The sequence below is a fragment of the Pseudomonas sp. PDM31 genome (genome assembly GCF_019218965.1).
Lineage (GTDB): Bacteria > Pseudomonadota > Gammaproteobacteria > Pseudomonadales > Pseudomonadaceae > Aquipseudomonas.
This window is the reverse complement of record NZ_JAHUWS010000008.1, coordinates 288,357-339,914: the sequence shown is the minus strand read 5'-3', so window position 1 is coordinate 339,914 and position 51,558 is coordinate 288,357. Positions and strand designations below refer to the sequence as shown.

Annotated in this window: 45 protein-coding genes and 5 tRNA genes (1 of these 50 cut by a window edge); 36 read left to right on the top strand and 14 right to left on the bottom strand. The window is 60.3% G+C overall.

The window, feature by feature from the left end:
• Positions 1-418: 418 nt before the first annotated feature.
• Complete coding sequence (locus tag KW839_RS17965; protein ID WP_060543410.1) at positions 419-1,066, bottom strand: YceH family protein; 648 nt, start codon at positions 1,064-1,066, stop codon at positions 419-421.
• 138 nt (positions 1,067-1,204) lie between these two features.
• On the opposite strand from KW839_RS17965, the gene KW839_RS17960 reads away from it, so the two are divergent.
• Positions 1,205-1,714: a DUF1993 family protein gene (locus KW839_RS17960; RefSeq protein WP_060543411.1), complete on the top strand. Its 510-nt coding sequence runs from the start codon at positions 1,205-1,207 to the stop codon at positions 1,712-1,714.
• Between the two features lie 114 nt (positions 1,715-1,828).
• On the opposite strand, the gene sstT is transcribed toward KW839_RS17960, so the two are convergent.
• Complete coding sequence (gene sstT, locus KW839_RS17955; protein ID WP_218425066.1) at positions 1,829-3,061, bottom strand: serine/threonine transporter SstT; 1,233 nt, start codon at positions 3,059-3,061, stop codon at positions 1,829-1,831.
• Positions 3,062-3,370: 309 nt separating this feature from the next.
• Here sstT and KW839_RS17950 point away from each other — a divergent pair, with 309 nt between their 5' ends.
• Entirely contained in the window at positions 3,371-4,528 is a 1,158-nt protein-coding gene (locus KW839_RS17950) for an MFS transporter (protein WP_218425065.1), read from the top strand.
• Between the two features lie 3 nt (positions 4,529-4,531).
• On the opposite strand, the gene nhaR is transcribed toward KW839_RS17950, so the two are convergent.
• Positions 4,532-5,431: a transcriptional activator NhaR gene (gene nhaR, locus KW839_RS17945; RefSeq protein ID WP_060543414.1), complete on the bottom strand. Its 900-nt coding sequence runs from the start codon at positions 5,429-5,431 to the stop codon at positions 4,532-4,534.
• 167 nt (positions 5,432-5,598) lie between these two features.
• Here nhaR and KW839_RS17940 point away from each other — a divergent pair, with 167 nt between their 5' ends.
• Both KW839_RS17940 and KW839_RS17935 read left to right on the top strand, forming a co-directional pair.
• Complete coding sequence (locus KW839_RS17940) at positions 5,599-5,841, top strand: hypothetical protein (protein WP_218425064.1); 243 nt, start codon at positions 5,599-5,601, stop codon at positions 5,839-5,841.
• A 25-nt stretch (positions 5,842-5,866) separates the two neighbouring features.
• Complete coding sequence (locus tag KW839_RS17935; protein ID WP_060543416.1) at positions 5,867-6,613, top strand: TerC family protein; 747 nt, start codon at positions 5,867-5,869, stop codon at positions 6,611-6,613.
• A gap of 73 nt (positions 6,614-6,686) precedes the next feature.
• On the opposite strand, the gene KW839_RS17930 is transcribed toward KW839_RS17935, so the two are convergent.
• Positions 6,687-6,860 (bottom strand): hypothetical protein, encoded by a 174-nt coding sequence (locus KW839_RS17930; RefSeq protein WP_177336996.1) that lies wholly within the window; start codon positions 6,858-6,860, stop codon positions 6,687-6,689.
• A gap of 234 nt (positions 6,861-7,094) precedes the next feature.
• Here KW839_RS17930 and KW839_RS17925 point away from each other — a divergent pair, with 234 nt between their 5' ends.
• The 3 genes from KW839_RS17925 to KW839_RS17915 all read left to right on the top strand — a co-directional run bounded on the left by KW839_RS17925 (position 7,095) and on the right by KW839_RS17915 (position 8,310).
• Entirely contained in the window at positions 7,095-7,766 is a 672-nt protein-coding gene (locus tag KW839_RS17925) for a peptidase C39 family protein (protein WP_236707822.1), read from the top strand.
• 93 nt (positions 7,767-7,859) lie between these two features.
• The gene (locus KW839_RS17920) at positions 7,860-8,066 is read left to right on the top strand and encodes a DUF6021 family protein (protein ID WP_060543417.1); all 207 of its coding nucleotides are present in this window, start codon (positions 7,860-7,862) and stop codon (positions 8,064-8,066) included.
• A 28-nt stretch (positions 8,067-8,094) separates the two neighbouring features.
• Positions 8,095-8,310, top strand: coding sequence for a hypothetical protein (locus KW839_RS17915; protein WP_060543418.1), 216 nt, complete (start codon positions 8,095-8,097; stop codon positions 8,308-8,310).
• A gap of 55 nt (positions 8,311-8,365) precedes the next feature.
• Here KW839_RS17915 and pbpG read toward each other — a convergent pair whose 3' ends face one another.
• Together pbpG and folD are read right to left on the bottom strand one after the other, a co-directional pair.
• Positions 8,366-9,304, bottom strand: coding sequence for a D-alanyl-D-alanine endopeptidase (gene pbpG, locus KW839_RS17910; RefSeq protein ID WP_218425063.1), 939 nt, complete (start codon positions 9,302-9,304; stop codon positions 8,366-8,368).
• A 235-nt stretch (positions 9,305-9,539) separates the two neighbouring features.
• A complete protein-coding gene (folD, locus tag KW839_RS17905) occupies positions 9,540-10,394 on the bottom strand; it encodes a bifunctional methylenetetrahydrofolate dehydrogenase/methenyltetrahydrofolate cyclohydrolase FolD (protein ID WP_060543420.1) in 855 nt (284 codons plus the stop codon).
• Positions 10,395-10,668: 274 nt separating this feature from the next.
• On the opposite strand from folD, the gene KW839_RS17900 reads away from it, so the two are divergent.
• From KW839_RS17900 to KW839_RS17845, 12 genes are all read left to right on the top strand, one after another.
• A tRNA-Arg gene (locus tag KW839_RS17900) sits at positions 10,669-10,745 on the top strand.
• Between the two features lie 32 nt (positions 10,746-10,777).
• A tRNA-His gene (locus KW839_RS17895) sits at positions 10,778-10,853 on the top strand.
• Positions 10,854-10,910: 57 nt separating this feature from the next.
• Positions 10,911-10,995, top strand: a tRNA-Leu gene (locus KW839_RS17890).
• Positions 10,996-11,073: 78 nt separating this feature from the next.
• Positions 11,074-11,149: transfer RNA gene (locus KW839_RS17885), tRNA-His, on the top strand.
• A 401-nt stretch (positions 11,150-11,550) separates the two neighbouring features.
• Entirely contained in the window at positions 11,551-12,861 is a 1,311-nt protein-coding gene (tig, locus tag KW839_RS17880; protein WP_060543421.1) for a trigger factor, read from the top strand.
• A gap of 92 nt (positions 12,862-12,953) precedes the next feature.
• Positions 12,954-13,589: an ATP-dependent Clp endopeptidase proteolytic subunit ClpP gene (gene clpP / locus KW839_RS17875; RefSeq protein WP_060543422.1), complete on the top strand. Its 636-nt coding sequence runs from the start codon at positions 12,954-12,956 to the stop codon at positions 13,587-13,589.
• Positions 13,590-13,702: 113 nt separating this feature from the next.
• The gene (gene clpX / locus KW839_RS17870) at positions 13,703-14,986 is read left to right on the top strand and encodes an ATP-dependent Clp protease ATP-binding subunit ClpX (RefSeq protein ID WP_060543423.1); all 1,284 of its coding nucleotides are present in this window, start codon (positions 13,703-13,705) and stop codon (positions 14,984-14,986) included.
• A gap of 239 nt (positions 14,987-15,225) precedes the next feature.
• Positions 15,226-17,622: an endopeptidase La gene (gene lon, locus KW839_RS17865; RefSeq protein WP_218425062.1), complete on the top strand. Its 2,397-nt coding sequence runs from the start codon at positions 15,226-15,228 to the stop codon at positions 17,620-17,622.
• Positions 17,623-17,772: 150 nt separating this feature from the next.
• Positions 17,773-18,045, top strand: a complete 273-nt coding sequence (locus KW839_RS17860; RefSeq protein ID WP_002552737.1) for an HU family DNA-binding protein — start codon at positions 17,773-17,775, stop codon at positions 18,043-18,045.
• Positions 18,046-18,099: 54 nt separating this feature from the next.
• Positions 18,100-18,175, top strand: a tRNA-OTHER gene (locus KW839_RS17855).
• Between the two features lie 102 nt (positions 18,176-18,277).
• Positions 18,278-20,149, top strand: coding sequence for a SurA N-terminal domain-containing protein (locus KW839_RS17850; RefSeq protein WP_060543426.1), 1,872 nt, complete (start codon positions 18,278-18,280; stop codon positions 20,147-20,149).
• A gap of 251 nt (positions 20,150-20,400) precedes the next feature.
• Positions 20,401-21,291, top strand: coding sequence for a DUF2242 domain-containing protein (locus KW839_RS17845; protein ID WP_218425061.1), 891 nt, complete (start codon positions 20,401-20,403; stop codon positions 21,289-21,291).
• Positions 21,292-21,649: 358 nt separating this feature from the next.
• On the opposite strand, the gene KW839_RS17840 is transcribed toward KW839_RS17845, so the two are convergent.
• From KW839_RS17840 to KW839_RS17820, 5 genes are all read right to left on the bottom strand, one after another.
• Positions 21,650-22,693: an AraC family transcriptional regulator gene (locus tag KW839_RS17840; protein WP_060543428.1), complete on the bottom strand. Its 1,044-nt coding sequence runs from the start codon at positions 22,691-22,693 to the stop codon at positions 21,650-21,652.
• 3 nt (positions 22,694-22,696) lie between these two features.
• Positions 22,697-23,827: a carbon-nitrogen hydrolase family protein gene (locus KW839_RS17835; RefSeq protein ID WP_060543429.1), complete on the bottom strand. Its 1,131-nt coding sequence runs from the start codon at positions 23,825-23,827 to the stop codon at positions 22,697-22,699.
• A 154-nt stretch (positions 23,828-23,981) separates the two neighbouring features.
• Positions 23,982-24,632 carry a TetR/AcrR family transcriptional regulator gene (locus KW839_RS17830; protein WP_082457609.1) on the bottom strand — a complete coding sequence of 217 codons (651 nt, stop codon included), beginning with the start codon at positions 24,630-24,632 and terminating at the stop codon, positions 23,982-23,984.
• A 78-nt stretch (positions 24,633-24,710) separates the two neighbouring features.
• Positions 24,711-26,039 carry an MFS transporter gene (locus tag KW839_RS17825; protein WP_177336997.1) on the bottom strand — a complete coding sequence of 443 codons (1,329 nt, stop codon included), beginning with the start codon at positions 26,037-26,039 and terminating at the stop codon, positions 24,711-24,713.
• A complete protein-coding gene (locus tag KW839_RS17820) occupies positions 26,036-27,019 on the bottom strand; it encodes a flavin reductase family protein (protein WP_060543430.1) in 984 nt (327 codons plus the stop codon). Before KW839_RS17820 ends, KW839_RS17825 begins: the two co-directional genes overlap by 4 nt.
• Positions 27,020-27,182: 163 nt before the next feature.
• Here KW839_RS17820 and KW839_RS17815 point away from each other — a divergent pair, with 163 nt between their 5' ends.
• The 5 genes from KW839_RS17815 (at position 27,183) to KW839_RS17795 (ending at position 34,986) form a co-directional block, all read left to right on the top strand.
• Entirely contained in the window at positions 27,183-28,652 is a 1,470-nt protein-coding gene (locus tag KW839_RS17815; RefSeq protein ID WP_218425060.1) for a coniferyl aldehyde dehydrogenase, read from the top strand.
• Between the two features lie 365 nt (positions 28,653-29,017).
• Positions 29,018-30,586 carry an amidase gene (locus KW839_RS17810; protein ID WP_060543432.1) on the top strand — a complete coding sequence of 523 codons (1,569 nt, stop codon included), beginning with the start codon at positions 29,018-29,020 and terminating at the stop codon, positions 30,584-30,586.
• A 202-nt stretch (positions 30,587-30,788) separates the two neighbouring features.
• Positions 30,789-32,498 carry an FAD-binding protein gene (locus KW839_RS17805; RefSeq protein ID WP_060543433.1) on the top strand — a complete coding sequence of 570 codons (1,710 nt, stop codon included), beginning with the start codon at positions 30,789-30,791 and terminating at the stop codon, positions 32,496-32,498.
• 8 nt (positions 32,499-32,506) lie between these two features.
• Positions 32,507-34,207 carry an FAD-binding protein gene (locus KW839_RS17800; RefSeq protein ID WP_218425059.1) on the top strand — a complete coding sequence of 567 codons (1,701 nt, stop codon included), beginning with the start codon at positions 32,507-32,509 and terminating at the stop codon, positions 34,205-34,207.
• Positions 34,207-34,986: an SDR family oxidoreductase gene (locus tag KW839_RS17795; RefSeq protein ID WP_371318084.1), complete on the top strand. Its 780-nt coding sequence runs from the start codon at positions 34,207-34,209 to the stop codon at positions 34,984-34,986. The genes KW839_RS17800 and KW839_RS17795 overlap by 1 nt, the downstream gene beginning before the upstream one ends.
• A gap of 115 nt (positions 34,987-35,101) precedes the next feature.
• Here the strand turns inward: KW839_RS17795 and KW839_RS17790 are convergent, their stop codons facing one another.
• Positions 35,102-35,887 carry an enoyl-CoA hydratase gene (locus KW839_RS17790; protein ID WP_060543436.1) on the bottom strand — a complete coding sequence of 262 codons (786 nt, stop codon included), beginning with the start codon at positions 35,885-35,887 and terminating at the stop codon, positions 35,102-35,104.
• A 142-nt stretch (positions 35,888-36,029) separates the two neighbouring features.
• On the opposite strand from KW839_RS17790, the gene KW839_RS17785 reads away from it, so the two are divergent.
• The 10 genes from KW839_RS17785 to KW839_RS17740 all read left to right on the top strand — a co-directional run bounded on the left by KW839_RS17785 (position 36,030) and on the right by KW839_RS17740 (position 47,536).
• A complete protein-coding gene (locus tag KW839_RS17785) occupies positions 36,030-36,815 on the top strand; it encodes an SDR family oxidoreductase (protein ID WP_218425057.1) in 786 nt (261 codons plus the stop codon).
• A gap of 56 nt (positions 36,816-36,871) precedes the next feature.
• Entirely contained in the window at positions 36,872-37,840 is a 969-nt protein-coding gene (locus tag KW839_RS17780; protein ID WP_060543438.1) for a bifunctional MaoC family dehydratase N-terminal/OB-fold nucleic acid binding domain-containing protein, read from the top strand.
• A gap of 8 nt (positions 37,841-37,848) precedes the next feature.
• Positions 37,849-38,982, top strand: coding sequence for an acyl-CoA dehydrogenase family protein (locus KW839_RS17775; RefSeq protein WP_218425056.1), 1,134 nt, complete (start codon positions 37,849-37,851; stop codon positions 38,980-38,982).
• Positions 38,954-39,373 carry a MaoC family dehydratase gene (locus KW839_RS17770; protein ID WP_060543440.1) on the top strand — a complete coding sequence of 140 codons (420 nt, stop codon included), beginning with the start codon at positions 38,954-38,956 and terminating at the stop codon, positions 39,371-39,373. Before KW839_RS17775 ends, KW839_RS17770 begins: the two co-directional genes overlap by 29 nt.
• Positions 39,374-39,390: 17 nt before the next feature.
• Positions 39,391-40,569: a lipid-transfer protein gene (locus KW839_RS17765; RefSeq protein ID WP_218425055.1), complete on the top strand. Its 1,179-nt coding sequence runs from the start codon at positions 39,391-39,393 to the stop codon at positions 40,567-40,569.
• A 10-nt stretch (positions 40,570-40,579) separates the two neighbouring features.
• Positions 40,580-41,749 (top strand): acyl-CoA dehydrogenase family protein, encoded by a 1,170-nt coding sequence (locus KW839_RS17760; protein ID WP_218425054.1) that lies wholly within the window; start codon positions 40,580-40,582, stop codon positions 41,747-41,749.
• Between the two features lie 65 nt (positions 41,750-41,814).
• Positions 41,815-43,020 carry an acyl-CoA dehydrogenase family protein gene (locus KW839_RS17755; protein WP_218425053.1) on the top strand — a complete coding sequence of 402 codons (1,206 nt, stop codon included), beginning with the start codon at positions 41,815-41,817 and terminating at the stop codon, positions 43,018-43,020.
• Positions 43,017-44,159 (top strand): acyl-CoA dehydrogenase family protein, encoded by a 1,143-nt coding sequence (locus KW839_RS17750; protein ID WP_060543444.1) that lies wholly within the window; start codon positions 43,017-43,019, stop codon positions 44,157-44,159. Before KW839_RS17755 ends, KW839_RS17750 begins: the two co-directional genes overlap by 4 nt.
• 220 nt (positions 44,160-44,379) lie before the next feature.
• Positions 44,380-46,062, top strand: a complete 1,683-nt coding sequence (locus KW839_RS17745) for a class I adenylate-forming enzyme family protein (RefSeq protein ID WP_218425052.1) — start codon at positions 44,380-44,382, stop codon at positions 46,060-46,062.
• A gap of 91 nt (positions 46,063-46,153) precedes the next feature.
• On the top strand, positions 46,154-47,536 hold the full coding sequence (locus KW839_RS17740) for a DUF1329 domain-containing protein (RefSeq protein ID WP_177336998.1): 1,383 nt from the start codon (positions 46,154-46,156) through the stop codon (positions 47,534-47,536).
• Positions 47,537-47,667: 131 nt separating this feature from the next.
• On the opposite strand, the gene KW839_RS17735 is transcribed toward KW839_RS17740, so the two are convergent.
• Positions 47,668-48,102: a nuclear transport factor 2 family protein gene (locus KW839_RS17735; protein ID WP_060543447.1), complete on the bottom strand. Its 435-nt coding sequence runs from the start codon at positions 48,100-48,102 to the stop codon at positions 47,668-47,670.
• A gap of 72 nt (positions 48,103-48,174) precedes the next feature.
• Positions 48,175-49,503, bottom strand: coding sequence for an MFS transporter (locus KW839_RS17730; protein ID WP_060543448.1), 1,329 nt, complete (start codon positions 49,501-49,503; stop codon positions 48,175-48,177).
• Positions 49,504-49,757: 254 nt separating this feature from the next.
• On the opposite strand from KW839_RS17730, the gene KW839_RS17725 reads away from it, so the two are divergent.
• Positions 49,758-50,840, top strand: coding sequence for an alkene reductase (locus KW839_RS17725; protein WP_218425051.1), 1,083 nt, complete (start codon positions 49,758-49,760; stop codon positions 50,838-50,840).
• Positions 50,840-51,558, top strand: the beginning of a protein-coding gene (locus KW839_RS17720) for a long-chain-acyl-CoA synthetase (RefSeq protein ID WP_218425050.1). It continues 1,135 nt past the right edge of the window; only the first 719 of its 1,854 coding nucleotides appear in the window; its start codon is at positions 50,840-50,842; its stop codon lies beyond the right edge, outside the window. The genes KW839_RS17725 and KW839_RS17720 overlap by 1 nt, the downstream gene beginning before the upstream one ends.

The window sequence follows — 51,558 nt, the reverse complement described above, 5'->3', positions numbered from 1 at the left end:
CGCTGACGCGGGAAGCCTGACACCCCCCGGCGCTCTCAGGTTTTTCGCGAGCATGCTCGCTCCTACAAGGGATCTGTGGCGGCTACAGGCCTCGCATTCGCAGAAGATCAAACTGTAGGAGCGAGCATGCTCGCGATGGTCGTGAACGCTGACGCGGGAAGCCTGACACCCCCCGGCGCTCTCAGGTTTTTCGCGAGCATGCTCGCTCCTACAAGGGATCTGTGGCGGCTACAGGCCTCGCATTCGCAGAAGATCAAACTGTAGGAGCGAGCACGCTCGCGATGGTCGTCAACGCTGACGCGGGAAGCCTGACACCCCCCGGCGTTCTCAGGTTTTTCGCGAGCATGCTCGCTCTTACAAGCTGGCTTGCCAGCGATGGCGCCGGTACAGCCAGCACCAATGCCTCGGCCAGGTCGCTTTATTCAAGCCGCGACAGACGCTCCTCGAGCGCCGCAATCCGCGCCTCAAGCTCTTCGATCCGTTCAACCGAAACACCGCTGCCACCGCCACGTTCTACCGGGTTCTGCCGCGCTGCAAGAATCGCCTCGATATCCGCCGGATCGCCCAGTGCGTGCATGTAGCGGTCTTCACGCTGACCGGCCTGACGCGGGATCAACAGTGCCAGACCACGAGCGATCAAGCGCTCCAGCTGATGCACAACCTGTTCAGTGTCTTCGAACTCATGCATGCGACCACTGCGTGTGAGCAGTTCGTTGACCGTCTGCGGACCGCGCAGGAACAACAGCCCCGTCAGAATCACCTGTGCCGGCACCAGTTCCAGTGCCTTGTCGACCTTGTGTTCCCAGCGATCGGCGCGGCTACCCATCACCAGCCGGGTGAAACCACGGCCTTCGAGGGCGCGCAGGCTCTGGCCGACCTGGCCCTGGGTCAGGTTCATCACTGGTTCGCGACTGGTTTTCTGGTTGCAGGCGATCACCAGGGCATTGAGGGTCAGCGGATAGGTTTCCGGACTGGTGGCCTGCTTCTCGATCAACGAGCCGAGAATGCGGATTTCCGTGCTGTTGAGCCGCGGCTCGTCGAAGGTCTGTTCTTGTTCTGTGCTCATCGCGCTTTCCCTATGCCGTTGAAGCATGCCGTCGAAGCCGCCTAGCCTAATCCTTGCTGGATAAAAGACAAGCCGCAGGAGGGGCGGGCATGGCTATAATCGGTCCACGTTTCCCACCTGCCACTTCACGAGACTGCCATGACCATTTCCCTGTACGACGCTTCCGTCCCTGTTTTCAAGCAAATGCTGAACGCCCTCAGTGACGTGCTGAAAAAAGCCGAAGCCCACGCCACCGCCAAGAACATCGACCCGAACGCTTTCCTGCAGGCTCGCCTATACCCGGACATGTTCCCGCTGGTGCGTCAGGTGCAGATCGCCGTTGATTTCGCCAAGGGTGTTTCCGCGCGCCTGGCCGAAGTCGAGCTACCGAAGTACGACGACACTGAAACCACCTTCGCCGAACTGCAAGCGCTGATCGCCAAGGTCCTGGCCTTCATCGGCGAGTTCACGCCGGAGCAGATCAACGGCAAGGAAGGCATCGAAATCGTGACCCGTCCGGGTACCCCGAAAGAGAAGCGCTTCTCTGGCCAGTCCTACCTGCTGACCTACGGCCTGCCGCAGTTCTTCTTCCACGTCACCACCACTTACGCACTGCTGCGTCATAACGGTGTGGAAGTGGGCAAGCGCGATTACATGGGCGCGATCTAAACCGTCCAGACGCAAAAAAGCCCCCGCAGCCTGAGGTTGCGGGGGCTTTTTCATAATGGTCTTCTAAACGGCGGACCCTGTGGGAGCCTGCTCGCTCCCACAAAGGATTTTGGATCAGGCCAGGCGTTCGGCTTTCTCTTCTTCACCCAGGCAAGCCGCCGCGGTGAACAGCACATCGGTGGACGAGTTCAACGCCGTCTCCGCCGAGTCCTGCAACACACCAATAATGAAACCAACCGCCACCACCTGCATGGCGATCTCGCTCGGAATGCCGAACAGGCTGCACGCCAGCGGAATCAGCAACAACGAACCACCCGCCACGCCCGACGCGCCGCAGGCGCAGATCGCCGCAACGACGCTAAGCAGAATGGCCGTCGGAATATCCACGGCAATGCCCAGAGTGTGCACGGCCGCGAGGGTCAGCACGGTGATGGTGATTGCAGCGCCAGCCATGTTGATGGTCGCGCCCAGCGGGATCGATACCGAGTAGGTGTCTTCGTGCAGGCCCAGTCGCTTGCTCAACTCCAGGTTGACCGGAATGTTCGCGGCCGAACTGCGGGTGAAGAACGCGGTGATGCCACTCTCGCGCAGGCAGGTCAGCACCAGCGGATAAGGGTTGCGACGCAGCTTCCAGAACACGATGGCCGGGTTCATCACCAGCGCCACGAACAGCATGCAGCCCAGCAGTACTGCCAGCAGGTGCGCGTAACCGATCAACGCGCCGAAGCCCGAGGTGGCCAGGGTCGAGGCCACCAGGCCGAAGATGCCCAGTGGGGCGAAGCGAATCACCAGGCGAACGATCAGGGTCACGCCGTTGGACAGATCACCCAGCACCTCACGGGTGGTGTCGCCGGCGTGGCGAATGGCAATGCCCATGCCGATTGCCCAGGCGAGGATGCCGATGAAGTTGGCGTTCATCAGTGCACTGACCGGGTTATCCACAACGCTCAACAGCAGGCTTTGCAGGACTTCGCCGATACCGCCCGGCGCTGTCACCGCGACGTCGTGGGTGGAAAGCGCCAGGCTCGACGGGAACATCATGCTGGCAACCACTGCTACCACGGCCGCAGCGAAGGTACCCAGCAGATACAGGAACAGGATCGGGCGGATATGGGTTTCCTGGCCGTGCTTGTGGTTGGCGATCGAGGCCATGACCAGCACAAATACGAGGATCGGTGCGACTGCTTTCAGGGCGCAGACGAAGACCTTGCCGATGAATGCACTGGATTTGGCTATCTCAGGCGCAAACAGGGCCAGGGCAATACCGGCGATCAGGCCGATAACGATTTGCGTGACCAGGCTGGTGCGTTTCAGGCGTTGCAATAGCGAGGAGGATGAAGCGCTCATAAAAACGGCATCTCTGATGTTTTTTTTAAAATGCAGGGTTTTCGCAGGTTTGCAGCACAAAAAGGGCAGGCCGCGGGCGGGAAACCGAGAGGTGGAATACAGGGTGTACGTTTTTCAGGGCGCGGATTTTATCACAGCGTAGGACCGATCCTTCAGGCCTGTGACGAAGTGCCGCTCAGGCATCAGCGCTTTTTGCAGGTTCGTGCAACCGCCTTTGCGGTCACTCTGTTAAGCTTCGCCATCCTCATTTTCATGTCTGCCAGTGGGCCTTCGGGCTATCACTGCTGTTGTTGTTTTCTGGAGTTTTGCATGCGGTTGTTGCCCATCCTTCTGTTGTCTGCCGCCGGTTTCACGGTGCTGACCACGGAATTCATCATTGTCGGCCTGTTGCCGGCCATCGCCCGGGACCTGGATGTCAGCATCCCGCAGGCCGGTCTGCTGGTGACCCTGTTTGCCTTCACCGTTGCCGCGTTCGGCCCGTTCCTCACCGCGTATTTCGCCCGTTTCGAGCGGCGCAAGCTGTTCATTTCGGTGCTGATCCTGTTCGGCCTGGCCAATACCCTGGCCGCGCTGGCGCCGAATATCTGGGTAATGGCGTTCGCCCGGTTGGTTCCTGCGCTGGGGCTGCCAGTGTTCTGGGCGCTGGCCAGTGAAACGGCGGTGGACATTGTCGGGCCGGACTACGCCGGGCGCGCCATCGCCAAAATCGGCTTCGGCATCGTCTGTGCCACGGTGTTCGGCATTCCGGTGGGCACACTGATCTCCGATGCGTTCGGCTGGCGAAGCGCTTTCGGCCTGTTGGCACTCATCGCGTTTGCCAAGGCGTTACTGCTGTTTATCTACCTGCCGAAAACCAGCCTGCATCAGCATCAGGTCAGCTTCATTTCGCAGTTCAAGATCCTGCGCAGTCCTTTGATGCAGGGTCATGTATTGCTGTCGGTGGTGGTGTTCAGCGGCATGTTCACCGCTTACACCTACCTGGCTGACATCCTCGAGCGTCTGGCCGGCTTTAACGGTACCCTGGTCGGCTGGTGCCTGATGGGCTTCGGTGCGGTGGGGTTGATCGGCAACTCCCTGGGCGGGCGCGCGGTGGATCGCCATCCGCTAATAGCTTCGATGATGTTCTGTGCATTCATGATTGCCGGCCTGGTGACACTGGTGCCGAACATTCATTCGCCCCTCGGACTGGCCGCAGCCATGGGTATCTGGGGCGTGACCCAGGCCGCGTTGTTCCTGGTCAGCCATGTGCGCCTGATGAAAGCTGCGCCCGAGGCACCGGCGTTTGCCGCTTCGCTGAACATTGCCGGGGCCAACCTCGGCATTGGCCTGGGCGCGATGATCGGCGGTCGGGTGATCGACAGCGTCGGCCTGCAAGGACTGGGCTTCGCGGCTGCCGGATTCATCCTGGCCTCGATTCTGCTGGCAATGGCGCTGATGACCTTCAAACCCCGTGAGGTCTGCGCCTAAGCGTCATATTGCGGTAAACAGTTCGCGTCGGGCACCTTCGGTAATGGCGACAATACCCGGGTGCTTGACCTTGCGCTCCACCGAAATGGCGTAGAACGACTCGCTCACCGCGTCGGTCTGGCCGATCACCTCGACGCCACACTGGCGTTTCACTTCATCGGCAATCACGCTCGGCCCGATGAAGATTCCGCTGCCGGACTGCCCGAAGGCCTGCATCAACGCGCTGTCGTCGAACTCGCCGACGATCTGCGGCTGGATCTGCTGGTCGGCGAACCAGCGCTGCAAGCGGTTGCGCACCACGGTTTCCGGGCCGGGAATCAGTAAGGGCGCGCCGTGCAGATTGCGCGGGAAATCCTCGCCGTAGCGTGCTGCCAGTTGCGCGGTGGCAAAGAAGCTGATCCCGCATTCGCCGAGTTTCTGGCTGTAGCCTTTGATATCCAGGTGGGACGGCATCGGGCTGTCGGAAATCACCAGGTCCAGGCGCTGGATTGCCAGGTCGGCGAGCAGACGCTCCAGTTTGTCTTCGCGGCAGGTGATGCGCAGCGGCTCGCTCAGCTCCATGGTCGGCGCGATCAGGCGATAGACGATGGACTTGGGCACCACGTCGGCCACGCCGACACGGAACAGAATCTGCTGTTCATTGGGTTGAGCCCGCAACATCAGCTCCAGCTCGCCACCCAGTTGAAACATTTGCTCGGCGTAGGGCAGGGTCTGGCGCCCGGCTTCCGTCAGTTCAAGCTGCCGGCCGACCCGGCGAAACAGCTCGATGCCATAGGTCTGCTCCAGCAGCGAAATCTGCCCGCTGATGGTTTGCGGGGTCAGGTTCAGTTGCTCGCAGGCGCGGACAATGCTGCCGGTTTTGGCCACGACCCAGAAATAGTGCAACTGCCGGTAATTCAACATACATATCCCCGCGTTTTAAAAGCCCAGCATGTCATTTGAAAGGTGTTCGTAAAAACCGAAGTATACTCGGTAAAAATACGAATTTTCCTGAAGTATCACTCCCCCTAGAATGCTTCGCTATCAACGGGCCATCGGTTGGGCCTGTTCGTTCTATCGAGGAAAGCATCATGAAGCTTAAAACCACGGCGCTGTTGTTTACGTCTTTACTGCTACTGGCCGGTTGCGACCAGGCCGAGAAAAGCGCTCAACAGTTGATGGGCAAGGCTGCCGAAAGCGCCAAACAGGCGATCGACGACACCCACAAGGCTGCCGAGCAAGCGCTCAGCGATGCCACTGGTGGCTTGATCACCAAGAAAGAGCCAGCGGAAAAAGATGCGGAAAAAGCTGAATCCACATCCCAGGAAATCTAAACGTTAAACGAGTCAGGACTGACCCATGGAATACCTTTTAGAACTTGCTGCAAGCCCTACTGCCTGGGTCGCCCTGGCCACCCTGGTGGTGATGGAGATCGTCCTCGGGATCGATAACCTGATCTTTATCTCGATCCTGACCAACAAACTGCCCCTGCAGAATCGGCAGAAGGCACGACGCATCGGTATCGGCATGGCGCTGATCCTGCGTTTGGGCCTGCTTAGCACCATCGCTTTCATTGTTCAGTTGACTGCGCCGGTGATCGAAATTCTCGGCCACGCGTTTTCCTGGAAGGACATGATCCTGATCGCCGGTGGTCTGTTCCTGTTGTGGAAGGCGACCACTGAAATCCATCACAGCATGGACCCGGCACCGGAAGATCCGAAATCGGCCACTTCGACCGTGACCCTGGGTTTTGCCGCAGCGATCGGGCAGATCCTGCTGCTGGACATGGTGTTCTCCATCGACAGCATCATCACCGCTGTCGGCATGACCGAGCACTTGCCTATCATGATCATCGCGGTGGTGGTGTCGGTACTGGTGATGTTGCTGGCGGCTGATCCCCTGGCCAAGTTCATCAACGAAAACCCGACGGTGGTGATGCTGGCCCTGGGCTTTTTGATCATGATCGGCATGACCCTGATTGCCGAAGGCTTCGGCGCCCATGTACCGAAAGGTTATGTGTATGCGGCGATGACATTCTCGGCGGCGATCGAAGTGTTGAACATGATGCGCAGAAACAGGCAGAAGCGGCTTACCGCCCAGGCTTGATCCTCACCGAACAGAAACGGCCGCCTGAACTCCATGGAGTGCAGGCGGCCGTTTTGGTTTACAGGGGGGGTGCTCAGTGGGCGTTGGCATGTCGGGCGGACGACTCTTCGGTTTTCACCAGAGGCGCCGGTTGAGCAGGGGGATGATGGTGGTGCCGACGGGCAATGCGCAGCACGCCCCACAACATGGCGGCGGCCACGGCCAACCAGCCGCAAACCAACATTGCAATGATCATCACCAGGCTCATCAGTGCCTCCTCTTTGCCCCGCGGCAGCGTACTCTTCGCTTATCGCTCTCTTCAGATGACAGTCTAGTCCTTGCTGTATTTCAGGCTATTGACCGAAGGTCGACTGTGATCAACCAGTTCGCTCTATCGAATTCACTTAACTGGTGCTTGAGGCTATACCGCCGGGGCGTGGCACCCTATGATCGCGGTCAAGCCGGGCCTGTGTTTGCCTGGAACCTGAACAAGGGAGTGATGATGGCAAGGGTGTTTTCACGAGTTGTTTCGACGGCACTGATTGCCGGCTGCATCGCGAGCCTCGCCGGGTGCGCCGGCAGTGTTGCGCCCGAGATCAAGCGTCTGCCGGAGCGTGTCGAGCTCAGTGGTCGGTTCTACCGTGGCGAGGCCTATCAAAGCGGGCCGCAGGTGCTGGCCAGCCTGTTGTCCCAGCAAGGGATCGTGATCACGCCAGGTCTGCTCGACAAACCCCTGCATTTGCCGGGAGGTGAAGCGCAGTTGCAACAGAACATGCAAAACCTTGCCCGCGAGTACGGCATGGTTGTCTATCCCCTCGACAGCACACTGCCGGCCCTGCTGACCCAGGTGGCGGCAGGGTATCCGGTGATGGTTCGTTTCACCGAGGGCTCGGCGCTGTGGGCTGAACCGCGTTATGCCATTCTCTCCGGTTACAACCGCCAGAAACAGACTGTCCTGCTGCGCGCCGGGATGAATCGCCACGAGCTGATGAGCTTCAGCGCCTTCGAGTCGTCGTTCAAAGATGCAGGAGGCTGGGCGGTGTTGATCCAGAACCCGACACAGATTCCGGCTCAGGTCGATCAGCAGCGCTGGCTGAAGGCTGCGCAGGATCTGGCTCAGGCCGGGCAGGAACAGGCGGCCGCCAAAGCGAAAAAGGCGCTCGCTGCCCGTTGACTCCGTTCGTCACCCACCGGGCACCGCTGGTAGTTTTCAGTCTCTTATCTGTACGGGCCCGAAATTTTTCGGGCCGTGATTCAGGAGGCGCCCATGGCTCATTCCAATACGCCCGACGGCCCGCACTCATCCGAGCATTCCTCCGGTGATGACCTGGGGTTTGATCCCGACTCTCCGGACGTCAGCGACCCTCAGGTCGATCCCACGGGGCCGGCCAAGGCGCCCCGGGACGTGAAGCCGGACGACAATTCCAAGGCGCCCGCCAAGCCTTACGATCCGCTGGGTGATCTCAAACCTTAGGTTCAAACCAGGTTCAATGGAGGTGTGCATGACTACCGATTCGAGTTTCGACGACAAACGTCCGGAAACCGTCCCCACCACGCCGGAACAGGACGTGGACCCGGTGATGGATCCGGACAGTCCGATGCGCGATCCGCTGGCGCGTCCTGTTGTAGCACCAACCGAACGGCCCAACGGTCGGCACGATCCGAGCGCCGGCGATGGCATCCCGGATGATGATCAGATGCCGTTGCCCAATGACTGAGTGAAATGAAAAAGCCCCGAATGTTCGGGGCTTTTTGTTTACTGGAATAGCGGTTTTACTTCGACGCTTCAATAACGCCGGTTTGGCGTTGCTTGAGATTCTTGTCCGACTTGTACTGCAAAGCCACCGAAGGCACATCCGCGCTGCGACCACTTTCGACCCAGTTTCGAATGCGTGTGGCGTCGGCAAAGTGCGTGTACTTGCCATAGGCATCGAGAATGACCAGGGCAACCGGACGGTTAGCCATGTGCGTGACCAGTACCAGGCAATGACCGGCCGGATTGGTAAAGCCGGTCTTGGTCAGTTCGATGTTCCAGTCCGGCTTGCGGACCAAATGGTCGGTATTGCGAAAACCCAGGCTGTAGTTGGGTTTGCGAAACGACACGGTTTTTTCCTTGGTGGTACTGAGCTCGGTCAGCATCGGGTGCTTATGAGCGGCGACCAGCAGTTTGCTCAGGTCGCGGGCGGTGGACACGTTGCGTGGCGACAGGCCGGTCGGCTCGACGAAATGGGTGCTGGTCATGCCCAGTGCCCTGGCTTTGGCGTTCATCGCGGCAATGAACGCCGCGTAACCACCCGGGTAGTGGTGAGCCAGGCTCGCGGCGGCACGGTTTTCCGAAGACATCAGCGCAATCAGCAGCATTTCCCGGCGCGGCATCTCACTGTTGAGCTTGACCCGCGAATACACGCCTTTCATTTCCGGGGTGTCGCGGATGTTGATGCTGATGTATTCGTCCATGTTCTGGCGAGCTTCAACCACCACCAGGCCAGTCATCAGCTTGCTGACGGACGCGATCGGTACCACAACGTCCGGATTGTTGGCGTAAATGACTTTGTTGGTCTGCATATCCATCAGCAGCGTACTGCCGGAGGCGAGCTTGAGTCGTGTCGTATCTCGAGGCGCCGCTGTGGTTTCGCCAGCGTTGGCGGTCGGCGCGATTAAAGTCCCTGCGACTGCAAAAAATAGGCTCAGGATAGAAAGACGAATTTTCACGCTGGCAGACTCATAAAGTGTTGATAAGCCGTTTGTAACGGGCTATTTCGTAAAAAGCGCGACATTCTGGAGTATGGCTGAATAACTGTCGATGGTTGTTCAAGCAGCAGGCGAAAGTCCTGTAAAACATGAAAAAAAGTCATTTTCCGGCGGATGGTCGCGCTTTTGTTGCAGACAAAAAGAACCCCGCCATTGGCGGGGTTCCTTGAACCGCTGGTTATCGACGCGCCGGGACTCAGCTGTGCAGGGTTTCCGCTGCGTACAGCGTGTTTTCCAGCAGGCAGGCGCGGGTCATCGGGCCGACACCGCCTGGTACCGGAGTGATCCAGCCAGCGCGGGGCAGGGCGGTTTCGTAAATCACGTCACCAACCAGCTTGCCGTCTTCCTGGCGGTTGATGCCAACGTCGATCACGATCGCGCCTTCCTTGATCCATTCACCCTTGACCAGGCCCGGTTTACCGGCGGCGACCACCACCAGATCGGCACGGCCGACGTGACCGGCCAGATCCTTGGTGAAGCGGTGAGTGACGGTCACGGTGCATCCGGCCAGCAACAGTTCCATGGCCATCGGGCGGCCAACAATGTTGGAAGCCCCGACCACCACGGCATTCATGCCGTACAGATCGGCACCGGTGCTTTCCAGCAGGGTCATGATGCCTTTAGGGGTGCATGGACGCAGAAGGGGAATGCGCTGGGCCAGGCGACCGACGTTATAAGGATGGAAACCGTCGACGTCCTTGTCTGGACGAATGCGCTCCAGCAGTTTCGATGCGTCCAGGTGTTCAGGCAGCGGAAGCTGAAGCAGGACGCCGTCGATTGCCGGGTCGTCGTTCAGGCGATCAATCAGATCGGTGAGCGCTTGCTGAGTGGTTTCGGAAGGCAGGTCATAGGCTTGGGAAAGAAAGCCGACCTCTTCACAGTCTTTACGCTTGTGCGAGACATAAACCTGAGAGGCGGGATCGCTGCCGACCAGGATCACCGCAAGGCCAGGCGTGCGCAGGCCCTGCTGGCGACGCTCGTTGACCCGTTGGGCGATCTGCTGGCGCAGGCTGGCGGCGATCGATTTGCCGTCGATTAGTTGTGCAGTCATTGCGCGTGATTAACCATCGAGAGGGGAAAAAAAGAGAACGCATTCTCGCATGTCATGCGGTGAGGGCAAAGGCGCTTGGTCTGCAAATTCCCCTAAGCCCTTTAATTAAATGAATTTTTTTTAAAAAAGGTTTGACGGCCTTTGGGGGGCTCTATACTATTCGTCGCACTTGTCGGGCACAGCCTAGCACTGGTTGAGAAGGTTGAGCGGAATCAAGGTTCTGCAAAACTGAAAAGCACTTAGTTTGTAGTCCTTCAAGGGTACAGCTAACAAGGCGCCCGTAGCTCAGCTGGATAGAGCATCCGCCTTCTAAGCGGATGGTCGCAGGTTCGAGTCCTGCCGGGTGCGCCATTAGGCAGCATTGGCACAAGTAGCGCGATATGGTGGGCGTAGCTCAGTTGGTAGAGCACGGGATTGTGACTCCCGTTGTCGTGGGTTCGATCCCCATCGTCCACCCCATATTTCGAAAGGCGCCAGATTAACAGTCTGGCGCCTTTGCTTTAAAAGCTTCACTCCGCGGATGTGGTGGAATTGGTAGACACACTGGATTTAGGTTCCAGCGCCGCGAGGCGTAAGAGTTCGAGTCTCTTCATCCGCACCAAATAAAGCTTCATTCATGTCGAGCGACAGGATTGGGGTTCAACAGAGAAGTTGTTTGGCTTCTTTGTCACGCAATATGGTGGGCGTAGCTCAGTTGGTAGAGCACGGGATTGTGACTCCCGTTGTCGTGGGTTCGATCCCCATCGTCCACCCCATATTTCGAAAAGGCGCCAGATTTAACAGTCTGGCGCCTTTTTTTGTTTTGGTGGTCCGAGTTTCGGCGACCGCGGGTTCCGGGTCGCAGGGTGGGGCGTTTCGTCGTATTTGTGTTTCTCGATGATGCCGCGCTGCCCGCCGGTCTTGCACGCAGGGCTGGCTGTCAGGGAAATGATTGGCAACGCTTCTATATAAGGAAGGGTTGGCGCAGAGCCTTGGCGTCTTTGGCTGTATTCGTCACGGGAGCGGGGTGCATTCGTGCATTCGCACCTATAAATTGCCTGCTGCGTTTTTACCCGTTTTCAGTAGGGTGACTTCTTGAGTTTGACCCACTAGAATGCATGCCCTTGATTCTGGGGTCGGAAACGGCCGGCTAACGTCTGTGCAACGAGGAATATCCATGCAAGTTTCTGTTGAAAATACTACTGCTCTTGAGCGCCGCATGAGCGTCACCGTGCCGGCTGAGCGCATCGAGAGCCAGGTCAACAAGCGTCTGCAGCAGACCGCCCAAAAGGCCAAGATTGCTGGCTTCCGTCCAGGCAAAGTGCCAATGAGCGAAATCAAGCGCCGCTTTGGTGCTGATGCTCGCCAGGAAGCTGTAGGCGACGTGATCCAGTCTTCCTTCTATGAAGCTGTGGTTGAGCAGAAGCTGAACCCGGCTGGTTCGCCTTCGATCGAGCCTAAATCCCTGGAAGCTGGCAAGGATCTGGAATACGTCGCAGTTTTCGAAGTGTTCCCTGAGTTCACCGTTGCCGGTTTTGACGGTATCACCGTAGAGCGCCTGAGCGCTGACGTGACCGATGCCGATCTGGACAAGATGCTGGAAATCCTGCGCAAGCAGAACACTCGTTTCGAAGTGGCCGATCGCGCTGCCCAGAACGAAGACCAGCTGAACATCGATTTCGTCGGCAAGGTCGACGGTGAAGTGTTCGCTGGTGGTTCCGCCAAGGGTACTCAGCTGGTTCTGGGTTCCGGCCGTATGATCCCTGGCTTCGAAGATGGTCTGGTTGGCGCTAAAGCCGGCGAAGAGCGCGTTCTGAACCTGACCTTCCCAGAGGACTACCAGAACCTCGACCTGGCTGGCAAAACCGCTGAGTTCACCGTTACCGTGAACACTGTTTCCGAGCCAAAACTGCCAGAACTGACCGAAGAATTCTTCGCTCAATTCGGCATCAAGGAAACCGGTCTGGAAGGCTTCCGCACCGAAGTTCGCAAGAACATGGAGCGCGAACTGCGTCAGGCGATCAAATCCAAGGTCAAGAATCAGGTAATGGACGGTCTGCTGGCCACCAACCCGATCGAAGTACCAAAGGCTCTGCTGTCCAACGAAGTTGACCGTCTGCGTGTGCAGGCTGTTCAGCAGTTCGGTGGCAACATCAAGCCTGACCAACTGCCGGCCGAGCTGTTCGAAGAACAAGCCAAGCGCCGCGTGGTGCTGGGTCTGATCGTGGCTGAAGTGGTCAAGCAATTCGACCTCAAGCCAGACGAAGCCCGCGTTCGCGAGATGATTCAGGAAATGGCTTCGGCCTACCAGGAGCCTGAGCAAGTTGTATCCTGGTACTACAAAAACGACCAGCAACTGAACGAAGTCCGTTCGGTTGTGCTGGAAGAGCAAGTTGTGGATACTGTTCTGCAGAAAGCTAGCGTGACCGACAAATCGGTCTCTTACGAAGAAGCGGTCAAGCCGGTAGAAGCTCCACAAGCCGACTGATTGATTTTGCGTTAGAAGCACACACCATAAGCCAGCTCTCGAGCTGGCTTATGCGTATTCAAGACATAACTATTTGGGAGTGACTGCAGAGCATGTTCCGTAATTCCTATATTCAGCAGAACTCTGATATCCAGGCCGCAGGCGGCCTGGTCCCGATGGTTGTCGAGCAGTCCGCTCGTGGCGAGCGCGCCTACGACATCTATTCGCGCCTCCTCAAGGAGCGAGTGATCTTTCTGGTGGGCCCTGTAGAGGACTACATGGCCAACCTGATCTGTGCGCAACTGCTGTTCCTTGAAGCGGAAAACCCGGACAAGGACATCCATCTCTACATCAACTCCCCGGGTGGTTCGGTGACAGCGGGCATGTCGATCTACGACACCATGCAGTTCATCAAGCCAAACGTGTCGACCACCTGTATCGGTCAGGCGTGCAGCATGGGCGCGTTCCTGCTGACGGCCGGAGCACAAGGCAAGCGTTACTGCCTGCCGAACTCGCGCGTGATGATTCACCAGCCACTGGGCGGTTTCCAGGGCCAGGCGTCGGATATCGAAATCCATGCCAAGGAAATCCTCTTCATTCGCGAGCGTCTCAACACGCTGATGGCCAAGCACAGCGGCCGCACTCTGGAAGAAATCGAGCGCGATACCAATCGCGACAACTTCATGAGTGCAGAGGCTGCGAAGGAATACGGGTTGATCGACGAAGTGATCAACCAGCGCCCAGCTTAAAAATAAGCAGCTCAAAATAGGCTTGGTCGGCGCGTCTGATCAGCGGCGGGCTTGAAAAAGCCCGCAATAGCCTTCATCTTGTGTTGCAAGCCTATCGGATTTGGATCGAACGAATGACTGACACCCGCAACGGCGAGGACAACGGCAAGCTGCTCTATTGCTCCTTCTGTGGCAAAAGCCAGCATGAAGTACGCAAATTGATTGCCGGCCCCTCGGTCTTTATCTGCGACGAGTGCGTCGACCTGTGCAATGACATCATCCGTGAGGAGGTGCAGGAAGCCCAGGCCGAAAGCAACGCGCATAAATTGCCTTCGCCCAAAGAAATCAGCGGCATCCTCGATCAGTATGTGATTGGTCAGGAGCGTGCGAAAAAGGTTCTGGCCGTAGCGGTGTACAACCACTACAAGCGCCTGAACCAGCGTGACAAAAAGAATGACGACGTCGAACTCGGCAAGAGCAACATCCTGCTGATCGGCCCGACAGGCTCGGGTAAGACCCTGCTTGCCGAAACACTGGCCCGCTTGCTGAACGTTCCGTTCACCATCGCCGACGCAACCACCCTCACCGAGGCGGGTTATGTGGGTGAGGATGTCGAGAACATCATTCAGAAGCTGCTGCAGAAGTGCGACTACGACGTGGAAAAGGCCCAGATGGGCATTGTCTACATCGATGAAATCGACAAGATTTCGCGCAAGTCTGACAACCCGTCCATCACCCGGGACGTTTCCGGTGAAGGCGTGCAGCAGGCCCTGCTCAAGTTGATCGAAGGCACGGTTGCTTCCGTTCCGCCTCAAGGCGGTCGCAAGCATCCACAGCAGGAATTCCTGCAGGTCGACACCCGTAACATCCTGTTCATCTGCGGTGGTGCGTTCTCCGGTCTGGAAAAGGTCATTCAAAACCGTTCCACCAAAGGCGGCATCGGTTTCAACGCAGAAGTGCGCAGCAAGGAAGAAGGCAAGAAGGTGGGCGAGTCCCTGCGTGAAGTCGAACCTGACGATCTGGTCAAGTTCGGTCTGATCCCGGAATTCGTCGGTCGTCTGCCGGTGCTTGCCACGCTGGACGAGCTTGATGAGGCTGCGTTGATGCAGATTCTCACCGAGCCGAAAAATGCCCTGACCAAGCAATATGCCAAGCTGTTCGAGATGGAAGGCGTTGATCTGGAATTCCGTTCCGACGCTCTGAAATCGGTCGCCAAGCGTGCCCTGGAGCGTAAAACCGGTGCCCGTGGCCTGCGCTCGATTCTCGAAGGTGTATTGCTCGACACTATGTATGAAATCCCCTCGCAGTCCGAGGTGAGTAAAGTAGTGATCGATGAAAGCGTAATTGAAGGCAAGTCCAAGCCACTGTATATCTACGAAAACAGTGAGCCTGCTGCCAAGGCCGCGCCAGACGCTTAAGCGTCACGCAGTCGGTACAAAGCAGCCGTTACATAGAAGGGGCCTTCGGGCCCCTTTGCTTTTGTGGGAGCTGGCCTGCCAGCGATGGCGGCCTGGCAGCCGACCATTTTCTCAAACTTCATCAGGCTGCGATCTTTTACTGCTTTTATCCGCTTGTTTTTTTCTAAACAAGCCCCCATCTTGGTTTCAGGCTTAATTCCATCTGTTTACGGCCTTACGGCCGCCGTAGAGGCGAAATCATGAAGACAACCATCGAATTGCCTCTCCTGCCATTGCGTGATGTCGTGGTTTATCCGCACATGGTTATCCCGCTGTTCGTGGGGCGCGAGAAATCCATCGAAGCCCTCGAAGCTGCGATGACGGGCGACAAGCAGATTCTTCTGCTGGCCCAAAAGAACCCCGCGGACGACGATCCCGGTGAAGATGCGCTATATCGCGTGGGTACCATTGCCACTGTCCTGCAGCTGCTCAAACTGCCAGACGGTACGGTCAAGGTTCTGGTCGAAGGCGAACAGCGCGGCGCCGTGGAGCGCTTCAGCGAAGTGGACGGCCATTGCCGCGCCGAAGTCTCGCTGATCGACGAAGTCGACGCACCGGAGCGCGAATCCGAAGTCTTCGTGCGCAGCCTGCTGTCGCAGTTCGAGCAATATGTGCAGTTGGGCAAGAAAGTCCCCGCTGAAGTCCTGTCGTCGCTCAACAGCATCGACGAGCCAGGTCGCCTGGTGGACACCATGGCCGCGCATATGGCTCTGAAGATCGAGCAGAAGCAGGAAATCCTCGAAATCATTGATCTGTCGGCCCGGGTCGAGCACGTGCTGGCGTTGCTGGATGGCGAGATCGATCTGCTGCAGGTCGAAAAGCGCATTCGCGGTCGCGTCAAGAAACAAATGGAGCGCAGTCAGCGCGAGTACTACCTGAACGAGCAGATGAAGGCCATTCAGAAAGAGCTCGGCGACAGCGACGAAGGCCACAACGAAGTCGAAGAGCTGAAAAAGCGTATCGATGCCGCCGGCCTGCCAAAAGACGCGTTGGCCAAGGCTACCGCTGAACTGAACAAGCTCAAGCAAATGTCGCCGATGTCGGCGGAAGCCACCGTGGTGCGTTCGTACATCGACTGGCTGGTTCAGGTGCCATGGAAAGCCCAGAGCAAGGTGCGCCTGGACCTGGCGCGTGCAGAAGACATTCTGGACGCCGACCACTACGGTCTTGAAGAAGTCAAAGAACGGATCCTCGAATACCTCGCCGTGCAAAAGCGCGTGAAGAAGATTCGTGGTCCGGTGCTGTGCCTGGTTGGCCCTCCAGGGGTTGGTAAAACGTCCCTGGCGGAGTCGATTGCTCATGCCACCAACCGCAAATTCGTGCGCATGGCCCTTGGCGGTGTGCGTGACGAAGCGGAAATTCGTGGTCATCGCCGTACATACATCGGTTCGATGCCAGGAAGATTGATTCAAAAGATGACAAAAGTGGGTGTGCGCAACCCGCTGTTCCTGCTCGATGAAATCGACAAGATGGGTAGCGACATGCGCGGCGATCCTGCATCGGCGTTGCTGGAAGTACTTGATCCGGAGCAAAACCACAGCTTCAACGACCACTATCTGGAAGTCGATTACGACCTCTCCGATGTGATGTTCCTGTGCACCTCCAACTCCATGAACATTCCGCCAGCGTTGCTGGACCGGATGGAAGTGATTCGTCTGCCGGGCTACACCGAAGACGAGAAGATCAACATCGCCGTCAAATACCTTTCGCCCAAGCAGATTACGGCAAACGGCCTGAAGAAAGGCGAGCTGGAATTCGACGCCGAAGCCATCCGCGACATCATTCGCTACTACACCCGCGAAGCCGGTGTGCGTGGTCTGGAGCGCCAGATTGCCAAGGTGTCCCGCAAGGCCGTCAAGGAGCATGCACTGGAAAAACGCTTCTCGGTGAAGGTCACGGCAGACATGCTCGAGCACTTCCTCGGCGTGCGTAAATTCCGCTATGGCCTGGCTGAACAGCAGGATCAGATCGGTCAGGTAACCGGGCTGGCGTGGACTCAGGTCGGTGGCGAATTGCTGACCATCGAAGCCGCTGTCGTACCAGGCAAAGGCCAGTTGATCAAGACCGGTTCCCTGGGGGACGTGATGGTCGAATCGATCACCGCAGCCCTGACCGTTGTGCGCAGTCGGGCGAAGAGCCTGGGGATCCCCCTGGACTTCCACGAGAAGCGCGACACCCACATCCACATGCCGGAAGGGGCGACGCCCAAAGACGGTCCTAGCGCCGGTGTGGGCATGTGCACGGCACTGGTATCGGCCTTGACCGGGATTCCGGTACGCGCTGATGTCGCCATGACCGGTGAAATCACCTTGCGTGGCCAGGTGCTGGCGATTGGCGGTTTAAAAGAAAAACTGCTCGCGGCACATCGTGGCGGAATCAAGACGGTGATCATTCCTGAAGAGAACGTGCGCGATCTGAAGGAGATTCCGGACAATATCAAGCAGGATCTACAGATTAAACCGGTTAAATGGATTGACGAGGTCCTGCAAATTGCGCTGCAATACGCGCCGGAGCCCTTGCCGGATGTGGCTCCGGAGATAGTCGCGAAGGATGAGAAACGCGACTCGGATTCCAAGGAAAGAATCAGCACGCATTAGTACGTATTTGCCTGGGGGGCTTCCTTGACAGTTTTTTAGAGCCCTTGTTATAAAGCGGCTCTTAAGTGTCTGTAGGCCATTCAGCACTGGTTTTTGCTTTTACCAAAAAAACTTAGAATCATACTCAAATAGATAGTAAGGGGACTTAGAGTGAACAAGTCGGAACTGATTGATGCTATCGCTGCATCCGCTGATATCCCGAAAGCTGCTGCCGGCCGTGCGCTGGACGCTGTAATCGAATCCGTCACTGGCGCTCTCAAGGCTGGCGACTCCGTGGTTCTGGTTGGTTTCGGCACTTTCTCCGTAACCGATCGTCCAGCTCGCATTGGTCGTAACCCACAGACCGGTAAGACGCTGGAAATCGCAGCAGCCAAAAAACCAGGTTTCAAAGCCGGTAAAGCACTGAAAGAAGCTGTCAACTAAGTTTCGTTTCAGTTTTTTGCCCATCCGGGTCGGGGTCATGCCTGACCTGGCAGCGGAGCGGCAGTCTGGACGGCAGTTGCCGATTCAAGACGCCGAGGGTCGCGAGTTCGAGCCTCGATCCGCTCCGCCAGTTACGAGAAGGCGCATCCTCGGATGCGCCTTTCTTCTATCCGGATACTACCCACGCTCCACGGTTGCCTAATTTTGAAGTTCAACCGTTTCTGGGGGACGCATGCTGCAGAATATCAGGGACAATTCACAAGGCTGGATTGCCAAGACCATTATCGGGGTCATCGTTGCACTGATGGCGCTGACCGGTTTCGACGCCATTTTTCAGGCCACGACGAGCAAGAATGAAGCGGCGAAGGTCAATGGCGAAGAAATCAGCCAGAACGAGCTGAGCCAGGCGGTCGATATGCAACGCCGTCAACTCATGCAACAGCTGGGCAAGGATTTCGATGCATCCTTGCTTGACGAAAAAATGCTGCGCGAATCGGCTCTCAAAGGCCTGATCGATCGCAAGCTGCTGCTGCAAGGCGCAGAAAATTCGAAGTTCGCTTTTTCCGAAGCGGCGCTGGACCAGGTCATCCTGCAAACACCTGAATTTCAGGTGGATGGCAAATTCAGCCCCGAGCGTTTCGATCAGGTGATTCGTCAACTTGGCTACAGCCGTATGCAATTCCGCCAGATGCTGGCTCAGGAAATGCTGATCGGTCAATTGCGTGCCGGTGTGGCGGGTAGCGGTTTCGTCACCGATGCACAGGTGCTGGCATTCGCCCGTCTGGAGAAACAGACCCGCGATTTCGCTTCCCTGAACATCAAGGCTGACCCGGCGGCTGTGAAGCTGACCGACGAAGAGGTCAAGGCCTACTACGACGAACACGCCAAGGAATTCATGACGCCGGATCAGGTGATCATCGATTACCTCGAGTTGAAGAAGTCTTCCTTCTTCGATCAGGTCAGCGTCAAGGACGAAGACCTGCAGGCGGCGTATCAGAAAGAAATCGCCAACCTGTCGGAGCAACGCCGGGCTGCGCACATTCTGATCGAAGTCAACGACAAGACCACCGAAGCGCAGGCCAAGGCCAGGATCGACGAGGTTCAGGCGCGTCTGGCCAAGGGTGAGACATTCGAGGCGCTGGCCAAGGAATTCTCCCAGGATCCAGGTTCGGCCAACAATGGCGGTGACCTTGGTTTTGCCGGTCCTGGCGTCTACGACCCGGCGTTCGAAACAGCCCTGTACGCGCTGAACAAGGACCAGGTTTCGGCGCCGGTTCGCACCGATTTCGGTTTCCACCTGATCAAGCTGCTGGGCGTGGAAGCGCCAGAAGTGCCGACGTTCGCCAGCCTGAAAGACAAGCTGACCCGTACGCTGAAGACCCAGGAGGTCGAACAGCGTTTCGTCGAGGCGAGCAAGCAACTGGAAGATGCCGCGTTCGAGGCTTCCGATCTGGCCCAGCCGGCGCAGGACCTGAAGCTGACCGTTCACACCTCCAAAGCGTTTGGTCGTGAAGGGGGTGAGGGCGTCACAGCTAACCGTGGTGTGATCACTGCCGCGTTCAGCCCTGAAGTGTTGGATGAAGGTGCCAACAGCACTGCCATCGAGCTCGATCCGGAAACCGTGATCGTGCTGCGCGCCAAGGAGCACCTGAAGCCTTCGCAACTGCCGCTGGAAAGCGTCGCTGCGGCCATCCGCGTGCAGTTGGCCAAGGAACACGCCAGCGCTGATGCCAAGACCAAGGCTGAAGCCCTGATCGTCAGTCTGCGCGAAGGCAAGACCCCGCTGGACCAGGCTATCGACGGCCAGAGCTGGAAAGTCACTGAAGCGGCTACCCGTGCTCAGGAAGGGGTCGACCCTGCTGTGCTGCAAGCGTTGTTCCGCATGCCGAAACCGGCTGCCAAGGACAAACCGACCTTCACCAGCGTGACGCTGGCGGATGGCAGCCTGGTGGTCGTGCGTCTCAATGGCGTGAACGAAGCGGCAGCACCGACTGAAGAAGAGAAAGCGCAATACCGCCGCTACCTCGCTTCCCGTGTCGGCCAGCAAGACTTCGCGGCTTACCGCAAGCAACTGGAAAGCCAGGCTGACATCAAGAAGTACTGATGACTGACTGAGTGTTGCGTTTCATAAAAACCCCGGCCATTGGTCGGGGTTTTTTTCATCAAGATCAAAAGATCACAGCCTTTGTAGACGCTGCCGCAGGCTGCGATCTTTTGATCTTTTGCTATGCCCCCGCAACTTCCCGCATGGAAGGCAGTCAACACACCTGTAACCGTTTCAAGACACAATCGATGCTCCCTCAGGCTTCGTTCTGTTGCACAATACGCCCCGGACTGTTTCCCTCAGGATGTTCAATGTTTAAATCATTTCCCGTGCGGGTTGTCGGGCTGGCAATCGTGCTGGCCGCTGCGGCCGGTTGTTCGTCAGAGAAAGCCGCGATCTATGAGCATGAGAAGTTCGATGACTCTGGAACCTATTCGCGCAACTATCCGGTGACTGACGCGCAGAGCTGTGAAGCCGCGCGTCGGGCCTTGCTCAGTCAGGGTTACATCATCACCAGCAGCGATCCGAAACTCATCAGCGGCCACAAGAGCTTCCAGCAGACCGGCGAAAACCACATGGAGATCAGCTTCAGTGTGGTCTGTACCGATGATGGCAGCGAAGGCCATCACGCGACCGTGTTCGCCAACGCCCTGCAGGATCGCTATGCGCTGAAGAAGACCAACAACTCCGCCAGTCTTGGCGTGGGTGTGCTGGGCTCGGTATCGATGCCGATCGGCTCCTCTGACGACTCGATGGTCAAGGTGGCCAGCGAAACCGTCACCTCGGCCAAGTTCTATGAGCGTTTTTTCGCCCTGATCGAATTGTTCCTGCCGCCGGAAGCAAAGAAGGCTGCGCACATTATCGAAAAGCCGAAAACCGACCTGGGTGTGCCTGAAGTCAAAGCTGCACCGGCACCATTGGCGCCAGCCCCAGCCCCAGCCCCAGCCCCAGCGTCTGCACCTGCCCCTGAACAGATCCCGGCTGCCCCGGCACCCGCTGAGCCAACACCGGAACCAGCTCCTGTCGAAACCGCGCCAGCGGTTTCCGAACCGTTTGCTCCACCACCTGAAGCGGCACCGATCACCCCGGTCGAAAACACAGCGCCGGCACCGTCCGCTGAAATCATCACGCCGCCGGCCAACCCAAGCGACCTGCCTCCACCGAGCGAACCGATTCCGGCGATTCCCGTCTCCGGCCAGTAAAGACCTGCTACGTTACGGGTTCGGCTCATACGACGCCGACCCCATAACATCGCTGCACTTGATCGGCATCAACCAACAGGCTTGGCCCTGCGCCCTGCAGCAAAAAACCAGTGATAAATTCCTGACCGCCTGCTACGTTTTATTCAGTAGCTACGCAGCGTCGTGCCCATGTCATTTTTCTTTCACGCGGGCACTTTATGCTGAAAATGCAGGTCATTTATTCAGACGTTTTTCGACAAGCTGTGGGGGATTCAATAATGGACGATTATCAGGAAGAGCTGCTCGAATACCAGGCCTTCGAACTGGACCCGGTGGAACCAGCAGAAGACGCCACCGAGTTGTAATCAACGCTGCAGCTTCAGGCTGACTTTCTATGACTTCGGCGAAACTCGCCGGGCGTCTGGCCGCTCCAGCGTTTGAATGCCCGTTGAAACGCTTCAGCTGAGGCAAAGCCCAGCAAGTAGGCGATTTCACCGAATGCCAGTTCGGTGTCGCGAATGTAGGTCATGGCCAGGTCACGGCGCGTGTCGTTGAGAATCGCGCGAAACTGCGTGCCTTCTTCCGCGAGTTTGCGGCGCAAGGTCCAGGTGGGCAGCTTCAGGCGTGCCGCCACTTCCTCAAGGTCGGGTTCCCGGCCACCACTGAGCAACGGCCCCAGCAGGGCTATGATGCGTTCACGCAGGCTGCGGGTGCGGGTCAGTTGTTCCAGCTCCCGTTCACACAATTGCAGCAAATGGCGCCAGGTGCTCGGGCAGTGCTCAGGGTTGCGTTGGGCCAGGCTCGCCAGGCTCAGGCGCAGTTGATTGTGTTCGGCGCCAAACTGGATCGGACAATCGCCCAGCACGTCGTCATACACTGCGCGGTAAACGGGCGGCTCGAACTCTATTTCGATCCGTTCGGCCCGCAGTGGGGCAGGGCTGACGCTCGATAGCTGCTGCAACCAGCCAGCGATGATCGAGTCCACCACGAAGCGGTTGTAGCTGTTGTAGGGGCTGATGGAGTAAAAGCGCAGCCAGGCGCCCTGGGCGTCCTCGTGAAAGCTCGATTGACCACGATAGTTGGAGCCGTACAAAGCTTCGAAGCGAATCAGGCAGCGCGCAGCTTCTCGCACCGTCGGCGCCTGGGCGGCGGTGACACCGGCAAGACCGGCCTGGCTCAGGCGGCTGAGCTGGCCCATGCGCAAGCCCAGCGCCGGGTTGGCGGTCAGTTGGATAGCGCCGTGACCCAGGCGCATGTAGCGCGGAATCGACAGTCGGGCCCCGGCTTCACTCAGGCGCGCCGCATCGAGGCCGTATTGATCGAGCAGGGGCTGTGGATCGACACCATGGCTGCGTACGGCATCGGCCAGGCTATGGACGAAGCCTACGGACAGATCGCCAAGACGCATCGGCAGCGGCTTCATCGCTTACAACCACAGGTTCAGCAGACGCGCACCGCGGGCGTTGCCATCGCTAAATTGCTGGCCGTTACTGTTGAGAAAGCTTTGCCCGGCGCTGCCCTGGTCCCAGAACTGCCCCCGCATGAACACACTCATGCCGGCAATGGCCTGATTGGCCGGTGTCCGCGTGGTGACAGTCAGTCGTTGCCAGGCCTGGCCTTCGCTGAGTTCCCCGGATTTGAGGCTCACGGAATCCGGAGTCGAGGAGCCACGGAAACCGCGCCACGGCTGCTCCCAGGCGCCGCGTCCCGTCACGAACGCCGGCACCACGACCAACTGCACGCTCTGATCATCGAGCTTGCGGTAGTTATCCGGATACCAGCTGTCGCGGCCAATCAGCACACCAAGACGCCCGGCCGGTGTGTCGACGACATTAACCGAATGTTCGGTGTTGGCCTTGATCCCGTCCGGTCCCGCAAAGACGGGATACATCTGGCGCTGGGGCTGGCCAATCGGCAGGCCTTCGCGGTTGAACACCACGCTGCTGTTGTACAGCGCGCCGCGACCGATTTTCAGCCTGCCGTCGATGATGCTGGGTTCAGGCAATACGATAGAGCCCGCCACCAGGGTTACGTGGAATTCCTTTGCCAGACCGCCGAACAGTGCCTGGTAGTCCTTGGCCATGGCCTTGGCCTTCATGCGCAGGTGCGCGTCGTCCAGGCGATTGCCGTCCTCGGCGCTGATCAGGGCACGCACGAACTTCAATGGATTGCTCGCCGCCAGCCAGTTCATCGCTTCCTTGATGGTGGCGGCCTGGTACAGCTCATCTTTTTCGCCGCTGACCATCAGCCAGGTGCCGACATGCTCGGGCAGCACAACGATGGTCTTGTCATTGAGCAGGCCCTGATCCCGGGCCTTCTGCAAATAGGCCGCCAGTTTGCGATGCAGGCGCTCGGGGCTTTGATAGTCGGTGGGGAACAGCTCGGGCTGGATGCCCAGCAGGTTGCCACGGTCGGCAGGTGTGCCCTGATCGATCGCCAGGTTGATGCGCAGGTCCGACAGGTAATGCCCCACCGGCCGATCCGCGGCCCACATGGCGTAGGTTGTCAGGGTGGCAATCAGTGCCATGGAAAATGTCAGGTACAGAAGTTTGCGCATGGGGAAACAGTCAACAGCCGTATTCAGGGTGCATGGCTTTTTATCGGCTTCAAGGATAAAGCGAATCAAGGAGTGAGTGGGGAAAATTGTGCTCGGCGATTTTTTGTCTTAAAAGTTTTGATTTTTCGCGTTGTATTTGAAGTCGCGGCATCGACTAATTTTGATGCAATCCTGGTTTTACAGATACCTCTAAGCCTTGAGCAGAGACCTTGTTGCTATTTGCGATAATGCACGTAACAACGTTTGTGAGCGCCTCTGTGAGTTGTGCTTCGGTTGTCTCGACGCTGTACCAATGTGACTGTCCGAATAACATCACAATGACTGCACTGGTGGTGGCGCAAATCTGCGCACCAGTGTTTCCTTCCTTGGCGTACTCATCCGTGATGATTTCGGTTAAAACAGAGCAATATCTGTTTTTCAGCTGAATAACCTGCTGCTGTTGTTCTTCATTGAGATTCGCGAATTCACGGGTGATCAGAACCAATTTGTACTTTTCATTAAAATGAAAAGCGATGAAAGCCTGGATGAACAGCTGCAAACGCTTGCCTGGGCTGCGCGCTCCCTTGATGCGACGCAAGGTGTCGAGCAATAAGTCGGACAATGCGGACTCAATAAGCTCGAATAACAATGACTGTTTGTTTTCGATGTGATGGTATAGCGATCCGGCATGCAGCCCGAGATAGCTCGCCAGATCTCGCAGGCCGATTGCTTGAAAGCCGCGTGTGGCGAAGAGTTCAAGCGCAGCATCAAGCAGTCGATCACGGGCGCTGTGTGTTGGATTGGCTAATGCGCTGTTAGTTGGCATGTGGATTGGTCAACTGCAAAAGGTTTGGCAAAATATCAAAGGCCTGCGGCAAAAGTGCTTGAGCTTGCACTGCCAGGTTTAACTGCCGTGACGATAGTTGGTTTGGGAAGCATGGTGCGCGGTGCGCATCAGCAACAGCACCGCGCAAATCACTGGCAGGTTCACCAGCAACAGTGCATAGCGCAGTGACTCGTGACCAAACAGCGGTAGCAGCATATCGCTGAACAAGCCGGTTATCAGTGGCCCGACGCCGACCCCGAGCAGCGTACTCACGATGGTTTGCAGGGCCATGGCGGCACCGCGTTGGCCTGCTGGCACCAGTTGAGTGACGAGGTTGTAGGACGGGGCGACCCACCACACGGAAAAGAATGAATACAACGCGCACCAGAGCATGGCGACTGGAATCGGCACATTGCCCAGTCGAACCAGCAGGGAATCGGACCAAAGCAGATAGGGGATCAGCGCGCTGATTGCTGCCAGGTGGCCCAATACCGGAATCGAAACCTGCCAATGCGGATTGCGCCGGCACAGGCGGTCACTTAACCAGCCACTGAACAGGCCACCGATCCCGGCTGAGGTTCCACAGATTACCCCCGCCAGCAATCCGGCGTGCTGCAGTGACAAGCCGTGGGAGCGCATCAGGAAGGTGGTATTCCACATGCCGATGGCATAGGCGCTGAGCGTGGTCAGGCCGCCCGCGAGGATCAGGCAACGGTAGGCGGGCAAAGCCCAGAGCTTGCGTGCTTCGGCACGCATACCCAGGAGTGCGGGTTGCGAGTGGGGGTGTGGCGTAAGGTCCCAGCGACCGCGCTGCGGATCACGCACGACAAAGGCCAGGATGGCGCTGAACAACAGGGCCGGTAGGCCAAGGGCGATGAATGCGCTGCGCCAGCCATAGTGCTCCACCACCCAGGCGCCGATGCTCAAACCGATGATCGAGGAAAACGTCGGCGCGGCGGTAAAACAACTTATGGCGAATGAGCGTCGTTGCGGTGGATACAGATCCGCGATCAACGACAGCGAAGCCGACGTCGTCGGCGATTCGCTGACGGCAACCAGCATTCGCGCAAAGGCCAGTGCCAGGAAGCTGCCAGCCAGCCCGCACGCCATGGTCGCCACTGCCCACAACAGGCAAGACATTGCCAGCAGGCGGATTCGCGGCATGCGGTCCACCAACCTTCCCGCTGGCAGACCCATCAGCGCATAGACGGCGGCGAACGCCAGGCCCGAGATCAAGCCGATGGCGGTGTCGCCGACCGCGAATTCGGCTTTGATCGGCTCGACCATGACCGCAAGAATTTGTCGCCCGACGAAGTTGTCGGCAAACACCATGGCCAGCAAAAATAGCAACCCATGGCTGCCCCAGCCGACACTGATCGGTGATGACAAACCTGCACGGGCGGTCATCGCGGCGCCCACAGATCAGGCAAGCCTGGGTCACTGACGACGATCAGGCGCTTGAGCAGAACCTTCAAGGCTTGTGCGTCAGCGGCGCCGAGCTTGACCGAGAGGTCTTCTTCCACGGCCTTGGCTATTGCCAGTTGATGAAGTGAAACCTCGCGGCCCTGGGCCGTGAGGACAAAGCGGATCGAGTCTGCCGAACCCTCGAACGCGACCAGCCGCTGGCGTTCGAGAAAACGCATGCTTGCCAGGGTGACTTCGCGGCCGGTGTAGTTAACGAAAGTGTTGATTTCCTCGAGGGTCAGGTTGTCGCGAATGCACAAAATCGAAAGGACAAAAAACGTCTGCTCGTCCAGCTGCTGATTGTTGAGCAACTGGCGCAAGGCATTGAGCACCTGGTAATGGCCGCGCCCCAACAGGTAGCCGAGCAAGTCTTCGGTGTAGCTGCATTCCGGTGGCGGCGGTGTGGTCGCCAGGCGCAGCTCGCTGCGAGGCTTGCGCGTGGCCAGAGCATATTGGCCACTCTGGAACGCCAGCGGAGCCCGGTTGCTGTGATCGAAGGCGAGTACTTCACCGACAAAAATCACGTGGTCGCCACCTTCGTACTGGAACGCCGTACGGCACTGGAAGCGCGCCGTGCAATCCTGCAGCAGCGGTGCCTCGCTAACGCCATTATCGAGCTCGATTTCGGCGAATTTGTTCTCGCCCTGGGTAGCGAAACGTCCTGACAGGGTTTCCTGCTCCGTGGACAGCACGTGCACGTTCCAATGCTTGCCGCTGCTGAACACCGGCAGGCTGCGCGCTTGCTTGGACAGGCTCCAGAGCACCAGCGGCGGGTTGAGTGAAACCGAGTTGAAGCTGTTGGCGGTGATGCCAACTGGCGAGCCGTCTTCGGACTGGGTAGTGATGATCGTGACCCCGGTGGTGAACGTGCCGAGCGCGGCACGAAATGCCTGGGGATCGAAGCTGATGTTTTGCATTGCCATGACTGGCCTCATGGGGTTGGGTTTTCGTATGGCCAGTATTGGACGTTTGCAGGCCCTGGGCATCGTCTCAACGGACTAACGCTGATATATGGCCTCGTCCGATTGGACGAGGCGGCGCAGCCATCCGCGAGGCTAGGGTGGCGCCAGGCGCATCGGGCGCTCAATGGCCATTGAGCCAACCTGCAAGGGGATAACAATGAGTACAGCCACGTCTTGCGTTCATGACCTTTCCAGCCTGCTGGCGCTACAGAAAAGCGCTTTTGCCAGTGCCGGCAGAATCGACGCCGACACCCGTCGCCAGCGCCTCCAGCAAGTGATCGACTTGTTGGTCCATAATCACCAGGCATTGACCACGGCGATCGACCAGGACTTTGGCGGGCGGCCTGCCGGGTTTTCATTGATGAACGACGTGCTGGGTGCACTGGCCTCGCTCAAGTATGCCCGTGACCATCTGCAGGAATGGATGCAGGACGAACCGCGCGAGATGTTTGCCCCTTATGACCAGCTTGGCGCCAGCGCGTGGGTCATGCATCAGCCAAAAGGCACGGTGGGCATCCTGGGTACCTGGAACGCGCCGCTGTATACCTTGTTCAGTCCTCTGGCCTCGGCGCTGGCGGCCGGCAACCGCGCCATCCTCAAACCTTCGGAAGTAGTGCCACGCACCGCCGAGCTGGTGGCGCGCCTGTGCGCCGAGCACCTCGACCCACTGGTGGTGGCGGTGGTCAACGGCGGGCCGGAATTGGGCGAAGCCTTCAGTAGCCAGCCTTTCGACCACCTGGTGTTCACCGGTAGCACGGCGGTTGGCCGGCAGGTAATGGGTAATGCAGCAAAAAATCTGGTGCCGGTCACCCTGGAGCTCGGCGGCAAATCGCCGGTGATCGTTTCGCGCACTGCTGACTTGAACAAAACTGCCTTCAGCATCGCGGCGGGCAAGATTTGCAATGGGGGGCAGGTTTGCATCAACCCGGATCTGGTCTACGTGCCCAAGGTTCAACTTGAGTCTTTTCTCGATGCACTACGCAGCGCCTATCGCGATCTCAACCCGACAGTGGCTGGCAATCTGGATGTGGTGGCAGTGGTCAACCAGCGTCATCTGGATCGTGTCGAGGGCCTGGTCGAGGACGCGCAGGTGCGCGGTGCACGCATCGAGTGCCTGCCCGAACCTCTGGCCCTGGATGCCCGGGAACGTCGTCGCCCGCTGCGGGCGGTGGTTGATCCGGCCCCGGACAGCCTGATCATGCATGAAGAAATCTTTGGCCCTGCGATGGTCGTGCTCAGCTATGACGACCTCGATCAGGTCATTGCTCAAATCAACTCCCGGCCACGTCCATTGGCGCTGTACTACTTCGGTGAGGATGCACAAGAACAGCGTTATGTGCTGGAGCACACCCTGTCCGGCGGGGTCACGATTAACGACGTGATGATGCATGCCGCGATGCACGATGCACCGTTCGGCGGCGTCGGCGCCTCGGGCATGGGCCATTACCATGGTCGCGAAGGTTTTCTCGAATTCAGTCATATGCGCACGGTATTCAAGGCATCGACCCACGACCCGCGCCGAGAGTGGGGCTTGTTGCCGCCTTATGGCGAGCACTATCTGGCGGCCATGCTGGCCGGGGTAACCTGCGACTGATTTGAGCGCGGGGGCTTTGAGCCCCATCCGCTTCATGAGACAGGCCATTGTTTATGTACAAGGGGCTGCGCAGTATCGCTATCGTTCGGCGTTGCTGGATTACCTGGTACTGGCGGTGGTCGACGGCATGGGGAAAGTGGTCAGTCGGTCGAGAGTGTCTCGGCCGGTACCGCATCGTTGTCGGCCAACGCCAGGCATAGCGCGGCTGCCGCCGGGGACCTGGAATTGCTGGCGAGGGCGCTGGATCAGTTGTCGACACGCTTTAATGTCGCTTGATCACCTGCCTTGGTCCATCCGAATGCCACTCCCACAGGGTACAAGTCCCCAATCCCTTAACAACTCACCATCAGGGCGTGATCATCACCATGGATAAGCACGAAAACGCACCACTCAACTTCACCACCGGCTGGCCGCGCCGTAGCGTACTCAAGGCTGGTGCCGTGGCTGTCGGCGTCGGGATTCTGGGGCGGTTTGCCGATGCCCGCGCGGCTGGACTGTCGGCCAGCGATTACCAGGCCATGGATGCCTGGGCCATGAGCCAGGCGATCCGCAGTGGCGAACTAAGCGCCGAGGACTTGTTGGCGGCGGCGCTTGCCCGCTATAACGAGGTCAACCCCAAGGTCAATGCGGTGAACATGCTGCATGAAACCTACGCCCGTACCTTGCTTGCCCAGCGCCGTGCTGCCGGCACCTACAACCATGGCACCCTGGCCGGTGTACCGCTGCTGTTCAAGGACCTGAACACCACGCTAGAAGGTACGATCACCAGTAATGGCAGCCGGATGTTCAAGGACTCACCGCCCGCTGCCCGCACCAGCACCCTGATCGCCCGCTACGAGCAGGCCGGTGCGGTAGCGTTCGGCAAGACCACGTCCCCCGAGTTTGGCTTGACCACCACTACCGAATCCCTGGCCTGGGGCCAGACTCATAACCCCTGGAACCTGGCCATGAGCGCGGGTGGTTCTTCTGGTGGCTCGGCCGCTGCGGTTGCGGCGGGGATCGTTCCCGTGGCTCATGCCACTGATGGCGGCGGTTCGATTCGAATTCCCGCTTCGTACTGCGGCGTGGTCGGGCTCAAGCCGACCCGCTATCGCACCCCCAGCGGGCCACTGCATTTCGAAGGTTCGTTTGGCGCCAGTGCTGCCAATGTGGTGTCGCGCACAGTGCGCGATACCGCGCTGTTCCTTGATGCCGGTCAGGGTCATGAGGCGGGCAGCGCCTATTGGTGTCCGCCGTTGATTCGGCCTTATGTGGAGGAATTACAACGTGATCCGGGCAGGTTGCGCGTGGCCGTGGTGCGCCAATCACTGACTGGCGCCCCTCTGGACCCGGCGATTGCCGCCACGCTGGAACAGACCATCAAGCAATTGTTGGCCCTGGGGCATCAACTCGATGAATTAAAGCTGAACATCGATCCGCGCCAGTTGTTCGGTGCCCACGGCACTGCGCTTGCCATGGCATTGCGTGTGCAGATTCATGACCGCGAGCAGGTACTCGGCCGGGCTGCCACGGTTCAGGATCTGGAGAAGATTACTTTGGTCAATCTCGAACGCTCGAAATCGACGAGCGGCGAAGACCTGTACCGCGCGCGGCAAGCGTTCGAAAGTATTGGCGCGACTATGGAGCAACACTTCGAAGGCTACGACGTGATTCTGTCGCCGGTCACCGGCAGTCTGACTCCGAAGCTGGGTCTGTTGTCGCTTGATCAGCCTTGGGACAGCTACGCCCATCAGGCAATGGGCAGCGCCGGTTTCACCGTGATAGCCAATGTCAGCGGTCAGCCGGCCATCTCTTTGCCACTGGGCCACAGCGACGACGGTCTGCCGGTGGGCATGATGTTTACTGCTCGCCTGGGTGGCGAAGACGTGCTGCTGCGCCTGGCCAGCCAGTTGGAACAGGCCCATCCGTGGGCCGCAAGACGCGCTTGCTTGTAACTTGACACACTTGTGGGAGCGAGCCTGCTCGCTCCTGCAGAGTCCGCATGACCTACAGGCAGATGTGTACAGCCAGGCCACCCTCTAGTCCACTTTGACGATGATCCCATCCCCCCGCAGCCACGATCATGGACTGCACTCCGCCAGCGCACCCTGCGTGGTCGGCGGTTTATTCCTGACCTCAGCTAATGGCATAACAACAATGACGGCTCAAGTTCAGTCTCAGACCCACTACGACGTGATCGTCGTTGGTTCGGGCGCAGGTGCGATGACTTCGGCGGTGTTCCTCGCCGACCAGGGTATGCGTGTGCTGGTAGTGGAGAAAAGCAACCAGTACGGTGGCACCTCGGCAATCTCCGGGGGCGGTATCTGGATCCCCAATAATCACTATTTCGCTCGCCAGCGAGGCAACGACAGCTACGTCACGGCGCTGACCTATCTCAAAGCCGCGGCAGGCGAACATGTCGATGAAACGCGACTGCGTGCCTACCTGGACAATGCGCCGAAGATGATCGAACAGCTCACCCGTATCAGCCGGGTGCGCTACGCGGTGGCGGCGAAATACCCTGATTATTATCCGCACCTGCCAGGGGCTCTGCCCGGTGGGCGGACCCTCGACCCGGAGATGTTCGACACCAGCCTGTTGGGTGAAGAACTGGAGAATCTGCGCAAACCGTCACCTTCAACCCTGCTGATGGGGCGCATTGCCTGGACCGCGCGCGATGCGCACAAGGCCATGGCCCGCAGTTTTGGCTGGCGCCTGCTGATCATGAAGCTGATGCTGCGCTACAAACTGGACTTCAAATGGCGACGCAAGAGCAAGATGGATCGCCGCGCATCCCTGGGCAGTTCGCTGGTGGCCTCGTTGCGCCGCTCGCTCATGGACCGCGACGTGCCGCTTTGGCTAAACACCGATTTTTGCGGCCTGATTACCGACAACGAACGGATCAGCGGCGTCACCGTGCGGCGTGACGGCGTCGAGCTGCAACTGCATGCACGTTTTGGGGTGATCCTGGCCTGCGGAGGCTTCGAACAAAACCAGATCCTGCGCGACCAGTACCTGCCCAAGCCGACCCGCAAGGCCTGGAGCGCAACGCCTCCCGGCAACAACACCGGCGCAGCCCTGGAAGCCGGCATGGCCCAGGGCGCGGCCACCGCGTTGATGGATTGGGCCTGGTGGGCGCCGACCATTGCCGTGCCGGGAGAAGACAAGCCCCGGGGGATTTTTGCCGAGCGCGCGTTCCCCGGCGCCATCGTGGTCAACGGCCTGGGCCAACGCTTTGTCAACGAAGCGGCGCCGTACCTGGAATTCGTCGATGCGATGCACCAGGACAACCAGAAAACCGGCGGAAAATCGGTGCCGGCCTGGGTGATCTTCGACGCGCATTTCCGTTTCAACTACGCCATGGGCCCGCTGATGCCGGGCCAGGTCATGCCCGACAGCCGCCTGCGCAAAGAATGGCTCAACAACCTGTATTGGAAAGCCGACACCCTGGTCGGCCTGGCCAGGGAGATCGGCGTCGACAGTGCTGGCCTGGAAGCCACCGTCAACAAGGTCAACGGCTACGCCGAGAGCGGCGTGGACCTCGACTTCGCTCGTGGTGGCAACGTCTTCGATCGCTATTACGGCGACTGCAACATCAAGCCCAATCCTTGCCTGGCGCCCTTGAAAAAAGGGCCGTACTACGCCATGCGCCTGGACGCCGGGGACATCGGCACCAAGGGCGGCCTGTTGACCAACGAAAATGCCCAAGTGGTGCGCGATGACGGCTCGACCATCGCCGGCCTGTACGCCATCGGCAACTGCTCGGCATCGGTGATGGGCACTAGCTATCCGGGGGCAGGTGGCACCCTGGGGCCGGCGATGACCTTCGGTTATGTCGCCGCCAATCACCTGGCCAGCCAGCGATAGGAGGGTATATGTCAATGTCCGATAACCTTCCCGGCACCGAAGTGCTGCCGCCCTTGCAAGTGGCCGATGGCAACAGCCTGACCTGGGACGAACAATGCGATGTGCTGGTCGTCGGCTGGGGCGCAGCAGGTGCCTGCGGCGCGCTGGAAGCCCGGGCCCATGGCGCCGACGTGCTGATCGCCGACCGCTTCACCGGCGGCGGCGCCAGCGCCAAGAGTGGCGGAGTAGTGTACGCCGGTGGCGGCACGCGCCATCAGCAGGCAGCGGGTTTCAACGACAGCCCCGAAGCCATGTTCGATTACCTCAAACACGAAACCCGGGGCGTGGTCAGCGACGATACCCTGTGGCGCTTCTGTGCCGATAGCGTGAGCAACCTGCAGTGGCTGGAAAGCCACGGCGCGCCTTACGCCCACCAGATGCCACCGGGTGGGGGCAAGACCTCATATCCGCCCGACGGCTACTTCCTCTATTACTCGGGTAACGAACTGGTGCCTGACCACGGCGGTACCTTGCCGCCTGCACCACGAGGGCATCGCACCGTGGGCAAGGGACAGGGCGGCGCGGTGCTGTTTGCCCACCTCAAGGCAGCGTGCCTGAAGGCCGGAGCGAAGACGCTGTTGCAGGCGGCAGCGCGACGACTGGTGATCGACTCCCAGGGGCGGGTATTGGGTGCCGAGTTTTGGTGTATGCCCGAAGGTAGCAAGCAAGCGCAGTTGCATGCACGACTGGCCGCCCGTGCCGAACGATTGCAGAACTTCGCCCCTGGCTATTGCAACAATTTGCGCAAGAAGGTCTGCCAACTCGAACGGGATTTCGCTGAGCCACGTCGGGTGCGGGCGCGCCATGGGGTGATCCTGAGTACCGGTGGTTTCATCTTCAATCGCCAGTTGCTCGAACAGCACGCGCCGAAGTTTCGGCGCAATTTCAAGGTCGGTGCCACCGGTTGCGATGGCAGCGGGTTGCGCCTGGGCGCCAGTGTCGGCGGCCAGGGGGCGGGACTTGAGCGGGTATCGGCCTGGCGCTTCATCAACCCGCCGTACAGTTGGCACAAAGGCATTGTGGTCAATCGCGAGGGGCGGCGCTTCTGCAACGAAGAAGTCTACGGCGCCACCCTCGGTCAGCCGTTGATGGAGGAGCAGGGTGGCAAGGCTTGGCTGGTGCTGGATGCGCCGTTGCGCAAGAAGGCGATCCGCGAAGCGCTGTTCGGCGGCTACTGGTGGTTCCAGAGTTTTCCGGCCCTGGCGCTGATGCTGTTCAAAGTGCGCAAGGGCAAGAGCCTGAGTGAGTTGGCCGAATCGACGTGCATGGACCCCGCCGTATTGCGTGCCTCGGTGCTGGCTGCCAACGCCGCTGCCCGTGGTGAGGCACCAGAGCCGTTCGGCAAGTCCGAAGGCGGGCGCCAAGTATTGGAACAGGGGCCTTTCTATGCCTGCGATATCTCCGTGACCAACCCGGTATTCCCCCTGGGAGCCCTGACTCTTGGCGGTTTGCGCGTGGATGAACGCAGCGGTGCGGTGCTGGATCAGCAAGGCCAGGCGATCGCTGGTCTGTACGCGGCCGGGCGCAGCGCTCTGGGGATTCCTTCGCACCTGTACATCAGTGGCCTGTCCCTGGCCGACTGCGTGTTCTCCGGCCGTCGAGCCGGTGCCGCCGTCGCCCGCTCGCACAACCAGCAACCGCACACAACCCCCGCTTGGGAGGCAACATGATGAACCTCGATAAAACCAGCAAGAACGGACGGGTTAACGGTAAGGTCGCACTGGTCACCGGCGGCGCCAAGGGCATCGGCGCCGCCAGCGTGCGCCTGCTGGTGGCCGAGGGTGCCCAGGTGCTGATCAGCGACCTGGACGTCGAGGCAGGCCAGGCCCTGGCGGCTGAAACCGGGCCCGCGGCAGCCTTTATTCGCCACGACGTCAGCAGTGAAGAGCAGTGGCGCCAGGTTATCGACCATGTGCGCGAGTGCTACGGTCGCCTGGATATCCTGGTCAACAACGCCGGCATCCTGATCGCCGGCTCGATCGAAGAAACCAGTCTGGCTGATTGGCACAAGGTGATGCAGGTGAACGCCGACAGCGTGTTCCTGGGCTGCCGCGAAGGCATCGCGTTGATGAAGGACAGCGGTGGCTCGATCATCAACCTGTCGTCCATCGCAGCCCTGGCCGGGCGCGACGATTACCTCGCCTACAGCGCCTCCAAGGGCGCAGTGGCGGCGTTGTCGCGTTCGGTGGCGGTGATGTGCAGGCGGCGCAAGTACCGCATCCGTTGCAACACCCTGCACCCCGACGGCGTACTCACCGACATGACCCGCGGCGGCTTCCCCGAGGGTGTCGACCCTAACCGCCTGACCATCGACAGCGACCCGACGAACCGCATGTGCCGACCCGAGGATGTGGCGGCCAGCGTGTTGTTCCTGGCCAGCGACGAGGCCCGGGCGATCAATGGGGTCGAGTTGCGTATTGATAGTGGGCAGATGGTGATGAGTATCTAGCGGCTCCTGAAACCGTCTTCTGATGTTCACCCTGTAGGCGCAGCCTGCGGCAGCTCTACAGGGGATCGCAAGACCTGCAGAAATCCCTGTGGGAGCGAGCTCGGCAGACGAGCGTCTAGTACCCCTCGAACTGCGCGGTGCGTTTGTCGATAAACGCCTGCATACCTTCCTTCTGGTCTCGTGACGCGAACAGCAATGCATTGGCCTTGCGCTCCAGGGCCAGGCCGGCTTCGAGCGGGGCGTCCATGCCGGCCAGGATCACTTCCTTGATCTGCTCGGCGGCCAGCGCCGGCATCGCCGCGATGACGCGCGCCAGCTCAAGGGCGTGCGCCTGAACCTGGTCATCGTCCACCAGGTCGCTGACGAGGCCGGCGACCCAGGCCTCTTCGGCGCTGATCGGTTGCCCGGTGAGCGCCATGCGCATCGCTTTGACCTTGCCCACCGCCCGCACCAGCCGTTGGGTGCCGCCGATGCCGGGCATGATGCCGATGCGGATTTCCGGTTGGCAGAAGCGCGCGCTGCGCCCGGCAACGATCAGGTCGGCATGCATCGCCAGTTCGCAACCGCCGCCGTAGGCGTACCCGCAGACGGCCGCGATCACCGGTTTCGGACAGTGCTGGATCGGCCCCCAGACCCGTTCGGTGTGGCGCTTGTAGATATCGATGGCGCCGACACCGGCCATGCTGTTGATGTCCCCACCGGCGGCGAACACCTTGTCACCGCCCGTCAGCACGATGCAGCGCACTTCGGGATCAATCGCCAACTCACTGAAATGCTGCGATAGCAGCGCCTGCAGTTCCAGGCTCAAGGCATTGGTCGCCTGCGGGCGATTGAGCCGCAGCAGGGCCACGCCGGGCAGTGGGCGTTCGAGCAGAACCGGTGCAGCGGATGAGTCGGACATGGGCAACCTCAAAGACCAGACAAGGTGTGAATGGCCGCCAGTGTCCTGTTCGCGAGGTTGAATTTTCATCGTCCGTTCAGACGTAGTTTGCCCCGCGGTTCGTCCCTAGAGTGACCCTTGTCAGTAGAGAAAGGAGCACATGATGGAGCTGCATTCGGGTCTTGATTACAGCGGCAAGGTGGTGCTGGTCACCGGTGGCACCAAGGGCATCGGCGCCGGTATCGCACGGGGGTTCCTCGCCGCCAACGCGAGGGTGATCGTCTGTGCCCGGCGCGAGCCTGAGCAGGTGCCGACTCTGGGTGGCAAGCGTGCGAGCTTCATTGCCACCGACGTGCGCGACCACGATTCCCTGCAACGCCTGTTCGCCACGATCGAGCGCGACTTCGGGCGCCTCGACGTGGTGATCAACAACGCTGGCGGCAGCCCGTCCGCCGACGCAGCCACGGCCTCTGCGCGGTTTCACGAAAGTATCATCGGGCTGAATCTGATCGCGCCGCTCAACGTCGCCCAGCACGCCAACCGGCTGATGCAGGCACAGGCCCAAGGCGGTTGCATCGTCTTTATTGGCAGCATCAGCGCCCTGCGTTCCTCCCCAGGCACGGCCGCTTATGGCGCGGCCAAGGCCGGAGTGCTGGCGCTGGTGCAGTCGCTGGCGGTGGAGTGGGGGCCCAAGGTGCGGGTGGTCACGGTCAGCCCGGGGCTGGTGATGACCGAGCAGGCCCATCTGCACTACGGCTCCGAGGCCGGTATCGCCGCCGTCGCTGCCGGCATTCCAGCTGGCCGCATGGCCGTGGCCGAAGACATTGCCAACGCCTGCCTCTACATCGCATCGCCGCTGGCTGGCTACGCCAGCGGTTGCAACCTGTTGCTGCATGGCGGTGGTGAACGCCCGGCATTTCTCGGCGCCGCACAGGTGCTGCCCACCTGATCGACCTATTGCGGCGACCGGGTTCGGTGGCCGCCTTCAATGTGAAGGAGACGACTTTGGCTGATCCACAATTGCTATCCAATGTGCGCGCCCTGGTGGGGCGCCAGTACGGCCGCGTGTACGCCTGGGACGAGGTCAATGCCCCGATGATTCGCCAGTGGTGCGAAGTCATGGGCGTGGACAACCCGCTGTACACCGACGCGGAATTTGCCCTGGGCACCCGGCACGAGGGTCTGATCGCACCACCTGCGATGCTGCAGGTGTGGACCATGGAGGGCCTGCACGCCAACAACTATCCGCCTGGCTCCACCGACGAGAACCCGTACGAGGTGCTCAAGGAAATGGAAGCCTACGGTTATGCCTCCACCGTGGCGGTGAACTCCGAGCTGACCTTCACCCGTCCGCTGCGCATAGGCGAAAAGCTCTACTACACCACGCGCCTGGATTCGGTGGGCGATGAGAAAACCACCGCCTTGGGCACCGGCTTTTTCGTCACTCTGGTGATGAGCCACTTCGTCGAAAAAGCGGGCGGCGACGAGCCGGTGGGCGAGTTGCTTTTTCGCGTATTCAAGTTCCGTGCGGCCAATGCCCAGGCGCCAGCCAAGGCTGAGTCGGCACCGGTCAAGGCCAAGCGTCCGCTGCCGGGAATCAGTGATGACACCCGCTTCTTCTGGGAAGGTTGCGACAAGGGCCAGTTGCTGATTCAGCGATGCAGCGCCTGCCAGACCCTGCGCCATCCACCGGCGCCGGTGTGTATCGAATGCCACAGCTTCGACTGGGACACCCTGCAAGCCAGTGGCCGCGCCACCTTGTATTCGTTCGTGGTGATGCACTACCCCGAAGTGCCACCGTTCGATTACCCCAACCCGATCGGCCTGATCGAACTGGAAGAGGGCGTGCGCCTGATCGCAGGCCTGGTCGGGATCGAGCGTGAGCAGTTGCAGATCGGCCAGCATTTGCAGGTCGAGTTCCAGACCTTCGATGACCAGATGACCCTGCCGCTGTTCCGGCCGGTAGAGGCATAGGAGCCACCATGGATTTCGAATTGAGCGAAGACCAGCGCGCCATTGCGCAAATGGCCGATGGATTGTTTGTCGACCATTGCCATGACGACTACATGCGCCAGTGGGATACCAGCGGCGAACCGATGATGACGCCGCTGTGGGCACTGTGTATCGAGACGGGGCTGCATGCCCTGGCGATTCCCGAAGAACACGGTGGCAGCGGTCTGGGCATGACCGAACTGATGCTGGTGCTGCAAGCCCAGGGCAAGGCCCTGGCCCAGGTGCCGTTGTGGCGTCATCAATTGGCGGCCGCGACCCTGGCCCGTTTCGGTGCTGGCGACAGTGCAGGGTGGGTGGCCAAAGCGGCTTCCGGCGAGGCACTGCTGAGCCTGTCTGTCGATGGCTTGAGCAGTGCGCTGGGCATCGAGTTGAAAGCCCGTCCCTGTGCCGAGGGCTGGTCGATCAATGGCCGCGTCGCGGCCCTGGCGTTGGGCGACCAGTCCCGGGCCGCGCTGGTATTGGCAGAGGTCGACAGTCAGCCGCGCTTGCTGCTGCTCGACTTGTCGGCGCCCGAGGTAAAGCGCGTGTCGGCCGTACTGACCCACGGCGAGGCAGTGACCGACCTGCACATCCAGGGTTTAACCGCAGACGTCGCGGCACTGTTGCCGGCCGAGGCCGTCGCCTGGCTGGAACTGCGCAGCGTGGCGGCATTGGCAGCCTTGCAACTGGGCGTCAGCGAAGAGCAGATCCGCCGCACCGTGGCCTATGTCAGCGAGCGCCGGCAGTTCGAACGCGTCATCGGCAGCTTCCAGGCGGTGCAGATGACCATGGCCGATACCCATATCGCCGTCGAAGCCTTGCGCACCACGCTGTGGCAACTGGCCTACCGCATCGATGCTGGCTTGCCGGCACCCAGTGAAGCACTGGCCACGGCCTGGCTGGCCTGTGAAGCGGGGCACCGCATTGGCCATGTCGCACAGCACGTGCATGGCGGCATCGGAGTTGACCTGACGTATCCGATACACCGTTTTCTCTACTGGAGTCGCGGCCTGTCCCTTGCCCTGGGTGGCTCGGCGGCAAACCTCGAACGCCTGGGCGACTGGCTCAACGATAACGACAAGCTGGGATGGAAATATGACCTCGAAGAACACCAAGCGCTTTGAAGACGTGCGCCCCGGCGAAGCACTGCCGGAGCTTGCGGTGCCGATTACGGTGACCCTGATCAACGGTGGCGCGATTGCCACTCGTGATTACTTCCCCGGGCACCACGACGCCGAGGCGGCCCGTGCCCTGGGCTCGCCCCACGTGTTCATGAACATCCTCACCACCAACGGGCTGGTGCAGCGGTTTGTCGAGCAGTGGGCCGGACCGCTGGCGCAGTTCAGCGCGCTGAAAATCAAGCTCGGTGCGCCAAATTATCCCGGCGACTGCATGACCTTCAACGGCAGCGTCAGCGCGCTCGACGCCGATACCCGCACGGTGGAAATCACCTTGAGCGGCAAAAATTCCATGGGCAACCACGTGACCGGTACGGTCGCGTTGGTCCTGCCCTGACAGCCGGAGAAACACAGATGACTGATTCATCGATTTCCGGGCGTGCCGCGATCGTTGGTCTGGGCGCGACCGAATTTTCCAAGAACTCCGGACGCACCGAATTGCGCCTGGCCCTGGAGGCCACCTTGAGTGCGCTCAAGGATGCCGGCATTGATCCATCCGAGGTCGAGGGCTTTAGCTCTTACTCGGTGGACAAGGTCCCGGAGTACGAAATTGCCCGTTTGCTCGGTTGCAAAGACGTGAAGTTTTTCTCGCAAGTGCCCCACGGCGGCGGTGCGGCCTGTGGACCGGTGATGCACGCGGCCATGGCAGTAGCCACCGGGATGGCGAAAGTGGTGGTGGTCTATCGCGCCATGAATGAGCGTTCCTGGTATCGCTTCGGGACAGGTGCCTACGGTTTCGCTTCGACGCCGACCTTCGACAACGTCAACTACGGCTGGTACATGCCCCACGGTTTCCATACACCGGCGGCCTGGGTCGGGATGTTCGCCCAGCGTTACATGCACACCTATGGCGCCACCAGCGAAGACTTCGGCCGGGTGGCGGTGGCGGCTCGCGATTTTGCCGCAACCAATCCCCAGGCATTTTTCCACGGCAAGCCGATCACCCTGGAAGAACACCAGTCCTCGCGCTGGATCTGCGAACCGCTGCACCTGCTCGATTGCTGTCAGGAATCCGATGGCGCGGTGGCGATGGTCATTACCTCGGCCGAGCGTGCCCGTGACCTGCGGCAGAAACCGGTGACCATCAAGGCCGGATCCCAAGGCATCAGTCACGGCCAACAGAGCATGACCTCGTTCTACCGCGAAGACATCACCGGGCTGCCGGAAATGGGCGTGGTCGCCCGCGAACTGTATCGCCAGTCGGGCCTGGGGCCGGACGCGTTCCAGACCGCCGTGATCTACGACCACTTCACCCCGTTTGTATTGCCGCAACTGGAAGAGTTCGGCTTCGTCAAGCGCGGTGAAGCCAAGGAGTTCATCCGCGCAGGGCACCACGCCCGTGGCGGCAAACTGCCGATCAACACCCACGGTGGGCAACTGGGCGAAGCCTATATCCACGGTATGAACGGCATCGCCGAAGCGGTGCGCCAAGTGCGTGGCACGGCGGTCAACCAGGTGGCGGATGTGCAGAACGTGCTGGTTACCGCCGGCACCGGTGTACCCACCAGCGGCCTGATTCTCGGCGCAGCCTAAGGAGCAGCAGATGTTCGTCGACCTCACTCCCGAACAACATGCCCTGCGCCACAAGGTGCGGGACTATTTCCAGGCACTGATGACCCCGGACATGCGCGATCAGTTGCGCGGCAAGGAAGGCGGTGAGCTGTTTCGCCAGACCATCCGCCAGATGGGACGCGACGGCTGGCTCGCGGTTGGCTGGCCCAAGGCCCATGGCGGCCAGGGTTACGCGGCCACCGAGCAGTTGATCTTCTTCGAAGAAGCCAACATCGCCGGGGCACCACTGCCGTTCGTGACCATCAGCACCGTAGGCCCGGCGTTGATGGCCCACGGCAGCGAGCTGCAGAAAGAACGCTTTCTGCCTGGCATCGCCGCAGGCGAGATCATGTTTGCCATCGGCTACTCGGAGCCGGATGCCGGCAGTGACCTTGCGGTGTTGAAAACAAGCGCCCGCCAGGGCGACGAAGGCTTCCTGGTCAATGGCAACAAACTGTGGACCTCGGGCGCCGAATCGGCCGATTTCGTCTGGCTGGCGGCTCGTACTGATCCGACCCAGGCGCGGCACAAGGGTATCTCGCTGCTGATCGTCGATACCACGACGCCGGGCTTCTCCCACACCCTGATTCACACCGTCGGCAATCCGACGGCGGCCACTTACTACGACAACGTGCGGGTGCCCAACGAGATGCTGGTGGGTGAGTTGCACGGTGGCTGGAAGCTGATCACATCGCAACTGAACCACGAGCGCCTCGGTCTCGGCACCTGGTCGGACAAGGTCGTGGCGCTGTTTCGTCGGGTCTACCTGTGGGCGCGGGCCCGCGATGAACAAGGCCGCCGGGCGATGGATAAAGCCTGGGTGCGCAGCTCGCTGGCCGAGTGTTATGCACGCCTGGAAGCGATGCGCCTGATCAACATGCGCATCGCTGCCGATCTTGAGCTCGACCGCATGAGCGTCGCGCTGAGTTCGACCACCAAGGTATTCGGCTCGGAGTCGGCCATCGAGATCCTGCGCAAGCTGGCGGCAATCGTCGGTGCCAATGGTTCGATGCGCAGCGGTTCGGCGGCAACGCTGTTGCAGGGTGACCTGGAGTATGAACTGCGCTCTGCCACGACCCTGACCTTTGGTGGCGGCACCAATGAAATCCAGCGCGAACTGATCGCCCAGTTTGGCCTCGGCATGCCGCGTACTCAACGCTGACGCTGGTCCATCAACAACAAGAACCGTACTCGCCCCGGTACCGGGGCGGGTCGAAGGGGACTTTCATGAGCACTATCGAGCAATTTCGCCAGGACACCCGTGCCTGGCTGGAGGCCAACTGCCCGCTGTCGATGCGCAGCGGCATGGCTGAAGGCGATGTGGTGTGGGGCGGCCAGAACCCGCAATTTCCCAATGCGGATGCACGCCTGTGGTTCGAGCGCATGCGCGACAAGCGCTGGTTCTGCCCCGAGTGGCCCGAGGAATATGGGGGCGCCGGCTTGAGTGACGAACAACTGGCGGTGCTGGAAAGCGAGATGCGCCGCATCAAGTGTCGGCCACCGCAGATCAACCTCGGCATCTGGATGCTTGGGCCGGTGCTGCTGGCTTACGGCAGCGAACAGCAGAAACGTGATCTGTTGCCGCCGATTGCCCGCGGTGAAGTTCGCTGGTGCCAAGGCTTCTCCGAGCCGAACGCCGGTTCCGACCTGGCCAGCCTGAAAATGGCCGCACGTGATGCCGGCGATCATTTCGTGGTGGATGGCAGCAAGATCTGGACCTCCTACGGCGACAAATCCGACTGGATGTATGCCCTGGTGCGCACTGACTTCAGCGCGCCGAAACACGAAGGCATAAGCCTGATCGTGCTGGACATGCGCAGTCCCGGCGTCAAGCCGCAGCCGATCGATCTGATCAGCGGCAAATCGGCGTTTTGCCAGGTGTTCTTTGACAGCGTGAAAGTACCCAAGAACCAGTTGATCGGACCGTTGAACGGTGGCTGGAACCTGGCCAAGTACCTGTTGCAACACGAACGCAAGGCGATGTCGAAATTCGGCGAGTTCAGCCTGCCGTCGCACTTCGACCTGCTGGCGCTGATGCGCGAGTACGTGCCGACCCCCCAGACCCGGGGCGAACACGCCCTGCAGGCGCGGGCCACGGCGTGCGCGATGAACGAGCAAGCCTACAACCTGACCGTGCAACGCATGGGAGAAGAGGCGCGGGCCGGCGATGACATCGGCGGCCTGATGTCGATCATGAAGCTGGTGCATACCGAGCAGGAGCGCGACAAGTTCGAAGTGCTGCTCGATGCCATGGCCGGGCATGCTTTCGGTTGGGAGAGCGCGGCATTCAGCGAACAACAACTGGCGGTGACCCGTTCCTGGTTGAACAGCTATGCGCTGACCATTTCCGGCGGGTCCTCGGAAGTCCAGTTGAACGTCATCGCCAAGCGCGTGCTGGGCTTGCCAGACGCTAAAAAAGGAGTCACCCCATGAGCCTGCGTTACAACGATGAGCAGCGTTTGCTGGCCGACAGCGCCCGGGATTTTCTCGCCGCCCGCAGCCCGGTGAGTGCCCAGCGTCGGCTGCGCGATGAAGCGGTGGCCCCGGGCTTCGATGCGCAGTTGTGGCGGGACGCGGTCGATCTGGGCTGGAGTGCGATTCCGTTTCCCGAAGACTTCGGGGGCCTGGATTTCGGTTGCAAGGGCCTTGGGCCGATCTTTGAATCCATGGGCCGCAACCTGTCCGCCACGCCGCTGTTGTCCAGCGTGGTGCTGGGTGGTTCGCTGCTCCACCTGGCTGGCAACTCGGCGCAACAGACGCACTGGCTGCAAGCGGTGATCGGTGGTGAACAACGCCTGGCCCTGGCGGTGGACGAACAGTCGCGCCATGACCCGAGCCGCATTGCCCTTGTGGCCGAGGCCGAGGGGCAGGGCTATCGCTTGCACGGCGACAAGTTCTGGGTGGTCGACGGCCTCGGTGCCGATGCCTTTGTGGTAGCCGCGCGCACGTCCGGGCAACCGGGTGATACGCAAGGCATCAGTCTGTTCCTGGTACCGGCCGATACGCAGGGCCTGACGGTCAGCGCCTTGCCGCTGATCGATTCGCGCAACAGTGCACGCTTGCAACTGGACCAGGTGCAATTGGGCAACGAAGCGCTGCTTGGCACTCTGGGCGAGGGCTGGACCGCGCTGGAAACCGCACTGGACCGTGGTCGCACCTGCCTGGCGGCGGAGCTGTTGGGGATGGCGGAGCAACTGTTCGAAACCACTCTGGAGTACCTAAAGACCCGCGTGCAGTTCGACACGCCGATTGGCACCTTCCAGGTCCTGCAACATCGCGCCGCGCAAATGTACATCGACCTGGCGCTGAGTCGCAGCACCCTGATGGCCGCGCTGGCGACCCTGGATGACACCAGCATCGACGTCGCGGCACGCGGTCGAACGGTCAGCCTGGCGAAATGGAAAACCGGCGATACGGCAATCAAGGTGGCCAACGAAGCCGTGCAGATGCACGGCGGCATCGGCGTCACCGACGAGCTGGATGTCGGCCTGTACCTCAAGCGCGTGCGCGTGGCGCAGAGCTGCCTGGGTGACCGGGATTTCCATTGCGAACGCTATTCGGCCCACGCGTAAACCCTTGTGGGAACGGGCTTGCTCGCGAAAGCGGAGTGTCAGGCAACGAGGCTGTTGAATGTGCCGGCGCCTTCGCGAGCAAGCCCGCTCCCACAAGAATTTCTGGTGTACCCAGCATATGAGCACGACGCACCACCCTGTGGGAGCGGGCTTGCCCGCGATGGCGGAGTGTCAGGCGCCCACTCCCACAGGTCTTTCGCCCGTTCTGGAGAAAACAAAAATGAGCATTGAACGCTGGCACACCGCGTGGCGCGAACTGATCGCCCCCGGTGCGCCGTTTGAAGTGGTGACGCCCGATGACGGCGCTCCACGCTACTTTCGTCACGCCGCGCACGACTTGCTGCAAGTGTTCGACAACGGTCGGGTTCACGGTGACCGTGAATTCCTGGTCTGGCAGTCGCAGCGCCTGACCTTCAACCAGTTCTTCGATCGGGTCGACCGCCTGGCCGGGCAGATGGTCGACCGTTTTGTCCTGCAACCGGGCGAGCGGGTGGCGATCGCCATGCGTAACCAGCCGGCGTGGCTGGTGGCCTTCGCCGCGATCGTGCGCTGTGGCGCGGTGTGTGTGCCACTCAACAGTTGGGGCCTGCGCGACGAGTTGCAGTACGCGTTGCAGGACAGCGGTTCCCGCCTGCTGATCTGCGACGAAGCGCGCCTCGATACCCTGCGCGAGGATCTGGCCCGCGAGCAGCGAGCCACCATCGTCGTCGGGACCGAGGAATCCACCTTGCCCGAGAACTGCCTGCGTTTCGAGGACTTGATCAGCGCCCCGGCGCAACCTGTGCCCACGCTGGAAATCGATCCTGACGCACCGGCGCTGATCCTTTACACCTCGGGCACCACCAGCCGCGCCAAGGGCGCCGTGTCCAGTCACCGGGCTATCTGTCAGGCGCTGTTTGCCCTGGATTTCCAGGGCGCGTTTTGCGCCATGAGCTCGCCCGAGCGTATCGGCGTGGTGATCAATAGCGGCTATCCACCCACCACGCTGGCGGCCGTGCCGTTGTTCCATGTTAGCGGCTTGCATGCGCAGTTCCTGTCGGCATTACGCGGAGGTCGGCGCTTGATGCTGATGTACAAGTGGGATGTCGAACGTGCGATCGACCTCATTCGTGATGAGCGCTGTACCCAGTTCAACGGGGCACCGGTGATGATGCAGCAACTGCTTGCGTCACCACGCTTTGGCAGCGAGCACACCGCCAGCCTGTTCGGACTTGGGCTGGGTGGTGCAGCGTCGTCCGCCGGGGTGCTGGATGACATGCTCAAGCTCAAGCCCGACGTCATCGGCGGTGCCGGCTACGGCCTGACCGAAAGCAATGGCATCGGCGCGGCCATCGGCGGCGATCCGTTCGTGTACAAGCCGCAGACGGCGGGTTGGGCGCTGCCGATCGTCGATATTCGTATCGGTGACAGCCCTGACCAGCCACAGGCGGCGGGCACTCGCGGGGTGATCTGGCTGCGTTCCCCAACCTTGATGAGCGCCTACTGGAACCTGCCCGAAGCCACCGCGCAAAGCCTGCGCGACGGTTGGCTCGACACTGGCGACATCGGCTACCTCGACGAAGAGGGCTTTCTCAGTATCACCGGCCGGGTCAAGGAGTTGATCAACCGCGGTGGCGAGAAAATTTCAGCCGCAGAAATCGAAACTTGCGTGCTCGATATGCCCGGTGTCCTGGAAGCGGCAGCATTCGCCATTGTCGATCCGCTGCTGGGTGAGACGGTGGGGCTGGCCATTCACGGCCAGGCGTCAACTCTGCCCCAGCAAGCGCAAGTCTGCGCATTCATCGCCGAGCGCCTGGCTGCCTACAAAGTGCCGGCGCAGGTTTATCGGGTGCTTGAACCCTTGCCACGCAACGCCACCGGCAAGGTGCTCAAGGCAAAGCTGCAGGAAAAGTTGGGCGCATAACGTCGCCTTAGTCTTTCCGGACGATGTCGGGGCCGGCAGAACACGAACAATAGGTCCATCCACACAGCCTTATCAGCGAAGGAGGCATCACATGAAAATAACAAGAACAGGTCTCATGCTCGCGGTCGCAGTCACAGCCAATAGCGGGCTGACGGGTTATGCGCACGCCGCGGTATCACCTCAGGAAGCAGCCAGACTGGGCAAGGAGCTGACCTGTGTTGGCGCCGAGCAAGCCGGCAACGCCGAGGGCACCATTCCGCCGTATACCGGCAAATACCTGGGTGAAGTCCCAGGCTGGAATCATGTGAAGTTCTCCGGCGACCAGCCGGTGGACCCCTATGCGGCGGAGAAACCGATCCTGGTGATCACTGCGCAGAACATGAGCCAGTATGAGGCGCACCTTACCGAAGGCCAGAAGGCGCTGCTGAAGAAGTATCCGAGCAGCTACAAGATGAACATCTATCCCGGTCACCGGGATTTCCGCTATCCCGATTACGTCTGCCGCCGCGCGATGGACAACGCTCTGAATGCCAGGCTGGTCAATGACGGGGCGGGTTTCGAAGGTCTGGGCCAGATTCCGTTCCCGATTCCCAAGAACGGCATGGAACTGCTGTGGAACCACCAACTGCCGGCTCGTGCCTACACTGAGGAAAAGACCTCTGACCTGGCTTCGGTCCTGCCCAATGGCAGCATCGGCTGGGGCCGTGCCTATGCACGCAACCTGTCGCAGGCCAACTCGCCAACCGTCGAGCCCACCACGGACGGCAAGATCCAGGCCATGAGCAACAACATGACTCTCAAACCGGCCCGCGACAACGGCACTCTGAGCATTTCCCATGAACCTTACAACTTCGCCGTAGAGTCGCGTCAGGCGTGGTCTTACAGCCCGTCCACCCGACGTGTTCGGCAACTGCCGGGCTACGGTTACGATCAGCCGATGATCGGCACCAACGGCACCATGACCGTCGACGAGGACCGCTTGTTCAACGGCTCACCGGAACGCTTCAACTGGAAGCTGGTCGGCAAGCGCGAGATCTATAGCCCGGCCAACGCCTACAAGCCCAACGCCGGGACCGTCAAGCACGCCGACATGCTGACGCCCAACCATCCCAATCCGGATTTGATGCGTTATGAATTGCGTCGGGTATGGGTGTTGGAAGCCGACCTCAAGGAAGGCTATCGCCATGTCTATGGCAAGCGCGTGCTGTTCATCGACGAAGACACCTGGAACGCGGTCATGGCCGACAACTACGACGCCCGTGGACAGCTGTGGAAGCACGCCATGGTCAACTACTACTACCACCCGGATATGAGCGGCTGGCAGGCTGGTTCGCAGTTCTTTCTGGACTTGAACTCCGGCCAGTACACCGGCTACGGCATGACCAACGAGTCGAAGAAAGGCCCGATCCTCAACGAAGGCAAATTTACCCCGGACCAGTACACCGCGGACGCGGCGCGGGCTATCGGTAGATAAGACCCGGATCGTTGTAACGACTAAAAGCCCCATCGGTATCCGGTGGGGCTTTTTCGTCGTTTGGTGTCATGCTCCGATCCCTGTAAAAGCCTGAGACGGCGGTGCACCTGCTGCACCGCGTTATCGTTCTCTTAGCCCAACAAATGCCCCCTCAAGTCACCGATCATGTCCAAGTGCGAATAATCTCGAAAGCTGAATCGCCAGACCCCGTCGATACGCTCGAACTCATCCAGGTAGCGCCCGCTGGCGATAGGTTGCAGAGTCAGGGTGTCGGTGGCCTGCAGCACGGTGTAGCAGGAGCGAGCTGTCGCGGTTCCTGTGGGTTGGTCAATGTTGATGATGGGGTTGCTGATGACGTGTCTGGTGCGGGGTGTACCGCAGGGATAGAGCTTGATTCGTTGCTGCCAGATCTCCAGCAGGGCGGTGTAATCAAGGAAGTCACTGTGGCTTTTTACTTTGAGTCGGGCATGTCGAAACAACTCGGCGGCCTCGACCAGTTGTCCGCTGTCCAGGCACTCGGCGTAACGGTAAAGCAGGTTGCAGATCTGTACGGCGCTGGTACTCATGGTGGTCCTCAGCAAAAAAAAGCCGCTGGAACCTGGCAGGTTTCCAGCGGCGCGGTTGTAAGGGGAAGAGGATCAGGCAGTCACGGCCTGGTTCGTCGCGGGCAGTGGCGCGAGGCTGTTCATCTGTTGGCGATATCGCGGCAGTGCCAGGGTCAGGAACACGCTGGCCAGCACCAGCATTGACACAGATGAAGCCAACGCGTAGCGCAGCGACTCACTGCCCAGGGTTGGCACAAAGAAGTCACTGAGCATGCCAACAAAAAGCGGCCCGATACCCACACCCAAGAGGGTCATGGACATGACGAAAATCGCCGTGGCCTGGGCAAGTCGTGTAGCCGGGAAAAGGTGGGTAATGGCGCTCAGGCACGGTGTTGCCCACCAAACGCCAAAGAAGGCGAACGCGCTGTAGAACAAAAACGCCTGCGGCACGGCGATGCTGCCGATATGGAACGCCGTGCCTTGGGGCCAGAGGAAGTACGCCAGGGCGAAGGGAATGCTGATCAGCGTACCCAGCAACGGCACACCGATCTGCCAGCCGACATCACGTCGCGCCATGCGGTCGGTGAGCATGCCACACAGCAGGGTGCCGAAAGTCGCACCCGTACCGCCCACCACGCCCACCAGAAATCCGGCTTCTTGCAGATTGAGGCCGTGGGAACGGATCAGGAAGCTCGGGCTCCAGGTGCCGATGGCGTAGCCGGCAATCGCTGCCGCGCCGCCGGTGAGCACCAGGCAAGGGAACGAGGGCATGCGAAACAGCTCGAGGAGGGTCTTGAGCCAGCCATCCTGTTGCGCCGCAACGTTGCCCAGCGGCACTACGCGCTTGGGTGCTCGCACGGTCAGCAGCAGAAGCAGACCAAGGAAGATTCCGGGCGCGCCGATCAACAAGAAGGCGTAGCGCCAACCGTGGTGCTGGGCAATCCAGCCACCCAGGCCCAGGCCAACTATCGCCCCCAGGCTGGAACCGAGCATCAGCACCGACAGAGCAGTGGATCGGCGGTTCGCCGGGTACAAGTCCGAGACCATCGCCACCGACGGCGCCGTGCCACCGGCCTCGCCCACGGCCACGCCTATCCGCGCCAGCACCAGGGTCAGAAAGTTTCCAGCCATGCCGCAGAGCATGGTCATCAGGCTCCAGGCGATGCAGCTGAAGGCGATCACCGGCTTGCGCCCGATTCGATCCGACAGGCGTCCCAGCGGGAAGCCGAACACGGTGTAGAACACCGCGAAGGTCACCCCCGACAGCAGGCCGATGCCAGTATCGGAAATGCCGAATTCGAGCTTGACCGGTTCGATCAGGATCGCCATCAACTGGCGGTCGATGTAGTTGAACACATAGATGCTGGCGAGCACGAAAAGCGCGTAATGCGTTCGCCATGTCACGGGGGTGGATTGGTTCACTGCGGGTGCTCCCGGTTTTGTTCTAGTTGGCGCGATGCTGTAGGTGCCCAGTGTTTTTTTCATCGTCCGTTCAGACCATCTCTGTCATCTCCCAGGCAAACCGCCGCACCCGATAGCGAACCTAGTCTTGTCGGACGATGTTTCGCACGCACTCAACGTCAATCATTCAGCCATATCCGCTGCCATGTCAGCGCTTGCCCATGTCATGGCAAGCCCTGCGACAGCAAAAAACAATAAGAAGCTGAGGAATTGAGATGAGCGTCTTGTTCGAGCCGGTCGCCTTGGGCGAACTGCAATTGGCCAACCGCATCGTCATGGCCCCCATGACTCGCAGCCGCGCCCTTGCCGATGCGATACCCGGCGGCGATATGGTCGAATACTACCGCCAGCGCGCCAGTGCCGGGCTGATCGTGGCCGAGGGCACCGCGCCGTCGGCCAGCGGCCTGGGCTATTGTCGCACCCCGGCGATCTACAGCGACGAGCAAATCGTCGGCTGGCGGCGGGTCACCGAGGCAGTGCATGCCGAGGGCGGGCGGATTGTCCTGCAGATGATGCATGTCGGCCGCGCCGCCAGCCGTCACAACAAGCCGGCGGGCGCGGCCACGGTGGCACCTTCGGCATTGCGCGCACGCACACAGGTGTTCAGCGATACCGCCGGCCTGGTGGACACCGATGAGCCACAGGCGCTGACCTTGCAAGGTATTGGCGAGGTCATCGAGGACTATCGGCAGGCCGCGTTGAATGCGCGTCTGGCCGGCTTCGACGGTGTCGAACTGCACTGCACCAGCGGTTACCTGCCGATGCAGTTCATGGCCTCCGGCAGCAACCAGCGCAGCGACGCCTACGGCGGCGATGTGGGCGGGCGGGTGCGTTTTGCCAAGGAAGTGATCGAGGCCATGGCCGCTGCGATTGGCGCCGGACGCGTTGGTTTTCGCCTGTGCCCCGGCAATCCCTACAACGACATCGATGACCGCGATCCGGCGGCAACGGCAGCAGCCTTGTGCGAAGCCGTGGCGTCGCTGGAGCTGGCCTACCTGCACATCATGCGCTCGCCCCTGGCAGAGCTCGACGCCTTCGCCCTGGCGCGTAAGCACAGTCCTCATGCATTGATTCTCAACGATGGTTTCGACGGTCCTTCGGCCACTGCCGCTCTCGCGTCGGGCGAGGGGGTAGCTGTGTCGTTCGCCCGTCATTTTATTGCCAACCCCGATCTGGTGGCGCGTTTGCAACGTGGCCTGCCGCTAAGTGGCTTTGACCGCAAGACCCTGTATACGCCGGGCCCGGCGGGCTACTCGGATTACCGCGTGCATCAAGCAATAGCCGGGGAGGTGATGTAATGAATCTTAATGACTTAAACCACGTCCTGCGGTCCCGCGTGGTACCACGGGAGCAGACTCAAGCGTTGCTGGACCAGCGCTCGGCCGCTGCCCGTCGGATCAAGCCGGGCGATCTCTACACCCTGGCTGACCGTCTGGAGCAACAGGCGAGTGAGCAGGGTGAGAGCACCTTTCTGATTTATGGCGAGCAGGCCCTGAGTTACTCCGAGGTCGATGCACGTGCCAACCAGATGGCCCACACGTTTTATGCCAATGGCCTGCGCGCCGGCGATGTCTGCGCGCTGGCCATGGAAAACCGCCCGGCGTTTTTCTGCACCTGGTTCGGCTTGGTCAAGCTCGGGGTGGTGGTGGCCTTCATCAATACTCAGGTCAGTGGCCGACCACTGCTGCATGCGTTGAAGACCACCGAGGCCAGGGCGCTGGTGGTTGGCGAAGAGTGCCTGGCGAATGTGCAAACCACCGAAGGCTTTCCCGGCCTGCCGTGCTGGTTGGTGCGTGACGCGGAAAATCCCTGGTCGGGAGCGCTGCCCAAGGGCATTGACGGGCATTTCGATGCGCGCCTGGAGAAAGCCCCGCGCACGCCGTTTCCCCGGAACATCCGCGCGCACATCGAGGCGCAGGCCACAACCCTGCTGATCTTTACCTCGGGTACTACCGGCTTGCCCAAGGCTGCGCGTTACAGCCATATGCGCTGGATGTCGTCGGGGGATGTGATGGA

Bases quoted from the DNA above. Each gene is read 5' to 3' on its own strand.
- KW839_RS17965 (WP_060543410.1), bottom strand. From the start codon at position 1,066: ATGAGCACAGAACAAGAACAGACCTTCGACGAGCCGCGGCTCAACAGC.
- KW839_RS17960 (WP_060543411.1), top strand. From the start codon at position 1,205: ATGACCATTTCCCTGTACGACGCTTCCGTCCCTGTTTTCAAGCAAATG.
- sstT (WP_218425066.1), bottom strand. From the start codon at position 3,061: ATGAGCGCTTCATCCTCCTCGCTATTGCAACGCCTGAAACGCACCAGC.
- KW839_RS17950 (WP_218425065.1), top strand. From the start codon at position 3,371: ATGCGGTTGTTGCCCATCCTTCTGTTGTCTGCCGCCGGTTTCACGGTG.
- nhaR (WP_060543414.1), bottom strand. From the start codon at position 5,431: ATGTTGAATTACCGGCAGTTGCACTATTTCTGGGTCGTGGCCAAAACC.
- KW839_RS17940 (WP_218425064.1), top strand. From the start codon at position 5,599: ATGAAGCTTAAAACCACGGCGCTGTTGTTTACGTCTTTACTGCTACTG.
- KW839_RS17935 (WP_060543416.1), top strand. From the start codon at position 5,867: ATGGAATACCTTTTAGAACTTGCTGCAAGCCCTACTGCCTGGGTCGCC.
- KW839_RS17930 (WP_177336996.1), bottom strand. From the start codon at position 6,860: ATGAGCCTGGTGATGATCATTGCAATGTTGGTTTGCGGCTGGTTGGCC.
- KW839_RS17925 (WP_236707822.1), top strand. From the start codon at position 7,095: ATGGCAAGGGTGTTTTCACGAGTTGTTTCGACGGCACTGATTGCCGGC.
- KW839_RS17920 (WP_060543417.1), top strand. From the start codon at position 7,860: ATGGCTCATTCCAATACGCCCGACGGCCCGCACTCATCCGAGCATTCC.
- KW839_RS17915 (WP_060543418.1), top strand. From the start codon at position 8,095: ATGACTACCGATTCGAGTTTCGACGACAAACGTCCGGAAACCGTCCCC.
- folD (WP_060543420.1), bottom strand. From the start codon at position 10,394: ATGACTGCACAACTAATCGACGGCAAATCGATCGCCGCCAGCCTGCGC.
- tig (WP_060543421.1), top strand. From the start codon at position 11,551: ATGCAAGTTTCTGTTGAAAATACTACTGCTCTTGAGCGCCGCATGAGC.
- clpP (WP_060543422.1), top strand. From the start codon at position 12,954: ATGTTCCGTAATTCCTATATTCAGCAGAACTCTGATATCCAGGCCGCA.
- clpX (WP_060543423.1), top strand. From the start codon at position 13,703: ATGACTGACACCCGCAACGGCGAGGACAACGGCAAGCTGCTCTATTGC.
- lon (WP_218425062.1), top strand. From the start codon at position 15,226: ATGAAGACAACCATCGAATTGCCTCTCCTGCCATTGCGTGATGTCGTG.
- KW839_RS17850 (WP_060543426.1), top strand. From the start codon at position 18,278: ATGCTGCAGAATATCAGGGACAATTCACAAGGCTGGATTGCCAAGACC.
- KW839_RS17845 (WP_218425061.1), top strand. From the start codon at position 20,401: ATGTTTAAATCATTTCCCGTGCGGGTTGTCGGGCTGGCAATCGTGCTG.
- KW839_RS17840 (WP_060543428.1), bottom strand. From the start codon at position 22,693: ATGAAGCCGCTGCCGATGCGTCTTGGCGATCTGTCCGTAGGCTTCGTC.
- KW839_RS17835 (WP_060543429.1), bottom strand. From the start codon at position 23,827: ATGCGCAAACTTCTGTACCTGACATTTTCCATGGCACTGATTGCCACC.
- KW839_RS17830 (WP_082457609.1), bottom strand. From the start codon at position 24,632: ATGCCAACTAACAGCGCATTAGCCAATCCAACACACAGCGCCCGTGAT.
- KW839_RS17825 (WP_177336997.1), bottom strand. From the start codon at position 26,039: ATGACCGCCCGTGCAGGTTTGTCATCACCGATCAGTGTCGGCTGGGGC.
- KW839_RS17820 (WP_060543430.1), bottom strand. From the start codon at position 27,019: ATGGCAATGCAAAACATCAGCTTCGATCCCCAGGCATTTCGTGCCGCG.
- KW839_RS17815 (WP_218425060.1), top strand. From the start codon at position 27,183: ATGGCCATTGAGCCAACCTGCAAGGGGATAACAATGAGTACAGCCACG.
- KW839_RS17810 (WP_060543432.1), top strand. From the start codon at position 29,018: ATGGATAAGCACGAAAACGCACCACTCAACTTCACCACCGGCTGGCCG.
- KW839_RS17805 (WP_060543433.1), top strand. From the start codon at position 30,789: ATGACGGCTCAAGTTCAGTCTCAGACCCACTACGACGTGATCGTCGTT.
- KW839_RS17800 (WP_218425059.1), top strand. From the start codon at position 32,507: ATGTCAATGTCCGATAACCTTCCCGGCACCGAAGTGCTGCCGCCCTTG.
- KW839_RS17795 (WP_371318084.1), top strand. From the start codon at position 34,207: ATGAACCTCGATAAAACCAGCAAGAACGGACGGGTTAACGGTAAGGTC.
- KW839_RS17790 (WP_060543436.1), bottom strand. From the start codon at position 35,887: ATGTCCGACTCATCCGCTGCACCGGTTCTGCTCGAACGCCCACTGCCC.
- KW839_RS17785 (WP_218425057.1), top strand. From the start codon at position 36,030: ATGGAGCTGCATTCGGGTCTTGATTACAGCGGCAAGGTGGTGCTGGTC.
- KW839_RS17775 (WP_218425056.1), top strand. From the start codon at position 37,849: ATGGATTTCGAATTGAGCGAAGACCAGCGCGCCATTGCGCAAATGGCC.
- KW839_RS17770 (WP_060543440.1), top strand. From the start codon at position 38,954: ATGACCTCGAAGAACACCAAGCGCTTTGAAGACGTGCGCCCCGGCGAA.
- KW839_RS17765 (WP_218425055.1), top strand. From the start codon at position 39,391: ATGACTGATTCATCGATTTCCGGGCGTGCCGCGATCGTTGGTCTGGGC.
- KW839_RS17760 (WP_218425054.1), top strand. From the start codon at position 40,580: ATGTTCGTCGACCTCACTCCCGAACAACATGCCCTGCGCCACAAGGTG.
- KW839_RS17755 (WP_218425053.1), top strand. From the start codon at position 41,815: ATGAGCACTATCGAGCAATTTCGCCAGGACACCCGTGCCTGGCTGGAG.
- KW839_RS17750 (WP_060543444.1), top strand. From the start codon at position 43,017: ATGAGCCTGCGTTACAACGATGAGCAGCGTTTGCTGGCCGACAGCGCC.
- KW839_RS17745 (WP_218425052.1), top strand. From the start codon at position 44,380: ATGAGCATTGAACGCTGGCACACCGCGTGGCGCGAACTGATCGCCCCC.
- KW839_RS17740 (WP_177336998.1), top strand. From the start codon at position 46,154: ATGAAAATAACAAGAACAGGTCTCATGCTCGCGGTCGCAGTCACAGCC.
- KW839_RS17735 (WP_060543447.1), bottom strand. From the start codon at position 48,102: ATGAGTACCAGCGCCGTACAGATCTGCAACCTGCTTTACCGTTACGCC.
- KW839_RS17725 (WP_218425051.1), top strand. From the start codon at position 49,758: ATGAGCGTCTTGTTCGAGCCGGTCGCCTTGGGCGAACTGCAATTGGCC.